Annotated in this window: 42 protein-coding genes and 1 pseudogene; 14 read left to right on the plus strand and 29 right to left on the minus strand. The window is 72.1% G+C overall.

The window, feature by feature from the left end; all coding sequences use genetic code 11:
- The 8 genes from WN71_RS43445 to betA all read right to left on the minus strand — a co-directional run.
- The coding region (locus WN71_RS43445; RefSeq protein ID WP_420856496.1) for a sarcosine oxidase subunit delta at nt 1-559 on the minus strand (559 nt) is incomplete at its 3' end.
- 25 nt (nt 560-584) lie between these two features.
- Nucleotides 585-1,817: a sarcosine oxidase subunit beta family protein gene (locus WN71_RS13370; RefSeq protein ID WP_046586160.1), complete on the minus strand. Its 1,233-nt coding sequence runs from the start codon at nt 1,815-1,817 to the stop codon at nt 585-587.
- A 101-nt stretch (nt 1,818-1,918) separates the two neighbouring features.
- Nucleotides 1,919-4,357, minus strand: a complete 2,439-nt coding sequence (locus WN71_RS13375) for a GcvT family protein (protein WP_046586163.1) — start codon at nt 4,355-4,357, stop codon at nt 1,919-1,921.
- Between the two features lie 258 nt (nt 4,358-4,615).
- Nucleotides 4,616-5,581 (minus strand): ABC transporter substrate-binding protein, encoded by a 966-nt coding sequence (locus tag WN71_RS13380; protein ID WP_046586164.1) that lies wholly within the window; start codon nt 5,579-5,581, stop codon nt 4,616-4,618.
- Between the two features lie 11 nt (nt 5,582-5,592).
- Nucleotides 5,593-7,569 (minus strand): ABC transporter permease, encoded by a 1,977-nt coding sequence (locus WN71_RS13385; RefSeq protein WP_046586166.1) that lies wholly within the window; start codon nt 7,567-7,569, stop codon nt 5,593-5,595.
- Nucleotides 7,569-8,660 (minus strand): quaternary amine ABC transporter ATP-binding protein, encoded by a 1,092-nt coding sequence (locus tag WN71_RS13390; RefSeq protein WP_046586168.1) that lies wholly within the window; start codon nt 8,658-8,660, stop codon nt 7,569-7,571. The genes WN71_RS13385 and WN71_RS13390 overlap by 1 nt, the downstream gene beginning before the upstream one ends.
- Before the next feature lie 20 nt (nt 8,661-8,680).
- On the minus strand, nt 8,681-10,150 hold the full coding sequence (locus tag WN71_RS13395) for an aldehyde dehydrogenase family protein (RefSeq protein WP_046586172.1): 1,470 nt from the start codon (nt 10,148-10,150) through the stop codon (nt 8,681-8,683).
- A 97-nt stretch (nt 10,151-10,247) separates the two neighbouring features.
- The gene (betA, locus tag WN71_RS13400; RefSeq protein WP_046586174.1) at nt 10,248-11,918 is read right to left on the minus strand and encodes a choline dehydrogenase; all 1,671 of its coding nucleotides are present in this window, start codon (nt 11,916-11,918) and stop codon (nt 10,248-10,250) included.
- A 233-nt stretch (nt 11,919-12,151) separates the two neighbouring features.
- Between betA and WN71_RS13405 the strand changes: the two genes are divergently transcribed.
- On the plus strand, nt 12,152-12,949 hold the full coding sequence (locus WN71_RS13405; RefSeq protein ID WP_046586175.1) for an IclR family transcriptional regulator: 798 nt from the start codon (nt 12,152-12,154) through the stop codon (nt 12,947-12,949).
- Between the two features lie 82 nt (nt 12,950-13,031).
- Here WN71_RS13405 and WN71_RS13410 read toward each other — a convergent pair whose 3' ends face one another.
- From WN71_RS13410 to WN71_RS13435, 6 genes are all read right to left on the minus strand, one after another.
- Complete coding sequence (locus WN71_RS13410) at nt 13,032-14,165, minus strand: aromatic ring-hydroxylating oxygenase subunit alpha (protein WP_046586177.1); 1,134 nt, start codon at nt 14,163-14,165, stop codon at nt 13,032-13,034.
- 29 nt (nt 14,166-14,194) lie between these two features.
- On the minus strand, nt 14,195-15,358 hold the full coding sequence (locus tag WN71_RS13415; protein ID WP_052743058.1) for an NAD(P)/FAD-dependent oxidoreductase: 1,164 nt from the start codon (nt 15,356-15,358) through the stop codon (nt 14,195-14,197).
- Nucleotides 15,355-15,717 carry a bifunctional 3-phenylpropionate/cinnamic acid dioxygenase ferredoxin subunit gene (locus tag WN71_RS13420; RefSeq protein ID WP_046586182.1) on the minus strand — a complete coding sequence of 121 codons (363 nt, stop codon included), beginning with the start codon at nt 15,715-15,717 and terminating at the stop codon, nt 15,355-15,357. The genes WN71_RS13415 and WN71_RS13420 overlap by 4 nt, the downstream gene beginning before the upstream one ends.
- Nucleotides 15,718-15,922: 205 nt before the next feature.
- On the minus strand, nt 15,923-16,831 hold the full coding sequence (locus tag WN71_RS13425; RefSeq protein ID WP_046586184.1) for a glycoside hydrolase family 16 protein: 909 nt from the start codon (nt 16,829-16,831) through the stop codon (nt 15,923-15,925).
- Nucleotides 16,832-16,956: 125 nt separating this feature from the next.
- The gene (locus WN71_RS13430; RefSeq protein WP_046586186.1) at nt 16,957-17,586 is read right to left on the minus strand and encodes a hypothetical protein; all 630 of its coding nucleotides are present in this window, start codon (nt 17,584-17,586) and stop codon (nt 16,957-16,959) included.
- 212 nt (nt 17,587-17,798) lie between these two features.
- Nucleotides 17,799-19,271 (minus strand): amino acid permease, encoded by a 1,473-nt coding sequence (locus tag WN71_RS13435; protein ID WP_206300069.1) that lies wholly within the window; start codon nt 19,269-19,271, stop codon nt 17,799-17,801.
- A gap of 350 nt (nt 19,272-19,621) precedes the next feature.
- Here WN71_RS13435 and WN71_RS13440 point away from each other — a divergent pair, with 350 nt between their 5' ends.
- From WN71_RS13440 to WN71_RS13450, 3 genes are all read left to right on the plus strand, one after another.
- Nucleotides 19,622-20,365, plus strand: coding sequence for a FadR/GntR family transcriptional regulator (locus WN71_RS13440; RefSeq protein ID WP_046586188.1), 744 nt, complete (start codon nt 19,622-19,624; stop codon nt 20,363-20,365).
- Between the two features lie 103 nt (nt 20,366-20,468).
- Nucleotides 20,469-21,941, plus strand: coding sequence for an APC family permease (locus WN71_RS13445; RefSeq protein ID WP_046586191.1), 1,473 nt, complete (start codon nt 20,469-20,471; stop codon nt 21,939-21,941).
- Nucleotides 21,942-22,137: 196 nt separating this feature from the next.
- Entirely contained in the window at nt 22,138-22,908 is a 771-nt protein-coding gene (locus tag WN71_RS13450; protein ID WP_046586192.1) for a polysaccharide deacetylase family protein, read from the plus strand.
- A gap of 82 nt (nt 22,909-22,990) precedes the next feature.
- Here WN71_RS13450 and WN71_RS13455 read toward each other — a convergent pair whose 3' ends face one another.
- Together WN71_RS13455 and WN71_RS13460 are read right to left on the minus strand one after the other, a co-directional pair.
- Nucleotides 22,991-23,248 carry a hypothetical protein gene (locus WN71_RS13455; RefSeq protein WP_046586194.1) on the minus strand — a complete coding sequence of 86 codons (258 nt, stop codon included), beginning with the start codon at nt 23,246-23,248 and terminating at the stop codon, nt 22,991-22,993.
- Complete coding sequence (locus tag WN71_RS13460) at nt 23,235-23,549, minus strand: DUF6400 family protein (protein ID WP_079177839.1); 315 nt, start codon at nt 23,547-23,549, stop codon at nt 23,235-23,237. The genes WN71_RS13455 and WN71_RS13460 overlap by 14 nt, the downstream gene beginning before the upstream one ends.
- A gap of 145 nt (nt 23,550-23,694) precedes the next feature.
- Here WN71_RS13460 and WN71_RS13465 point away from each other — a divergent pair, with 145 nt between their 5' ends.
- A complete protein-coding gene (locus WN71_RS13465) occupies nt 23,695-24,504 on the plus strand; it encodes a ribonuclease BN (protein WP_046586195.1) in 810 nt (269 codons plus the stop codon).
- Between the two features lie 3 nt (nt 24,505-24,507).
- On the opposite strand, the gene WN71_RS13470 is transcribed toward WN71_RS13465, so the two are convergent.
- The 5 genes from WN71_RS13470 to WN71_RS13490 all read right to left on the minus strand — a co-directional run bounded on the left by WN71_RS13470 (nt 24,508) and on the right by WN71_RS13490 (nt 31,048).
- Nucleotides 24,508-25,602 (minus strand): NAD(+)/NADH kinase, encoded by a 1,095-nt coding sequence (locus WN71_RS13470; protein WP_046586240.1) that lies wholly within the window; start codon nt 25,600-25,602, stop codon nt 24,508-24,510.
- Nucleotides 25,603-25,812: 210 nt separating this feature from the next.
- A complete protein-coding gene (gene pgm, locus WN71_RS13475) occupies nt 25,813-27,453 on the minus strand; it encodes a phosphoglucomutase (alpha-D-glucose-1,6-bisphosphate-dependent) (protein WP_046586196.1) in 1,641 nt (546 codons plus the stop codon).
- A gap of 176 nt (nt 27,454-27,629) precedes the next feature.
- Nucleotides 27,630-28,142, minus strand: a complete 513-nt coding sequence (locus WN71_RS13480; protein ID WP_046586197.1) for a hypothetical protein — start codon at nt 28,140-28,142, stop codon at nt 27,630-27,632.
- Nucleotides 28,143-28,351: 209 nt separating this feature from the next.
- Nucleotides 28,352-30,574 (minus strand): catalase/peroxidase HPI, encoded by a 2,223-nt coding sequence (gene katG / locus WN71_RS13485; RefSeq protein ID WP_046586199.1) that lies wholly within the window; start codon nt 30,572-30,574, stop codon nt 28,352-28,354.
- Between the two features lie 33 nt (nt 30,575-30,607).
- A complete protein-coding gene (locus WN71_RS13490) occupies nt 30,608-31,048 on the minus strand; it encodes a Fur family transcriptional regulator (RefSeq protein ID WP_046586201.1) in 441 nt (146 codons plus the stop codon).
- A gap of 451 nt (nt 31,049-31,499) precedes the next feature.
- On the opposite strand from WN71_RS13490, the gene WN71_RS13495 reads away from it, so the two are divergent.
- The 4 genes from WN71_RS13495 to WN71_RS13510 all read left to right on the plus strand — a co-directional run bounded on the left by WN71_RS13495 (nt 31,500) and on the right by WN71_RS13510 (nt 37,608).
- Complete coding sequence (locus WN71_RS13495) at nt 31,500-32,867, plus strand: chitinase (protein WP_046586203.1); 1,368 nt, start codon at nt 31,500-31,502, stop codon at nt 32,865-32,867.
- A gap of 108 nt (nt 32,868-32,975) precedes the next feature.
- Nucleotides 32,976-35,171: an RICIN domain-containing protein gene (locus WN71_RS13500; RefSeq protein WP_046586205.1), complete on the plus strand. Its 2,196-nt coding sequence runs from the start codon at nt 32,976-32,978 to the stop codon at nt 35,169-35,171.
- Nucleotides 35,172-35,327: 156 nt separating this feature from the next.
- Nucleotides 35,328-36,287 carry a hypothetical protein gene (locus WN71_RS13505; RefSeq protein ID WP_240529646.1) on the plus strand — a complete coding sequence of 320 codons (960 nt, stop codon included), beginning with the start codon at nt 35,328-35,330 and terminating at the stop codon, nt 36,285-36,287.
- A gap of 136 nt (nt 36,288-36,423) precedes the next feature.
- Nucleotides 36,424-37,608: a PP2C family protein-serine/threonine phosphatase gene (locus WN71_RS13510; RefSeq protein ID WP_063777710.1), complete on the plus strand. Its 1,185-nt coding sequence runs from the start codon at nt 36,424-36,426 to the stop codon at nt 37,606-37,608.
- A gap of 108 nt (nt 37,609-37,716) precedes the next feature.
- Here the strand turns inward: WN71_RS13510 and ykgO are convergent, their stop codons facing one another.
- From ykgO to rpmG, 3 genes are all read right to left on the minus strand, one after another.
- Complete coding sequence (ykgO, locus tag WN71_RS13515) at nt 37,717-37,839, minus strand: type B 50S ribosomal protein L36 (protein WP_046586208.1); 123 nt, start codon at nt 37,837-37,839, stop codon at nt 37,717-37,719.
- A 53-nt stretch (nt 37,840-37,892) separates the two neighbouring features.
- Complete coding sequence (locus WN71_RS13520) at nt 37,893-38,153, minus strand: type B 50S ribosomal protein L31 (protein ID WP_046586211.1); 261 nt, start codon at nt 38,151-38,153, stop codon at nt 37,893-37,895.
- 65 nt (nt 38,154-38,218) lie between these two features.
- Complete coding sequence (gene rpmG / locus WN71_RS13525) at nt 38,219-38,383, minus strand: 50S ribosomal protein L33 (RefSeq protein ID WP_052743059.1); 165 nt, start codon at nt 38,381-38,383, stop codon at nt 38,219-38,221.
- Between the two features lie 399 nt (nt 38,384-38,782).
- Here rpmG and WN71_RS13530 point away from each other — a divergent pair, with 399 nt between their 5' ends.
- The 3 genes and pseudogenes from WN71_RS13530 to WN71_RS13540 all read left to right on the plus strand — a co-directional run bounded on the left by WN71_RS13530 (nt 38,783) and on the right by WN71_RS13540 (nt 42,095).
- Nucleotides 38,783-39,643 (plus strand): SGNH/GDSL hydrolase family protein, encoded by an 861-nt coding sequence (locus WN71_RS13530; RefSeq protein ID WP_046586246.1) that lies wholly within the window; start codon nt 38,783-38,785, stop codon nt 39,641-39,643.
- 195 nt (nt 39,644-39,838) lie between these two features.
- Nucleotides 39,839-41,011, plus strand: coding sequence for an acyltransferase family protein (locus WN71_RS13535; RefSeq protein ID WP_046586213.1), 1,173 nt, complete (start codon nt 39,839-39,841; stop codon nt 41,009-41,011).
- Nucleotides 41,012-41,105: 94 nt separating this feature from the next.
- Nucleotides 41,106-42,095 (plus strand): annotated as a pseudogene (locus WN71_RS13540) (aldo/keto reductase).
- Between the two features lie 88 nt (nt 42,096-42,183).
- Here the strand turns inward: WN71_RS13540 and WN71_RS13545 are convergent.
- From WN71_RS13545 to WN71_RS13560, 4 genes are all read right to left on the minus strand, one after another.
- On the minus strand, nt 42,184-43,671 hold the full coding sequence (locus WN71_RS13545) for an MFS transporter (protein ID WP_046586214.1): 1,488 nt from the start codon (nt 43,669-43,671) through the stop codon (nt 42,184-42,186).
- A gap of 251 nt (nt 43,672-43,922) precedes the next feature.
- Nucleotides 43,923-45,032, minus strand: coding sequence for an MASE1 domain-containing protein (locus tag WN71_RS13550; RefSeq protein WP_079177841.1), 1,110 nt, complete (start codon nt 45,030-45,032; stop codon nt 43,923-43,925).
- Between the two features lie 186 nt (nt 45,033-45,218).
- The gene (locus WN71_RS13555) at nt 45,219-46,067 is read right to left on the minus strand and encodes a PP2C family protein-serine/threonine phosphatase (protein ID WP_046586216.1); all 849 of its coding nucleotides are present in this window, start codon (nt 46,065-46,067) and stop codon (nt 45,219-45,221) included.
- 94 nt (nt 46,068-46,161) lie between these two features.
- Nucleotides 46,162-47,082 carry a LysR family transcriptional regulator gene (locus WN71_RS13560; RefSeq protein WP_046586218.1) on the minus strand — a complete coding sequence of 307 codons (921 nt, stop codon included), beginning with the start codon at nt 47,080-47,082 and terminating at the stop codon, nt 46,162-46,164.
- A 70-nt stretch (nt 47,083-47,152) separates the two neighbouring features.
- On the opposite strand from WN71_RS13560, the gene WN71_RS13565 reads away from it, so the two are divergent.
- Both WN71_RS13565 and WN71_RS13570 read left to right on the plus strand, forming a co-directional pair.
- Nucleotides 47,153-48,040, plus strand: coding sequence for an SDR family NAD(P)-dependent oxidoreductase (locus WN71_RS13565; RefSeq protein WP_046586221.1), 888 nt, complete (start codon nt 47,153-47,155; stop codon nt 48,038-48,040).
- Nucleotides 48,041-48,106: 66 nt separating this feature from the next.
- Nucleotides 48,107-48,898, plus strand: a complete 792-nt coding sequence (locus WN71_RS13570; RefSeq protein WP_046586223.1) for a DUF427 domain-containing protein — start codon at nt 48,107-48,109, stop codon at nt 48,896-48,898.
- A 62-nt stretch (nt 48,899-48,960) separates the two neighbouring features.
- On the opposite strand, the gene WN71_RS13575 is transcribed toward WN71_RS13570, so the two are convergent.
- Nucleotides 48,961-49,810, minus strand: an 850-nt coding sequence (locus WN71_RS13575) for a GNAT family N-acetyltransferase (protein WP_071369841.1), incomplete at its 5' end; no start/stop codon positions are given.

A 49,810-nucleotide genomic window follows, 5' to 3' on the forward strand; every position in this document is an offset into this window, starting at 1 on the left:
GGGCTGAGGATGGGGATGGGGCTGGGGATGAGGCTGGGGACGGTTGCGGATTCCGGGCGGTGGGCGTCGTCCTCGGGACGAGTTCCGCCTCGGGCTCCGGCGCGGGGGCGGGTGGCACAGAGGGTACGGGCGGCACAGGGGGCACGGGCGGCACAGAGGGCACGGGCGGCACAGGGGACACGGGCGGCACAGGGGACACGGAGGGCACAGGCGGCACGGGGGGCACAGGCGGCACGGGCCGACGACCGTCCGAGCCACCGGATGCCGCCCCCTGGGAACCCTCCCCCGCCTCCGGCGCCCGCTCCCCCACCCGGTACACGCCGAGGATCTCGTTCGTCGCCGTGTTCCGGACCGCGTTGAACCACCGTCGGCAGCCCGCCGCGTGGCTCCAGCGTTCGGCGAAGGCGCCTTTCGGGTTCGCGCGGAAGAACAGGTACCGCGCCCACTCCGCGTCGCTGAGGGCCGCCGGGTCGGCCGGGTGGGCGAGGTGCGCCTGGCCGCCGTAGTGGAACTCGGACTCGTTGCGCGGGCCGCACCACGGGCAGGGGATGAGCAGCATGTCGGTCGGCTCCCTCGAAGATGCCTCAGTGGGCGACGGCGGCCGCGCCGTGCTCGTCGACGAGCGCGCCGGTGACGAAGCGGTCGAGCGCGAAGGGGGCGCTCAGGGCGTGCGGGGTGTCGTGCGCGACGGTGTGCGCGTAGACCTGGCCGATGCCGGGTGTGGCCTTGAAACCGCCGGTGCCCCAGCCGCAGTTGAGATAGAGCCCGGGGACCGGGGTGAGACCGACGATCGGGGAGGCGTCGGGACTGACGTCGACGATGCCGCCCCAGGTGCGCAGCACGTGGGCACGGGCGAAGACGGGGAACAGCTCCAGCGCGGCGGCCATCTGCGCCTCGATGACGTGGAACGCGCCCCGCTGGGTGTAGGAGTTGTACGCGTCGATGCCCGCGCCCATGACCAGTTCGCCCTTGTGCGCCTGGCTGACGTACACGTGGACGGCGTTGGACATCACGACCGTGGGGTGGACGGGTTCCAGCAGTTCGGAGACGAGGGCCTGCAACGGGTGGCTCTGCAAGGGAAGTTCGATGCCCGCCAGGGCGGCGAGGACGGAGGTGTGTCCGGCCGCGCACAGGGCGACCCGGCCCGCGGCGATCGGGCCGCGGGTGGTGCGGACGCCGGTCACCCGGCCGTTCGTGATGTCGAGGCCGGTGACCTCGCAGTTCTGGACGAGGTCGATGCCGGCCGCGTCTGCGGAGCGGGCGAACGCCCAGGCGACGTGGTCGTGTTTGGCGATCCCGGCGCGCGGCTGCCAGGTCGCGCCGTGCACCGGGTGGCGCACGTCGGGTGAGACGTCGACGATCGGGCAGACCTCCTTGACCTGCGCGGGGTCGAGCCATTCGGCGTCCACCCCGTTGAGGCGGTTGGCCTCGACGCGGCGCACGCCGTCGCGGACGTCCTGGAGGCTGTGCGCGAGGTTCAGCACGCCGCGCTGCGAGAAGAGGATCGGGTAGTCGAGCTCGTCCTCCAGCCCTTCCCACAGCTTCAGGGCGTGCTCGTAGATCCCGGCGCTCTCGTCCCACAGGTAGTTGGAGCGGATGATCGTGGTGTTGCGGGCCATGTTGCCGCCCGCGAGCCAGCCCCTCTCCAGCACGGCGACGTCGGTGATGCCGTGGTCGCGCGCCAGGTAGTGGGCGGTCGCGAGACCGTGCCCGCCACCGCCGACGATCACGACGTCGTACGACCGTTTCGGCTCCGGGTCGCGCCAGAGGTGATCGGGGTGGGCGGGCAGGTCGGCGCCGGGGGTGCGGGGGCTCATCGGGCGTCTCCTGGTGGACCGGGGGCGGATCGGTGCGACGGCGAGGAGGTCGGTGGATCGGGGGACGACCGCGCAGCGGAACGGTGGACGGCAGAACGGGTTCAGCCGCGCAGGCGGGTCATGGCCGGGTCGAAGAGGGGCTCCCGCGCCGTGACGGCCTCGACGCGCCGGTCGAAGTAGCCGATGCGCAGGGTCGTTCCGGGGGCGGACAGTTCGGTGGGCAGCCAGGCGTAGGCGATGCCCTTGCCGACGGTGTGGCCGTAGGCCGCGCTGGTGACGTGGCCGACGGCGCGTTCGCCGTCGTAGACCGGTTCCTTGCCCATCACGACGGCGCGCGGGTCGTCGATCGTGAGGCAGGTCAACGTGCGGCGCACGTCGGCCCGGCGGCGTTCCAGGGCCGCGCGGCCGATGAAATCGCCCTTGTCCGGGCGGACGGCGAAGCCGAGTCCGGCCTCGTAGGGGTCGTGTTCGTAGGTCATGTCGGTGCCGAAGGAGCGGTAACCCTTCTCCAGGCGCAGGCTGTTGAAGGCGCCGCGGCCCGCGAGGACGCCGCCGTGCGGCTCAGCCGCGGCCCACAGGGTGTCCCACAGCTTCAGTCCGAGGTCGGCGGTGGTGTACAGCTCCCAGCCCGACTCGCCCACGTAGGACAGGCGAAGGGCGGTGACGGGAACGGCGCCGATGTACGTGCGGCGGGCCCGGAAGTACTTCAGTCCCTCGTTGGAGAAGTCGTCGTCGGTGAGGGGTTGCAGGACGGCGCGGGCGAGCGGGCCCCACAGGCCGATGCAGCAGGTGCCGGGGGTGATGTCGCGGGCCTGGACCGTGCCGTCGGCGGGCAGGTGGCGGGTGAGCCAGTCCAGGTCGAGGGGTCCGTTGGCGCCGATCTGGAAGTGGTCGCGGGCCAGCCGGGCCACGGTGATGTCGCTGCGGATGCCGCCGTCGTGGTCGAGGAGCAGGGTGTAGGTCACCGAGCCCACGGACTTGTCGACCTTGCCGGTGACCATGCGTTCGAGGAAGGCGGCCGCGCCCGGGCCGGTGACCTCCAGGCGTTTGAGGGCCGTCATGTCGTACAGGGCGACGCTCTCGCGGGTCGCCAGCGCCTCGGCTCCGACGACGGGTGACCAGTTGCGGGCGGCCCACTCGTCGGGGACGGGGATCGAACGCCCCTCCACCAGAGGCGCGTTGGCTTCGTACCACTGCGGGCGCTCCCAGCCGTTCGCCTCGTGGAAGACCGCTCCGTGCGCCGACTGGCGCGGGTGGAAGGGGCTGGTGCGGATCGGGCGGGGTGCGCCGGTCTGCTCCAGGGGGTGGAGGATGTCGTACACCTCGACGAACGCCTGGCAGTCGCGGGCGAGCAGGTACTCGGGGGCCAGTTGGTGCGGCTCGAAGCGGTTGACGTCGCATTCGTGCAGGTCGAAAGAGGAGCAGTGGCCGTCGACCAGCCATTCGGCGACGGCCCGGCCGACGCCCGCGGAGTGGGTGACCCAGACCGCCTCGGCGACCCAGAAGCCCTTCACGTCCGGGGATTCGCCGAGCAGCGGGAAGCCGTCGGGGGTGAAGGAGAACAGGCCGTTGATGCCGTCCTCGATCTCGGCCTCGCGGGTCGCGGGCAGCAGTGAACGGGTCTCGGCCCAGGCGGGGTCGAAGTCGTCGGGGGTGAACTTCAGCACGGACGGCATCCGTTCGGCCTCGGCGAGAGCGGGGATGTCGTCGGCGGGGACCGGCATCGGAGGGTGGCCGTAGAAGCCGACGCCGAGGGTGTCGTAGCGGTCGCGGTAGTAGAGGTCGGCGTCCTGGTGGCGCAGGATCGGGCGGACGGCCTCCTCGGTCTGCCCGGCGAGGGCGGGGACCGGCCCGGTCCAGGCGAGTTGGTGGGCGAGCGGGGTGAGGGGCAGTCTCATACCGGCCATGCGGGCGATGCGCGGGCCCCAGATGCCGGCGCAGCAGACGACGATGTCGGCAGGTATCTCGCCCCGGTCGGTGACCACCGCGCCGACCCGGCCGTCGGCCTGGCGGATGTCGCGCACCTCGTGGCGGGCGAGCAGGCGCACGCCCCGCGCCTCGGCCCGGCGCAGCTGTGCCTGGACGGCGAGGACCGCCTTGGCGATGCCGTCGGTGGGGACGAGGAGGCCGCCGAGGACGCGGGCGGGGTCGAGGAGAGGGTGCCGGGCGACGCACTCCTCGGCGGTGATCACGCGTGCCTCGACGCCCCAGGCGGTGATCCAGCCGTGGCGGCGGTGGAGTTCGGCGAGCCGTTCCGGGGTCGTGGCCACTTCGAGGCCGCCGACCTGGAGGAAGCAGGGTTCGCCGGCGACGTCGAGGGAGCGGAACTTCTCGACGGTGTAGCGGGCCATGTGGGTCATGGTCCTGGAGGGGTTGGTCTGGAAGACCAGGCCGGGGGCGTGGGAGGAGGAGCCGCCGGTGGCCGGGAGGTCGCCCTGGTCGACCACGGTCACGTCGGTCCAGCCGCGTGCGGAGAGCTCGTCGGCGAGGGCCGCGCCCACGACGCCCGCTCCGATGATGACCACTCGGGGTCCCGCCATCGCCCGACCTCCGGACTCGCATCGAGTTCTTCCGTTGCCGTGAGCGCAACGTGCTTCAGGCTGCGCAACTCAATGTGCCGTCGGGGCCAGGGGGTGTCAAGGGTGCGCCGGCCGGGGGTGGCAGGGGTGCGCCGACCTGGGTTGGCAAGGGTGCGCCGACGGGGGCGACCGGGTCCTGAAGCGGCCAACGCCCGGTGGGCGGCGCGCACTTGGGCGCGCCGCCTGCCGGGCGTGAGCTGGTCCTGCCGGAAGCGGCGGCTACTTGAGCCAGGCGTCCACCTTCGCGCGGTTGGCGTCGACCCACTTCTTCGCCGCCTCGTCGTCCGAGAGCTTGTCCTGGGCGATGTACTTGGCGACCGTGTTCTGGTCGTCGTTGGTCCAGTTGAAGTTCTTCACCAGCTTGTAGGCGGGGCTGCCCGACGCGGCGAACTTGGCGCTGACGACCTTGTCGAGGTCGTAGACCGGGTAGTCGCAGGCGATCTTCGACGCGACGGCGTCGCAGCCCGTTTTGTACGTCGGCAGGGTGACCTTCTTCAGCGGGACCTCGGAGAGGAACCACTGGGGTTCGTAGAAGTAGCCGATGACCCACGTCTTGTTCTTCTCGGCGGTGCGGAACGCCTGGATGAGGGCGGTCTCGCTGCCCGCGTACACCACCTTGAAGTCGAGTTTCAGGTTCTTGACCAGGGCCTCGTCGTTGGTGACGTACGACGGGTCGCCGTCGAGGAGTTGGCCCTTGCCGCCGGACTCGGAGGTCTTGAACTTCGAGGCGTACTTGTCGAGGTTCTTCCAGTCGAGGATGTCGGGGTGGGCCTTCGCCAGCCATGGCGGCACGTACCAGCCGATGATGCCCTTGTTGCCGGTCTGTCCGGCCTCGGCGGCCACCTTCTGCTGGGTGATGTACTTCTTCTTGAGGTCGTCGTGGCCCCAGTTCTCCAGGATGGCGTCCACCTCGCCGGTGCCGAAGCCCTGCCAGGCGATCTCCTCCTTGAGGTCCTTCTTCTTCACCGTGCAGCCGAGGTCGTGCTCCGCCACGTAGGCGACGACAGCGGCGTCCGCCTCGTAGCCGACCCAGGGGTTGACGGCGAGGTTGAAGGTGCCGCACGTGCCCGCGCTCGCGGTCTTGCCGGACGACGAGTCGTCGCCGACCTTCGCGCCGCCGCAGGCGGTGAGGGTGAGTGTCAGGACGGCCGTACAGGCCGCGCCGATCCGCCAGTGTGCTGACATCGTCCTGCTCCTTATGCCCGGGTGCGTCGCGCCGCAGCCTGTGTGATCCGGTCGAACATGACTCCGAGCAGTACGATGGCGAGTCCCGCCGCCAGCCCCTTTCCGTACAGCTCGCCCTGCGAGAACCCGGCCACGACGTCGTAGCCGAGGGCGCCGGCCCCTACCAGGCCGCCCACCACAACCATCGACAGCACGTAGATCAGGCCCTGGTTGGTCGCGAGTGTCAGGGCGCCGCGTGCCATCGGCAGCTGGACCTTGGTGATGATCTGCCAGGTACTTGATCCGGCGGAGGTGGCGGCCTCCACGGTGGACTCGGGCACCTGGCGCACCCCGTCCGCGATGATCTTGACGGCGACGGGCGCGGCGTAGACGACGGCCGCGACGATCGCGGTGAAGCGGGTGGCGCCGAACAGCGCGAGGAACGGCACGAGATAGACGAACGGCGGCATGACCTGGGCCGCGTCCAGGGTGGGCCGCACCAGCCGGTCCACCAGCGCGCTGCGTCCCATCCATACGCCGACGGCGACGCCGATCAGCATCACGAGCGCGGTGGCGACGGCCGTGGAGGCGAGGGTCGTCATGGCGTCCGACCACACGCCGGTGCCGACGAGCAGGCCCACGCAGACGGCGGCGGTCACCGCGGCGCGCAGGCCGCCGAGCACGGCGCCGAGCGCGACGAGGACGGTGCCGACGAGCCACCAGGGCGAGTCGGTGAGCAGGGTCTGGAAGGGGTTGAGCAGTCCGTCGGTGACGACGTCGCGGACGGTGTTGGTGAGTCCCGACAGATGGTCCTGGAGCCAGGCGGTCACGGTGTCGGCGGCGCTCGCGATGTGGTGGCCCGTGGCGCCGTCCCCGGGGAACTCGGCCGCCCAGACGTAGGTGTGGGAGAGGTACACGAGGACGGCGGCGGCGACCGCGCCCGCGGCGAGGAGCGGGCGGCGCCAGGCGCGCGGCCGGGGGCCGGCACCGCGGGCGGTCTCCGCGCGCGCGGCGGCCGCCGTCGTCACGCGGTCGAGGACGATCGCCATGACGACGATGGCGAGTCCCGCGTTGAAGGCGGTGCCCACGTCGAGGGACTGGAGGGCCTGGACGACCGTCTTGCCGAGGCCGGGCGCGTCGATCAGCGCGGCGATCGTCACCATGGCGAGGGCGGCCATGATGGTCTGGTTGACGCCCATGACGACGGTCCGCTTCGACATCGGCAGCAGCACCTTCAGCAGTTGCTGGGTGCGGGTGGCACCCATCGACTCGGCTGCCTCGACGCTGACGCGCGGTACGGAGCGCAGCGCGTGGGCGGTGATGCGGATCGCGGGCGGCGCCGCGTAGATCACCGTCGTGATGGTGGCGGAGGCGCCGCCGATGAGGAAGAACAGGGTCAGCGGCGCGAGGTACACGAACGTCGGCAGCGTCTGCATGAAGTCGAGGAACGGCGTGACGATCCCGCCCACCCGGTCGGACAGGCCTGCCCAGACGCCGATCGGGATGCCGATCAGCAGGGCCACGAGGACCGCCGAGAGCGTCAGCGCCAGGGTGTCCATGCTCTCCTGCCACAGTCCCTGGAGGCCGAAGAAGGTGAACCCGGCGACGGCGAGCAGCGCGACCCGCCCGTTGCCGAGGGCCCAGGCGGCGTACCCGGTGAGACCGACCACGCCGAGCCAGCCGATCTGCGGGACCGGACGGCCGCCGGTGGGCTGGGAGATGAGCCCCTGCACGAATGTGACCAGGTGGTCGATGACGAGCCGGATCTCGTTGAAGAAGTACAGGAACAGCGGGTTGGAGTTGCGGTGGGCGCCGATCGAGTCGTCGACGTCGTTGAGCCAGTGGTGCAGGGAGGTGAGGTCGGCCGCGGCGAGGGTGAGGGTCTGCCGGCCGCGCAGGGCGGCGAACAGCAGCAGCCACACGGCGACGATCGCGGCGACCGCCATGGGGCGGGTGATCCTGGTGCGGACGCGCGCGGCCGGTCCGGCCGCGTCGGCGGCGACGGCCATCACGCACCGCCCGGGTGCCCGGCGACGACGGAGAGGATCTCCTCGTCGCCCACGATGCCCAGCAGGTGTCCGCCCTCGACGACGCGGACGGGTTTCTCGGCGGCGAGGACGGCGCGGGTCGCCTCGCGTACGACGACGTCCGGGCCGAGCTCCGGGCCGTCGAGCGCGTCGCCCCCGGTGGCGGGCCGCATGATCCGGCGCAGCGTCAGCACGTCGGCGCGCGGCACGTCCTTCACGAAGTCGCGTACGTAGTCGTCGGCCGGGGCGCCGACGAGTTCGTCGCCGGTGCCGCACTGGACGGTGCGGCCGTCGCGCATGATGAGGATGCGGTCGCCGAGCTTGAGCGCCTCGGACAGGTCGTGGGTGATGAACACCATGGTCTTGCCGACCTCGCGGTGCAGCCGGATGACCTCGTTCTGCATGTCGCGGCGGATCAGTGGGTCGAGCGCGGAGAACGGCTCGTCGAAGAAGAGGACGTCCGGGTCGCCCGCCAACGCCCGTGCCAGGCCCACGCGTTGCTGCATACCGCCGGAGAGCTGGTCGGGGTAGGAGTGCTCGTAGCCCGCGAGGCCGACCAGTTCCACGACCTCCATGGCCCGCCGGCTGCGCTCGGCCCGGCCCATGCCGCGGATCTCCAGGCCGAAGGCGACGTTGTCCAGGACCTGCCGGTGCGGCAGCAGCCCGAAGTGCTGGAAGACCATGGAGAACTTGGAGCGGCGCAGCTCCCGCAGCCGCCCGGGGTCGGCGCCGGTGATGTCCTCGCCCTCGAAGACGACCTGGCCCGCGGTGGGTTCGATCAGCCGGGTCAGGCAGCGCACGAGGGTGGACTTGCCGGAGCCGGACAGGCCCATCACGACGAACACCTCGCCGGGCGACACGTCGAAGCCGACGTCGCGCACGGCCGCGGTGCAGCCGGTGCGCTCCATCAGCTCGCGGCGGCCGAGCCCCCGCAACTCCGCGGAGCCGGGGACCCGTTCGGCCTTCGGCCCGAACACCTTCCACAGCCCGCGCACGGAGACGACCGGGGTGGGGCCGCCGGGTTTCGGGGGTGAGTCGCGCCGCTCGGGCTCCTCGGTCTGGGCTTCGGCCACGATCGACCTCTTTTCGGCGTTCAGCCGCGGAACCAGTGCTGCGGCCGGGGTTGGATGTTCTGCCAGATGTGCTTCGGCTCCCGGTACTCGTCCAGGCCGGTCGGTCCCAGTTCCCGGCCCACGCCCGAGTGCCCGAAACCGCCCCATTCCGCCTGTGGCACATAGGGGTGGTAGTCGTTGATCCACACCGTGCCGTGGCGCAGCCGCCCGGCGACCCGCTGCGCCCGGCCCGCGTCCTGCGTCCACACGGCCCCGGCGAGACCGTAGTGCGTGTCGTTGGCGATGCGTACGGCGTCGTCCTCGTCGCGGAACGTCTCGACGGTCAGCACCGGCCCGAAGGACTCCTCGTGCACCACGCTCATGTCCTGGGTGCACGCGTCGAGCACGGTCGGCGGGTAGTAGAAGCCGCCCGCGAGGGCGGGGTCGGCGGGGCGTTCGCCGCCACAGCGCAGCATGGCGCCCTCGGCGATCCCGGCGACGACGTAGGACTCGACCTTCTCGCGGTGGCGGGCGGAGATCAGCGGGCCGGTCTCGGCGTCGGGGTCGAAGGGCCCGCCGAGCCGGATGCGGCGGGCTCTGCGCACGATCTCCTCGACCAGCGCGTCGTGCAGGCTGTCCTGCACGACGAGCCGGGCGCCGGCCGAGCAGACCTGCCCGGAGTGCAGGAACACGGCGGTCAGCGCGAAGTCGACGGCGGTGTCGAAGTCGGCGTCGGCGAAGACGACGTTGGGGTTCTTGCCGCCGAGTTCGAGGGCGACCTTCTTGACCGTCGCCGCGGCGGCGGCCATCACCTGCCGGCCGGTCGCGAGGCCGCCGGTGAAGGACACCATGTCCACCGCGGGGTGGGTGCACAGCGGCGCTCCCGCCGCCGGACCGGCGCCGAGGACGAGGTTCGCGGCCCCGGCGGGCAGTCCGGCCTCCGCCAGCGCCTTCATCGCGAGGACGGCGGTGGAGGGCGTGAGTTCGCTGGGCTTCAGCACGACGGTGTTCCCCGCGAGGAGGGCCGGGGCGAGCTTCCACGTGGCTTGCAGCAGCGGGTAGTTCCAGGGGGTGATCAGGGCGCAGACGCCGACCGGCTCGTACACGACGCGGCTGAGGGCGTCCGCGCGGCCGGTGTCGATCACCCGGCCGGCCGAGGTCGCGGCGATGCCGCCGTAGTAGCGCAGGCAGGCGACCGCGTCGGCGACGTCGTACTCGCTCTCGACGAGGCGTTTGCCGGTGTCGAGCGACTCGGCGCGCGCGAACTCCTTGGCGTCGCGCTCGACGATGTCGGCGGTGCGTAACAGCAGGTCGCCCCGCTCGCGTTCGGGGGTGCGCGGCCAGGGACCCGTGTCGAAGGCGCGGCGGGCGGCGGCGATCGCCGCCTCGGTGTCGGGGCGTGTCGCCTCGGCGGCCGTCGCGACGAGCGAGCCGTCCGCCGGGCAGCGGATCTCGCGGCGGCCGCCGGCCACCGGGGCGCGCCATGCCCCGTCCACGTACAGATTCGCCACGCGCGGAGCCCTCCGAGCGGAGTCGTTGCGGATTCGTTGCGCATCGTGCATCGGATTGCTTGTGGTGGAACACCCTGTCCGAGTGGCACGACCTACGTCAAGAGGCTTGGGTACGGGCCTGGTTGCGCCGGTAGTAGACCGCGCCGGAGGGCGCAGGCGGCTCGTTGCCGAGGATCAGGTCGGCGGCCTTCTCGGCGATCATCATGACGGGGGCGTAGATGTTTCCGTTGGTGACGTACGGCATCACCGAGGCGTCCACGACCCGCAGCCCGTCGAGTCCGTGCACCCGGAGGGTGAGCGGGTCGACGACCGCCATGGCGTCGGTGCCCATCTTGCAGGTGCACGACGGGTGCAGGGCCGTCTCCCCCTCCCTCGCGACCCACGCGAGGATCTCCTCGTCGCTCTCGACGGCCGGTCCGGGCGAGATCTCGCCGCCGTTGTACGGGGCGAGCGCGGGCTGTGCGAGGAGGGTGCGGGCGACACGGATCGCCTCGACCCACTCGCGCCGGTCCTGCTCGGTGGAGAGGTAGTTGAAGCGCAGGGCGGGGTGCTCGCGCGGGTCGGAGCTGCGGATCTTCACCGAGCCCCGGGCGTCGGAGTACATCGGGCCGACGTGCACCTGGTAGCCGTGGCCGCCCGCGGGGGCGGAGCCGTCGTAGCGCACCGCGAGCGGCAGGAAGTGGAACATCAGGTTGGGGTAGCCGACGTCGTCGTTGCTGCGGGCGAAGCCGCCCGCCTCGAAGTGGTTCGTCGCGCCGGGGCCCTTGCGGAAGAGCCATTGCAGCCCGATGAACGGGGCCCGCCACTTGGCCATGTACGGCTGCATGGAGACGGGCCGGGTGCACGCGTACTGCACGTACACCTCCAGATGGTCCTGGAGGTTCTCGCCGACCCCGGGCAGATCGTGTACGACGTCGACGCCGAGGGCGGCGAGTTCGGTGGCGTTGCCGACGCCGGAGAGCTGCAGCAGCTGGGGGGAGTTGACCGCGCCGCCGCACAGTACGACCTCTGCCGCCCGCACTTGACGGGGCGCGCCGCGCCCGCGCCGGTACTCGACACCCACGGCGCGGTCGCCCTCGAACAGGATCCGCTCGACGAACGCCCGTGTGACGACAGTCAGGTTGGGCCGCCCCCGCACCGGATCGAGGTAGGCCCTCGCCGCGGACAGGCGGCGGCCGCGGTGCAGGGTGCGGTCGAAGGGTGCGAAGCCCTCCTGGCGGTATCCGTTGACGTCGTCCGTACGGAACTGCCCCGCCTGCTCGACGGCTTCGAGGAAGGCGCCGAACAGCGGGTTGGTGGCGGGGCCGCGCTCCAGGACGAGCGGGCCGTCGTGCCCGCGGAACTCGTCGTCGGGGTCGGCCGCGAGACAGTTCTCCATGCGCCGGAAGTAGGGCAGGCAGTGCGCGTAGTCCCAGCTCTCCATGCCCGGATCGGCGGCCCAGCGTTCGTAGTCCAGCGGATTGCCGCGCTGGAAGATCATGCCGTTGATGCTGCTGGAGCCGCCCAGCACCTTGCCGCGCGCGTGGTAGATGCGGCGGCCGTTCATGTGCGGCTCGGGCTCGGACTCGTACTTCCAGTCGTAGAAGCGGTTGCCGATGGGGTGGGTCAGCGCCGCGGGCATGTGGATGAACACGTCCCACGGATAGTCGGAGCGGCCCGCCTCCAGGACCAGGACCCGGTTCCCCGGGTCCGCCGAGAGCCGCGCCGCCAGGGCGCAGCCCGCCGAACCGCCGCCGACGATGACGAAGTCGTGGTGCAGGGAAGCCATGGGCCCTCGTCTCGCTCGCTCGTCCCGCTCACTGGTGCCGTCGACGCGCGCGCAGTCGACAGGCGCCGTCGATCCTGGTCGTCACTTCGCGCAGCCGATACGCGACGCATGTTAGCGGGGTCGCGCCATGCGCACCAGGTTGCGGTACACGCAACTTGCCTTCGCCCTAAGGGGGTTCACATGTCGGGCGGGTTACTTGCGGAGGCGTTTTTTACTGCGCGTATAGTTTCGTCATGAGCAACGTGAGTCCGGATACCGAAACAGGCGGCTCGGCGGCGGGCGGGGTGCAGTCCGTCGACCGCGCCATCAGCGTCCTGGAGATCCTGGCCCAGCGCGGCGAGGCGGGCGTCAGCGAGGTGGCCGCCGAGATCGACGTGCACAAGTCGACCGCGTTCCGGCTGCTCGGCGCGCTGGAGGCCCGGGGCCTGGTGGAACAGGCGGGCGAACGCGGCAAGTACCGGCTCGGGTTCGGCATCGTGCGCCTGGCCGGGGCGGTGACCGGACGGATCGACCTCACCCAGCAGAGCCGCGTGGTGTGCGAGCGCCTCGCCGAGGAGATCGGCGAGACGGTCAACATCGCCGTGCTGCGGGAGCAGTTCGCGATCAATCTGTACCAGGTGCGCGGACCCGGCGCGGTGACCGCGCACAACTGGGTCGGCCAGCTCACCCCGTTGCACGCCACCAGCAGCGGCAAGATCATGCTCGCCCATCTCCCGGCGACGCGGCGTGCCGCGCTGCTCGCGGAGGCCGGGCTGAAGCGGATCACCCCGCGCACGATCACCGCGAAGGCGAGGCTGGAGCGGAACCTCGCCGACGCCCGCGAGCGCGGCTACGCCTGGACGCTGGAGGAGCTGGAGATCGGCCTGCACGCCATGGCCGCCCCCATCCGCGACCACACCGGCGAGGTCGTCGCCTCCGTGAGCGCGTCGGGACCCTCCTACCGGTTCACGGAGGAGCGGATGCACGAGCTCGCGCCGGTGCTGCTGAAGGGGGCGGACGAGATCAGCCACCGGATGGGGCATCTGGGCTGAGGCGGGGCGGGTCGACAGTCAGCCGACGCGGCAGGTCGACGGGACGGCCGGCGCCGAGCCTCCGCGCACCCGCACCACGGGGTCACATCGGCCGTTCCGTGCCGAGCCGCTCGCGCACCCAGGCGTGGAACGCTCCGATGTGATGCTCGCTGGGCACCAGCACCCCGCCATTGGCGTAAAGCCGTGAGCCCATGCCGGGCTGGGTCCGCTCGCAGGCCGCGAAGTCCTGCCGGTTGACCCGGTCGAAGAGTTCCACGGACCGGGTGAGGTCCTTGCCACCGTCCACCACCTCGGGCAGATAGAGCCAGTCGCACTCGACGGTCGTGCGGTCGGCCGCCACCGGGTACATCCGGTGCAGGATGACGTGGTCGGGCACGAGGTTGATGAAGACCTGCGGCTGGACGGTGATCGCGTAGTAGCGGCGGTCCTGTTCAGCGGAGACACCGGGGATGCGGTCGAGCCCCTCGGAGCCGTCGACGGTGAAACCCCGGATGTCCGCGCCGAACTCCGCGCCGTGCCCGACGTAGTACTGCGCCGCGTATCCGTCGGCGAACTCCGGCAGGACCTCGGTGAGTTCGGGATGGATGGTGGCGCAGTGGTAGCACTCCATGAAGTTCTCGACGATGAGCTTCCAGTTGGCACGCACGTCGTACACGATCCGCCGCCCCACCGTCAGACCGTCGATGCCGTAGCGCTCGATGGATTCGGCGTCGCCGAGCCGGGTGACCGCCGCGCCGACGACGTCCGCCTCGAAGGACGGCGGGTCCTCGGCGAGGCACACCCACACATAGCCGAGCCACTCCCGCACGGCGACGTCCACGAGGCCGTACTCGATCCGGCCCACGTCGGGCATCCGGGTGAGGTTGGGCGCCGCGATCAGCCGGCCGTCGAGGTCGTACGTCCAGGCGTGGTACGGGCATTGGAAGGCGCGCCGGACCTCGCCGCTGCGGTCGGTGCGCAGCCGGGCGCCGCGGTGGCGGCAGACGTTGAAGTATGCGCGCAGGGAGTGGTCGCGGGCCCGGGTGACGAGGATGCTCTCGCGGCCCACGTCGACGGTGCGGAAGGCACCGGGACGCGGGAGGTCCGCGGCGCGCGCGACGCAGAACCACATCTTCTCGAAGATGCGCTCCTGCTCCAGCGCGAACAGGGCCGGGTCGGTGTATGCGGCGCCGGGGAGGGTGGCGAGCAGGCTGGGCGGCAGGCTGGTCGAGGTCACGCGGCACTCCTGGAGAGACGTCGTGGATGTCAGATGCCGACCGCGGCGAGCTGCCGGCGCATACGCGTGAACGGCTTCGGCCGGTTCATGCCGAGCACCGCGACCGGGGCACCGGCGCGTCGGTACACGGCGAGGAAACTACGGTCGGCGAGGGCGCCCTCCTCGACCGTCACACCGTCCGCCGCGTCGGCGTGCCCGGCGAACTGGAGGCGTACGCCGTACTGATCGGACCAGAAGTACGGCGGACGGGGCACGGCCGGCAGGGACGCACCGCCCGCCAGGAGGGCGGCCACGGCGAGGTCGGGCCGTTCCAGCGCGCCGGTCCAGTGCTCGATCCGGCGATGGCCTCCCGCGTACGGGTCGTACCACTCGGCGCAGTCGCCGACCGCGGCCACCTCCGGGATGCCGGTGCGCCCGTCGGAGCCGCAGGTGACACCGTCACCGAGGGCGAGGCCCGAGCCGGCGAGCCACTCGACACAGGGCCGGGCGCCGATGCCGACCACAACGGTGTCCGCGGGCAGGGTGCGCCCGTCCGCCAGCCGCACGCCCTGGACGCGCCCCCGTCCGGTCAGGCCCCGCACGCCGGTTCCGCACAACAGGCGTACGCCATGGTCGGCATGGAGCTCGGCCACGACACGGGCCATGGCCTCGCCCAGCGGTCCGGCCAGCGGGACCGGGGCGGCCTCGACGAGCGTCACGTCGAGGCCGAGGGTGTAAGCGGTGGAAGCGACCTCGGCGCCGACGAACCCGGCACCGATCACCACCAGCCTTCCGCCCAGGGCGAGTTCGGCCCGCAGGGCGAGGGCGTCGTCCAGGGTGCGCAGTACGTGTACGCCGTCGAGGCCCTCGGTGCCCGGCAGGGTGCGGGCGGCGGCACCGGTGGCCACGACCACGCCGTCCGCCCGGAACTCCCGGCCGTCCGCCAGACGGACCGTCCGCGCACGGCCATCGAGCCCGGTGGCCCGCGTGCCCAGCACCCACTCGGCGGCCAGGTCCTCGTCGTCGTGCTCCAGCGCGAGATCCGCCTCGCTCGCCGTGCCCGCGAGGAACTCCTTGGACAACGGCGGCCTGTCGTAGGGGCGATGGGGCTCGTCACCGATGACGATCAGCCGGCCGTCGAAGCCGCGGGAGCGCAGGGCGCGGGCGGCCGAGAGGCCGGCCAGGGAGGCACCGACCACGGCGACGGTCCTCACGCGAGACCCCGGACGGGGCGCGAGGTCACGCAGGGCGACGGGCCGGGGGCCGCGGCCGACAGGCGGACGTAGACCGTCCCGTCCTCGACCACCACCTCGTGGGTACGGACCGGCAGTCGGGCGGGCGGGCCGCCGACGGCCCCGGTGCGCAGGTCGAACGTCGAGGCGTGCAGCGGGCATTCCACCGCGCAGCCCTCCAGCCAGCCGTCCGCGAGCGAGGCGTCCTGGTGGGTGCACGTGTCGTCGATGGCGAACAACTCGCCGTCCTCGGTGTGGAACACGGAGACCGGCGGTTCGATGTCGAGCCGGTGAGCTTCACCTCGCGGCAGATCCGCGAGACGGCACGCGGGAATCATCATGACACCTCGGTGCGTATGGCGAAACGGATTGCGACGAGCGCAACGCCAGTCTGGGGGCGCCCCGGAATCCTTGTCAAGGAGTCCAGGGGGCAGCACCAGGGCGGCGGCGATGAGCCGTCGAAAGCCGGCGCCGCGCGCTCAGAAGGCGGCGCGACAAGGGAGTTGAGCGGTGCACCGGGCAACCGGCGCGACGGGCCGGGCAGGGCTACTTCCAGCCGTACGCGTACGCCGCGACCCACGTGATGTCGAGCTCGGCGCTGCTGCCCGGCGCCGCGCCCGGCCCCTCCAGCGCGCTCTCGTTCTGGAGCACCCAGGACAGCGGCTGGTCCGCCACGCCGCGGGTGTCGGAGCCGATCTGCTTGCCGTCCACGAAGAACCGCACCTGCCCCGGCGTCCACTCGGTCGAGACGGTGTGCCACTGCGTCCAGTCGTCGGCGCCGGGGAAGTAGTCCTGGTCACCGCCGCCGCAGGGGTGCTGGAAGGCCGCGAAGCCGTCGTCCCAGTTGCCCTCGGGGAAGTCCGTCTCGCAGCCGTCGCCGTAGTGCAGCCACGCCGACTTGTAGCCGGTGGCGGGCTTCACGACGCGGATGCGGGCGCTGAACTTGCCGTACGCCATGTCCATCACCGCGCGCGGCAGCACGGCGGCGGAGTGGACGGGTCCGCCGTCGGCGGGGCGGAACATGCGGATGCGCATCACGCCGTCGCCGCTCGCGTCGGGGCCGACGCTGACGGTGTCCTCGGGGTGGTAGACGCCCCCGACGTCACGGCCGCGGTCGGTGGCGGTGTCCGGCCAACCCGTCGGGTAGGCCCACCAGTTGTCCCGGTAGCTGCCGGTCAGTCCGGCGCAGTACGCGCCGGAGGTCTCGGCGTCGTGGTCGCAGTCGCTGAACGAACCCAGCGGCACCGAATCGCCGTTGAAGTTCTCGGCGACCACCTGCCAGAACGGGCCGCAGTCGCCGCGCGGCATGGTCGTCGACGCGGTGCGGCAGGCATCCGCCGACACGGGCGCGCCGTCCGCCCGGGGAACCCCGAGCAGGACGGCGCAGAGCATGAGCCCGAGCGGCAGCAGCAGGCTGCGAGGACGGTGATGGCGCGGCGCCGCGTGCAGTCCCATCGGAACGCTCCTTCGCCCCGCCCGCACCCCCGCGGACGGAATGCTCTGCGCAGAGCAGCATCCTCACGCGAGAAGCAGACGCAACGCCATCCCCCGGGACCTACATGAGAAACGGCGTTCCTCATTCAGGGCAGGCGGGGAGTCGCGCTCGGCGCGGGCGCGGGTCCAGTCGCCGCCGTCGTGGGTCGCGCCGCCGAGAGCGCGCCCGGAGGCACGTACTTGGCCCGGCCCTTGAGATCGGTGATGCGCTCGTACCCGGCGGCTTCCAGGACCGCGGCTGCCCGCTCGCCTCGCCGCTTGGTCCTGGCCTGGTAGAGGGGAAGGACCACGAGAAGGGCGCCGATCCCGATGGTGCACCGTACCGCTACGTCGGAGCCGTCCCACATCAGGAAGAGCCGGGCCCACAGCAACAGGTAGAAAGGGACGAACACCGCGCTCTTACGGGGGTCCATGCCTCGGGCGCCCCACGCGTGCGCCAGTCGGGCGGCCATCAGTTCCACCTGGCCCTCGGAGACCGGCGGCAGGGGACCTTTCCGCCCTGCGTCGGGATAGCCTCTCCAGGTGAGCCTGGCGCGTTCCTGGGCTTCCGGGCTGTGGTCGGGCACCAGCCACATGAACCCGCTGTCCTGGACGCTCCCGTCGTAGTGATACCCGAAGTTCTCTGCCATCACGGCGCATTCGGCGCGGGCTCGGATGTTCAGGGCAAGAAAGCCGTAGAGCCGGATCGATTCGCCGCCGGCCGTCCGGCGGATCATTCTGCGTACCCTTCGCTGACCCATCAGCGATCGCCCCCTCTTCGCAACGAGATCATCGTTGCACTATGCATCCGGGCCAGGTAGCCACACATCCTGTGATCTGCCAGACATAGGAAAGACACAGGTCACGCGAGGCGTCCGACAGGTGCCGGAGCGACCAAAACGCGGCAGGCGCCGGGGAGTTCCGGTGCCTGCCGCGAAAGGACGACGGCTCAGGAGGCAGCCGCGCCATCGGTTGCCGGGGCCGTGGCGCGGGCCCGCCTCACCCGCTGTCGCACGAGGGACACGACGACCACCGCCGCCGCCACGGCCGTCGACAGGACCACCTGGTCGCGGCCACCGCCGTCTGCCGCGTCGGTGAGCATGTAGCCGAGGACGAAGGTGATCAGGCCGATGGCGGCCCACGTCAGGTACGGGTAGAGCCACATCCTGACGACGAGCTTCTCCGGCGTCTCGCGCTCGATGATCTTCCGCATCCGCAGCTGCGAGAAGCAGATCACCAGCCAGACGAACAGGGCTATCGCACCGGAGGAGTTGAGCAGGAACTGGAAGACGGTGTCCGGCCAGAGGTAGTTGAAGGCGACCGCGACGAAGCCGAACACGACCGAGGCGAGGATGGCGGTGCGCGGCACACCGCGTTCCGTCGTACGGCCGAAGGAGGCCGGCGCGTCGCTTCGGCGGCTGAGCGAGAACGCCATCCGCGAGGCCGTGTACAGGCCGGAGTTGAGGCAGGACAGCACCGCGGTCAGCACGACGGTGTTCATGATCTGCGCCGCGTGCGGGATGCCGATGGAGTCCAGCGCGGCGACGTACGAACCGTCCTTGAGGATGGCGGGGTCGTCCCAGCGCAGCAGCGACACGACGACGAAGATCGAGCCGAGGTAGAACACCGCGATCCGCCAGATCACGCTGTTGGTGGCCTTGGTGACCGCGCCGCGCGGGTCCGGGGACTCGCCGGCCGCGAGCGTCACGATCTCGCTGCCCATGAAGGAGAAGACCACCATCAGGACGCCGGTGAGGATCGCGCCCGGCCCGTTGGGCAGGAAGCCGCCGTGCGCGGTGAGGTTGGTGAAGCCCGTGGCCGCGTGGTCCGAGCCGGGGAGCACACCGAAGATCGCGAGCAGGCCCAGCACGATGAAGGCGCCGATCGCGACGACCTTGATCCCGGCGAACCAGAACTCGAACTCGCCGTAGGAGGCCACGGAGGCCAGGTTGCTGACGGTGAGGACGGTCATGACGATCAACGCCCAACCCCATTGCGGGACTCCGGGCATCCATCCGGCGAGGATCTTCGCTCCGGCGGTCGCCTCGACCGCGAGCACCACGACCCAGAAGAACCAGTACAGCCAGCCGATGGTGAACCCGGCCCAGCGGCCCAGCGCGCGGTCGGCGTAGGCGGAGAAGGAGCCGGAGGACGGGTTGGCCGCGGCCATCTCGCCCAGCATCCGCATCACAAGGACGACGAGCAGGCCGACGAGGGCGTAGGAGATGAGGATGCCGGGCCCGGCGGCGGCTATGCCGGAGCCGGAGCCGACGAACAGGCCTGCGCCGATCACGCCGCCGATCGCGATCATCGACAGGTGGCGGTTCTTGAGCCCGGCCTTCAGACCGGAACCCGCGTCGACACCGTCAACGTGGTCGGCGGTCGCCGGCTCATGGGCGGTCAGCGGGGGACGTGTGGTCATCTCGACATCCTGGAGGGGAGAGCGGACGTGGACATGCACCGGCGGGCAGGGCGGGATCGCCGCTCGAAGTCCGCCGGAGGGGGACGGCGAGGAAAATAGTTCACCTTGAACAGATAAACAAGAACCCCCTGCGCGCCACGACCGCCTCGCGGACGATCCGGCACTCCCGCGGCCCCGCGGCCGCGACTCCGGGCGGCTACCCGAGATCCCTCGCGCCACTCCCCGCGCTTCCCGGCACCTCATCCGCACAGGGCTTGTTTAAGTGTTCACCATGCTCTAATTTTCCGTCCATGCGCAACGGCGCGACATGGTCGCGAGAACCCCCCGCGGGCAGGCCCTAGGGTGGCTCCGTGGTGAACACTGCGGGCAAGTTCGGCCCCTACGACCCGCCGGGACCGTCCCGGCCCGCACCCGGCACCCCGGGACCCGACATCCGGGCCCTGACCGGCCGGGGCCAGACCGGATCGGAGCTGGTCCGCGCGCGGATCGCCCTACAGGTACGGCTGCGTTCGGTCGCGCCGGGAGACCGGCTGGCCGACGCCGGAGTCCTCGCCGAGGACCTCGGCATCAGCGAGATCACCGTGCGCCGCGCCCTGGAGGGCATGTGCCAGGACGGGCTGCTCGACCGCCGGCGCGGCCGCGCGGGCGGCACCTTCGTGGCCGTGGCCTGGGACAGCGTCGTCGCCGTCCTGCACGACACGGCGGAGGCGGCCTCGCTCGGCGCCTTCCATCAGCTGCTCGAATGCGGTCTGGTCGCCCGGAGCGCGGGCGAGATCCCGGCCGAGCGGCTCGGCGCGCTCACCTCCCTCGTCGACGAGACGGACCGCACCGACGATCCGCACCGGCTCGCGGAACTGGAGACCCGCTTCCACCTCGACCTCGCCGAGACCCTCGGCGGCGCGGGCGTCCGCGAACTCGCCGCCGACCTGCTCGGCCGGCTGTGCCTGCTGCTGCCGGCCCCGGCCGCGGAGACCGTCAGGGCCCGCAACCGCTGCCACGCCGACCTGCTCACCGAGCTCGCCCGCGGCGCCATGGACCCGGCCGTACGGGCGGTGAAAGCGCACCGGTCGGCGGCCGTGTCGGCGTCCGAATAAGCCCGCGGCGCCCTCCTTGTCACTGATCCCTCCTCACTTCCCCCACCTCGCTCCCCTCCCCTCTCCCCGCCACCTCACCGACGCATCGCCAAGGAGCCACCCCATGCCCGACGCCGGAGCCGTCGACCCGTCGCCGACGCCGGGTCCCGCCCGTGGCGCGCCCCAGCGGCTGCGCGGCGGCGTCCTCGGCATGGCGGACATCGCCGCCGCCACCATGGCCAACGTCGGCCCGGCGATGAGCTTCTTCTTCGGCTTCGCCTTCCTGTCGACCACCGCCGGCGTCGCGTCGCCGCTGACGATCGTCGCGGCGGGCGTCGCGGTCGCCCTCCTCGGCAACACCCTCGCGGAGTTCTCACGGGCGCACCCCTCGGCGGGCAGTTTCATCACGTTCGTCGGCCGGACGTTCGGGCCGGTCAGCGCCGTGACCACGGCGCTGCTCGCCGGCCTCGGCTACATCGTCGCGATGGCGTCGGTGATCGCGATCTCCGGCGGGTTCGTGGAGATCACCCTGCACCACTACACGGGGATCGACCTGCCGTGGATCGTCTGGACGCTGCTGCTGACCGTGCTGTCGGTGCTGCTCATGCTCCGCGGGATCGTGGTGTCGACGAAGTGGGCGGGCTGGTTCTTCGGCGTGGAGATGCTGATGCTGGTCGTGGTCTCGGTCGCGGCGATCGTGAACCACGGCGGGCACCTCTCGGCCGATCCGTTCCTGCCCTCGCACCTCGACCGCGGCCTGGACGGGCTGGCCGCCGGGTTCCCGCTCGCGGTGTACCTCTTCATCGGCTGGGAGAACTCCGCGGCCCTCGCCGAGGAGACGGCGAACCCGCGCCGCAACGTCGGCCGCGCCGTGTTCCTCTCGATCGCCATGATGACGGTCAGCTACGTGCTGTTCTCGTACGCCACCGTCACCGGTTTCGGCTACGACGTGAAGGCGCTCGGCGCCTCCCCCATCCCGTTCGTCGACGTCGCCCGGGACACCCTCGGCTCGCTCGCGTTCGTCGCCTACCTCGGCGGGCTGACCTCCACCCTCGGGGTGCTCATCGCCGGCATCAACTCCCAGGCCCGGCTGGTGTTCAACGCGGGCCGTGAGGGGCTGCTGCCGTCGTTCTTCGGCTATGTGCACCCCACCCGCCGTACGCCGACGAACGCGATCGTCACCTTCGCCGCCGTCTCCCTGCTGATCATCGGCGGCTGGGGCCTAGGGCATCTGCTCGGCTCCGGCGGCGGCCCCATGGACCCCGTGCTGTTCTTCACGGAGTCCTCCAGTCTGGGCACCATCCTGATCCTGCTGGTCTACCTCGCGTCGAACGTCGCGCTGCCGGTGTACTACCGCCGTTACCGGCCGAGCGAGTTCCGGACCGTACGGCACCTGGTGCTGCCCGCGCTCGGCACGCTCGCCATCCTCGTCCCCCTCTACTACCTGGCCAAGCCCGGCCAGCCGGCGCCGTACAGCTGGTTCCCGGTCGCGGCGCTCGCCGCGCTGGTCCTCGCCGTCGGCTACGCCGCCCTCCTGGTCCGTCGCGACCCCGGGCTCGCCGACCGCGTGGGCTCGGTCGTGGCGGACGCGGAGTGACAGACCTGGACGATCCGGGGCCCGCGGCGCCCGCTTCGTCGCGGGCAGCCCGCGGAATTGTCCGCGAACGGTAACGGGCGGAGCCGATCGGCGCCGTTCGCCGTCCTCCGTGCTGACACGAACGGAAACGCTCGACGCGGCACGGCAGCACCGGCCGCGGTCGACGCGGGGGAACACGGCAAGGAGCGGGGCGGGCATGGGGCGGCGTGGCGGGCGGGGATGGTACGGCCGGGTGTTCGCGGCGGCGGTGGGGGTGACGGCGGTCGCCGCGGTCACGTCCGTGTGGACGGCCGAGGCGGGTCCGGTCAGCACGGCCGGGGCGGGCAAGGCCGGGCAACACACGGCCCACGCCCCGCAGAAGGCGGTGTCGGTGGAGATCGCGCACGCCTCGGACCGCGGCGCGCGCGGCGTCAACATCACCATCGACGACGGGCCGGACCCGGTCTGGACGCCCCAGGTGCTCCAGGTGCTGAAGGAGTACGGCGTCAAGGCCACGTTCTGCATGGTCGGCACGCAGGCCCAGGCGCACCCCGACCTGGTGAAGGCGGTCGTGGCGGCCGGGCACCGGCTGTGCGACCACTCCGTCTCGCACGACACCACGATGGACAAGAAGCCCGAGTCGTACCAGTCGAAGGAGATCGTCGACGCCGAGCGGATGATCACCGAGGCGTCCGGCGGGGTCCACCCGCAGTACTACCGGGCGCCGGGCGGCGCCTTCACGCCGTACAGCCGGAAGCTCGCCGCCTCCCACGGGATGCGCCCGCTGGGCTGGAACGTGGACTCCAAGGACTTCGAGCGGCCCGGCACCGACGCCATCGTGGCCACGGTGAAGTCGGAGATATCCAACGGCCCGACGCTGCTCTTCCACGACGCGGGCGGCGACCGCTCCGAGACGGTGGCCGCGCTGCGGGAGATCCTGCCCTGGCTGAAGGAGCAGGGTTACCGCTTCGGGTTCCCGGTGCGCTGAGCGACGCCCGGCGAGTCCCGGGCCGCGCGATCACGCCCCGCGCGGCCCGCGTCCCCGAGGACCGGGCCTCCGCGACGGCCCGTCAGGCCCGCCCCGGTCCGCCGGTCACGCGCCTCCAGCCCGAGCGGGTCGCCCCGAACCCGCTCTCGTGGTCCCAGATCGCCGTGCACGAGGGGCACTGGAGATGCAGCAGACTGCCCGTGTTGGACAGCAGATAGCGCCAGTGCGCCGAGCAGGTGCGCCGCTCCTCGCACGTCGCGCAGCCGTCGCTGTCGTCACAGTGCGGGCACCGCACCCACGCGCGGCGCCCGATGTCGGCCTGCGGGTCAAGAGGCAGCACGGCCGTCCCCCCGCTCCGGAAGCACACCGGCGGCGACCAGTTCGTCGTGGATCCGCTGCTGCTCCTCGCTGAGGCCGGAGTAGAGCAGGTCGTTGGCGGCCTGCTCGTCGCGCAGCACCGCGACGGGGTCCCAGTCGGGGCCGAGCGCGTCCATGACCAGGGCCCGACGGGTCATCTCGTGCGCGCCGAGGTCGACCGAGAAGGCGACCGGACCGGACGCGTCCGGTCCGGTGGACTCGCCGTGGCGCGCGCCGCCGAAGTCGTCGTCACCGGCGGCAGGAATGGGACCATGGGAGGACATGCGATCGAACCTAGGCACCCCCGGCCCGTCCGGGCAAGGCCGGGTGGGCGACGTCACAAGCCTCTGACCAGCGGCGTCGCCCGCGCGGTGGGCCGTGGAGTCGGCACGGGCACACCCTGGAGCGTGCTGGAAAGGGGGCGCCACCATGGCACGGCCGGGTCCGCTGGGCATGGGGGATCTGATCCGCCGTGGCAGGGAACTGGAGCTGCTGCACCGCGCGATGGGGTTCGCCACGCTGGCGTTCGTCACGCTGGCGCCGCTGCTGATCGTGGTGGCGGCGGCCGATCCGCTGGGGCACCGCGGGTTCGCGCTGTGGCTGGTGGACGGGATGGACCTCTCCGGACGCTCCGCCCACGTCCTCGCCGACGTCTTCACCCCGCCCCGCCGGGTGATCAGCACGACCAGCGTGTGGAGCGGTCTGCTGCTCGCCGTGTTCGGCCTGTCCTTCGCCGCCAGCGTGCAGAACGGCTACGAGCGGATCTGGGGTCTCGCGGCCGGCCCCTGGCACCGGATCTGGCGCCAGGCGGTGTGGCTGGTCGCCCTGACGGTCTATCTGTACGTCCAGGTGGAGACGCGGACCGTGCTCGACGGCACCTACCGGATCATCATCAGTACGGCGACCGGGGTGCTGTTCTTCTGGTGGGGCCCGTACTTCCTGCTCGGCGGCCAGGTGCGGCTGCGCGACCTGCTGCCGGGCGCGGTCGCCACGATGGCCGGGCTGGTGGGCCTGCGCGCCTTCTCCTACCTCGTGTTCACGCCGCTGATCGTCACCAACGCGGCCGGGTACGGCGCCATCGGCATCGTCCTGGTCGTGGAGTCGTGGCTGATCGGGGTCGGGTTCGTCATCCACGGCGGGGCGCTGCTCGGCCAGTTCCTGCGTGAGCGGTTCGGGCACGGCCCGCAGGAACGCCCGCCCTCGGCACCGGGTCCCAACGAGCTGTACGCGCCGCGCTGAGCCTCAGCGCGCCCAGCTCGCGTCCCCCTGCGCCTGCGACGGGTCGTCCGGGCCGGTGAGCAGGGCGAGATGGGCCAGGTCGCCGGGCGGCGGCGTGGTCATCGACCACAGCGGCGCGGGGCTGCCGTCGGCGATCGCGGCGGGCGCGTCGGTGAGATTCATCCGGTCCCGCAGCCGGCCGTAGAAGTCCATCGGGCCCAGCCGTACCGCCCGCAGCCTGCGCCGCGCCGCGTACACGCCGATCCAGTCGCCCGGGTCCAGCACGCCGCGCACCTGCCCGTCCACCGAGACCGCCGCGCGGCCCGAGCGCTCCAGCACCCGCAGCCCGACGGGTTCGTCGGGCGCCGTCACGACGGAGCGGTCGAACGTCATGTGCGGCGCGACGGGCGTGAAGACGAGCGCCTCCGCGCGCGGCGAGACCACCGGGCCGCCCGCGGCGAAGCTGTAGGCGGTCGAGCCGGTGGGCGTGGCGACCAGGAGCGCGTCGGCGGAGTACGACGCGAGGAGCCGTCCCGAGACGTACACGCCGACCGACACCTGCCGGTCGCGGGAGAGCTTCTCCAGGACGATGTCGTTCAGTGCCAGGACGTCGAGCGGGATGCCCCACTCGTGGTCGGTCTCGCAGTCGGTACGCACCCGGGGCGCGGGCAGCAGCGGCCCGCGCCCGTAGTCCAGCAGCGCCTCCATGTCGGCCGGCACCTCCAGCCGCCGCGACGCGCGCACGGTGAGCAGCATCCGCTCCTCGACCCGGTGCCGGTCGTCGCGTACGGCGTCCAGGGCGGCCCGTACGGCGGCCGCCGGGACCTCGGTGAGGAAGCCCACGCGCCCGAGGTCGACACCGAGGACGAGCGCGTCGGCCTGCGCGGCCAGCCGGGCGCCGCGCAGGAAGGTGCCGTCGCCGCCGAGGGTGACGATGACGTCGGGGCGGCCGGCGTCGGCCACCTCGTCGGCGGCGCTGCGCCTGCCGCCGTCGTGCCAGACGTCGATGTCCGCGCAGGGCACGCCCTGCTCGGCGCACCACGCGCGGACGACATCGGCCGCCGCGACGGCCTCCGCACGCCCGCCGTGCACGACCAGACCGAGCCGGTTCACGCTCACGTCGTCCTCCGAGTCGTCCGCGGCCGTCCGCCGCACCGTCCGCGCGGGGCTGTCGCGTGAGCCTCTCCCACGGCCCGGCCCACGCTCAAGCGACGCGCCACAGGGGCTGCGGTTTGGCCTCGACCGGGGGCAGGGCGCGCCCGGCCGGGCGCCGTTTCCCGTCCGGTCCGCGTCGCGGTTCCCGGCCGGCCCGCGTCCGCCCGCCCCGGGTCAGCCGCCCAACGCCGCGAGCACCACGGCCTTGGCCTCCTCCTGCACCCGCGCGAGGTGATCGGTGCCGAGGAAGGACTCGGCGTAGATCTTGTACACGTCCTCGGTGCCGGAGGGCCGGGCCGCGAACCAGGCGTTCTCGGTGCCGACCTTGATGCCGCCGATGGCCGCCCCGTTGCCGGGGGCCTCGGTCAGAACGGTGGTGACCGCCTCACCGGCCAGCGTCTCGGCGGTGACCTGCGCCGGGGAGAGCTTCGCGAGCAGCGCCTTCTCCTCGCGGGTGGCGGGCGCGTCGATGCGGGCGTACGCGGGCTCTCCGAACCGGGCGGCGAGATCGGCGTAGTGCTCGGACGGCGTCCGGTCCGTCACGGCCGTGATCTCGGAGGCGAGCAGGGCCAGCAGGATGCCGTCCTTGTCGGTCGTCCACACCGATCCGTCGCGGCGCAGGAAGGACGCGCCCGCCGACTCCTCGCCGCCGAAGCCGATGGTGCCGCCGAGCAGCCCGTCGACGAACCACTTGAACCCGACCGGGACCTCGACGAGTTCGCGTCCGAGGTCGGCGGCGACGCGGTCGATCATCCCGGACGACACCAGCGTCTTGCCGATGCCCGCGCCGGCCGGCCACTGCTCGCGGTGCCGGTAGAGGTAGGAGATGGCGACGGCGAGGTAGTGGTTGGGGTTCATCAGGCCCGCGTCCGGGGTGACGATGCCGTGCCGGTCGGCGTCGGCGTCGTTGCCGGTGGAGATCCGGAAGCGGTCGCGCTGTTCGATCAGGGAGGCCATCGCGTACGGCGAGGAGCAGTCCATGCGGATCTGCCCGTCCCAGTCCAGCGTCATGAACCGCCAGGTGGGGTCGGTGTGCGGGTTGACCACGGTCAGGTCGAGGCCGTGCTGCTCGGCGATCCGGCCCCAGTACGCGACGGACGCGCCGCCGAGCGGGTCGGCGCCGATGCGCACCCCGGCCGCCCGGATCGCGTCCAGGTCGAGGACGTTCGGGAGGTCGCCGACGTACGCGCCGAGGAAGTCGTGGCGGCCGGTGGTGTCGGCGGCGAGCGCGCGCTCGTAGGGGATGCGGCGTACGTCCTTGAGGCCGCCGGAGATGACCTGGTTGGCGCGGTCCTGGATCCAGGAGGTGGCGTCGGAGCCGGCCGGGCCGCCGTTCGGCGGGTTGTACTTGAAGCCGCCGTCGGCGGGCGGGTTGTGCGAGGGGGTGACCACGACGCCGTCGGCGAGGCCGGCTGCGCGGCCGCGGTTGTGGACGAGGATGGCGTGCGAGACGGCGGGGGTCGGCGTGTAGCCGTCCTCGCTGTCGACGAGCACGCGCACGCCGTTGGCCGCGAACACCTCCAGGGCGGTGACCTTGGCGGGCTCCGACAGGGCGTGCGTGTCGGCGCCGAGGTAGAGGGGGCCGTCGGTGCCCTGGCTCTCGCGGTACTCGCAGATCGCCTGGCTGGTGGCGGCGATGTGGTCCTCGTTGAACGCGCCGGCCGTCGAGGAGCCGCGGTGCCCCGACGTGCCGAACGCGACGCGCTGGGCGGGGTCCGCGGGGTCCGGGTGCAGTGCGTAGTAGGCGGTGACCAGCCGGGCCACGTCCACCAGGTCCTCGGGTCCGGCCGGCCGGCCCGCTCGCTCGTGCGGCATGGGTCCACTCCTCCGCGTCCGTAGATCGTTCGCTGCACGCCCCATCTTTCCTTCCCACCTCGGGAACGCGCGAGTACGGGTCCGCGTGCCGCGCTTCTCGTGGGCGGGTGCGGGTCCGTCGTGGCTGGTCGCGACCACGACGCGCCCGCACGTCGCGGAGCGAGGTCGGCGGCCGTTCAGTGGTGCAGGGCGACCTTGAAGGAGATGATCATCAGGCCGAGGAACAGGTTCACCACGGCCGAGACGGCGACCAGGTGCCACGGAGCGCCGGCCCGCCGCGCCGCCGCCGCCGACCAGCCCATCTGCCCCGCCACAGCGACCACGATGGCGAGCCAGATCGCGCCCTGCGTACCGAGCCCGAACAGGGGGCTGACCGCCACCGCGAGGGCGGGCGGCACGGTGGCGTTCACGATCGGCCATTCCTCGCGGCACACCAGCATGATCGTGCGCCGGTCGAATCGGCGCTGCGCGAGCCGCGCGCCGAACAGCTGGGCGTGCACGTGCGCGATCCAGAACGCGATGCCGGAGAGCAGGAGCAGCAGGACGAGTTCCAGGCGCGGGAACTCGCCGAGGGTGCCGGCGCCGACCACCACGGAGACGGCGAGCATGGAGCCGTAGACACCGCCGGTGTAGTCGGCGTGGGCGCGCGCCTCGCGCTTGGTGGCCGGGAGGGTGGTGTGCTCGGTCACCCCTCCAGCTAGCCACAGCCCGACGGGCGCGGCCTCCCCCGCGGCGGGTGAGGCACGGGCGGCGAAAGCGGCCCGAGGGGCACCGGGAGCGCGGCCCGAAGGGCAGCAGGGGCAGGGACGCGGCGCCGTAAAAAGGGACGTCCGGGCCGGCCCGCGAAGGGCCGGCCCGGACGGGTCACCGGCGGTGAGCCGGAAGGGTCAGGCGATCGTCACGCGATGTCGAACCGGTCGGCGTCGGAGACCTTGACCCACGCCGCGACGAAGTCCTCGACGAACTTCTTCTTCGCGTCGTCCGAGGCGTAGACCTCGGCGAGGGCGCGCAGCTCCGAGTTCGAGCCGAAGACCAGGTCGGCGCGGGTACCGGTCCACTTGACCTGACCGGTGGCGTCGTCGCGGCCCTCGAAGACGTTCTGGTCCTCGGAGACCGACGACCACGTCGTGCCCAGGTCGAGCAGGTTGACGAAGAAGTCGTTCGTCAGCGTGCCCGGGGCGTCGGTGAAGACGCCGTACGACGTGTTCTGGTGGTTGGCGCCCAGGACGCGCAGGCCGCCGACGAGGACGGTCATCTCCGGGGCGCTGAGGCCGAGCAGGTTGGCGCGGTCGAGCAGCAGGAACTCGGCCGGCAGGCGGTTGCCCTTGCCGAGGTAGTTGCGGAAGCCGTCCGCGGTGGGCTCCAGCGCCTCGAAGGACTCGGCGTCGGTCTGCTCCTCCGTGGCGTCGACCCGGCCCGGGGTGAAGGGCACCTCGATCGCGTGACCGGCGTCCTTGGCGGCCTTCTCCACGCCCGCGGCGCCGCCGAGGACGATGAGGTCGGCGAGGGAGACCTTCTTGGCGCCGGTGTTGAAGTCGGCCTGGATGCCCTCCAGGACGCGCAGCACCTGGGCGAGCTCGTCGGGCTCGTTGACGTCCCAGCCGGCCTGCGGCTGGAGGCGGACCCGGGCACCGTTGGCGCCGCCGCGCTTGTCGCTGGTGCGGAACGTCGAGGCCGACGCCCACGCGGTGGAGACCAGCTGCGACACGGTCAGGCCGGAGTCGAGGATCTTGGCCTTGAGCGCCGTGACGTCGGCGGCGTCGACCGGCTCGCCCTCGGCCTGCGGCAGCGGGTCCTGCCAGATCAGCGTCTCGGCCGGGACCTCGGAGCCGAGGTAGAGCGACTTCGGGCCCATGTCGCGGTGGGTCAGCTTGTACCAGGCGCGGGCGAACGCGTCGGCGAACTCGGCCGGGTTCTCGTAGAAGCGGCGCGAGATCGGGCCGTAGATCGGGTCGAGACGCAGCGAGAGGTCGGTGGTGAGCATGCGCGGGGCGCGGCTCTTCGACGCGTCGTGGGCGTCCGGGATGGTGCCGGCGCCGGCCCCGTCCTTGGCGACCCACTGGTTGGCGCCGGCCGGGCTCTGCTCCAGCTCCCACTCGTACTCGAAGAGGTTCTTGAAGAACCCGTTGCTCCACTGGGTGGGCGTGCTGGTCCAGGTGACCTCGAGGCCACTGGTGATCGCGTCGCCGCCCTTGCCGGTGCCGTAGGTGCTCTTCCAGCCGAAGCCCTGGGCCTCGATCGGGGCGGCCTCGGGGTCGGCGCCGACGGCGTCCGCGGGGCCCGCGCCGTGGGTCTTGCCGAAGGTGTGACCGCCCGCGATGAGGGCGACCGTCTCCTCGTCGTTCATCGCCATGCGGCGGAACGTCTCACGGATGTCGCGGGCCGCGGCGATCGGGTCCGGGTTGCCGTTGGGGCCCTCGGGGTTGACGTAGATGAGGCCCATCTGGACGGCGCCGAGCGGGTTCTCCAGCTCGCGGTCGCCGGTGTAGCGCTGGTCGTCGAGCCAGACCTTCTCGGGACCCCAGTAGACGTCCTCCTCGGACTCCCAGACGTCCTCGCGGCCGCCGCCGAAGCCGAAGGTGTCGAAGCCCATGGACTCCAGGGCGACGTTGCCGGTGAGGATCATGAGGTCGGCCCAGGACAGCGCCTTGCCGTACTTCTTCTTGACCGGCCACAGCAGGCGGCGGGCCTTGTCCAGGTTGCCGTTGTCCGGCCAGCTGTTGAGCGGGGCGAAGCGCTGCTGGCCGGCGCCGGCGCCGCCGCGGCCGTCGCTGATGCGGTAGGTGCCCGCGCTGTGCCAGGCCATACGGATCATGAACGGGCCGTAGTTGCCGAAGTCGGCGGGCCACCAGTCCTTGGAGTCCGTGAGGACCTCGGCGATGTCCTGCTTGACGGCCGCGAGGTCGAGGGTCTGGAACGCGGCGGCGTAGTCGAAGTCCTCACCGAGGGGGTTGGCCACGGCGGGGTTCTTCGCGAGGATCTTCAGGTTGAGCCGCTCGGGCCACCACTGGCGGTTCCCACCACCCTGAGTCGGGTGCAGCGCACGGTCGTGCGCCACCGGGCAACCACCTACGCCGTCGGTCTTGGCGTCGGTGACGATGGCATCAGGGTTCTCGGACATCGGAATCCTTCCGGATCAGGCAGTACACAGAGCTCAGGAACCGCCGGCGGCGGCGGAACACACGGGGCACAGGCCCCAGTAGGTGACCTCGGCCTCGTCGATCGAGAAGCCGTGGTCGTCGGACGCGGTCAGGCAGGGGGCGTCGCCGACCGCGCAGTCGACATCGGTGACGGCACCGCAGGCACGGCACACGACGTGGTGGTGGTTGTCGCCCACGCGACCCTCGAACCTGGCCGGATGCCCGGCCGGCTCGATGCGGCGTATCAGCCCCGCCGTGGTCAGTGCGTGCAGAGCGTCATAGACGGCTTGCAGGGAGACGTGGCCCACACGGTCGCGCACACCGGTGGCGATCGCCTCGACACCGAGGTGGTCGCCCGCCCGGACGGTGTCCAGCAGCGCGACGCGGGCGGCCGTCACCCGAAGGCCGACACCGCGCAGCTCCTCGGCCGTGGTCGGAGTCTGGGATGCGGTCATGTGCAGAACCTACCCTCACAAACACGAATGGTTCAAGAAAACGAAGTGTACAAGTCTGATGTGTCGCGGCAGATGGCGTTCACACCGGGTGACGACGGAGTGACGGCGGATGCCCCGAGCCGCACCCCTTCGCATCGGCCCGCGACGAATCATCGGATACGGCGGCCCGTGGGTCGCGCACGCGCGCCGCGGCGCGCGGACCGCACGTCGTCGAAAAGTGACGGCCGGCCTCCCCGGGGGCCGGTGCGGGGATCGGCGGGAACGCCCCGCGCACGGCGTACGTAAGGCCCTCACTCGCTCAACTCACTTACCTCGATTCTTACTTCATCTCTTGACGGAAGTGGTCCATACCTTTAGGTTCACCGGTCAGTTCCGCCTCTCCTGTGGCGCCCCGGCGTTCACGAGGTGACGTCGATCCGGCGCCCGACCCCCCACGAAAGGCCGCCCTCACATGGCCAGAGCCGTACCCACCGCTGCCCTCTCCACGTTGTCCATAGCCGCGCTCACGCTGTCCGCCAACCTCTTCGCCGCCACTCCCGCCCAGGCCGCGACCGGGACGATCACCGGTCTCGCGGGCAAGTGCCTCGACGTCGCCGGTGCCTCCTCCGCCGACGGCACGGCCGTCCAGCTCTACGACTGCAACGGCACCGCCGCCCAGCAGTGGACGGTCGGCTCGGACGGCACGATCCGCGCGCTCGGCAAGTGCCTCGACGTCACGGGCAATTCGACGGCGAACGGCGCGAAGACCCAGCTCTGGACCTGCACCGGCGGCGCGAACCAGAAGTGGACCGTCAGCGCGGCGCACGACATCGTCAACCCGCAGGCCGACAAGTGCCTCGACGTCACCGACAATTCTTCCGCCAACGGCGCCCGCGCGCAGATCTGGACCTGTACCGGCGCCTCCAACCAGAAGTGGACGGCCCCCGCGGCGGACGGCACCACGCCGTCCGCGCCGATGGCCGTGGCGCCGTACCTCTACAACGGGTGGGGCAGCCCGCCGAACCCCTCCACGATCACGAGCGCCACCGGAGTGAAGTGGTTCACGCTGGCGTTCGTGCTGAGCAACGGCTACTGCAACCCGCAGTGGGACGGCAGCCGTGCGCTGACCGGCGGGGTCGACCAGCAGACCGTGAACACCGTGCGCGCGAACGGCGGTGACGTCATTCCCTCGTTCGGCGGCTACAGCGGAAACAAGCTGGAGAGCTCCTGCTCCAGCGCGGGCGAACTCGCCGGCGCGTACCAGAAGGTGATCAACGCCTACGGCCTGAAGGCGATCGACATCGACATCGAGGCCGACGCCTACAGCAACGCCACCGTGCAGCAGCGCACGGTGGACGCGCTGAAGACGGTGAAGGCGAACAACCCCGGACTGAAGGTGTACATCACCATCGGCACCGGCCAGAGCGGGCCCGACACGAGTCTCATCAACCGGGCCGCGTCCTCGGGGCTGACCGTCGACGCCTGGGCCATCATGCCGTTCGACTTCGGCGGCGCCGGCCAGAACATGGGCAACCTCACCACACAGGCCGCCGAGGGCCTGAAGAACGCGCTGAAGAACGCCTACCACTACAGCGACGACCAGGCGTACCGGGACATGGGCATCTCGTCGATGAACGGGGTCACCGACCAGAACGAGACCGTCACGGTCAACGACTTCCGCACCATCCTCGCCTACGCCCAAGAGCACCACCTGGCCCGGCTCACCTTCTGGTCCGCCAACCGCGACCGGCCCTGCACCGGTGCGGGCGCGGACAGTTGCTCGGGCGTCTCGCAGAACGATTGGGACTACACGCGCGTGTTCGCCGGATACACGGGCTGAACCAGGCCCTCCCGCGGCGGGCCGAGCCTCACCCGCACCGGCTCGGCCCCCGCTCGGTCACCCGACTCCCCACCCCCACCAGTCGATTCCCCTCGGCAAGGAGGACCCGTGTTCCGTCATCCGCGGCCCGTCGCCCCGGGCCGCCGCAGATCCCTCGCCGCCGTCGCCGTCGGCGCGGCCGCCGCGTCGCTGCTGACCGCGACGCCCTCCAATGCGGCGGCCACCGCGCTGCCCACCGGCTTCTCGACTGTCATGAACGCGGCAAGCGGCAGATGTCTGGACGCCAGGGCGGCCGCGACCGCCAACGGCACGGTCGTGCAGCAGTACGCGTGCAACGGCAGCACCGCCCAGCAGTGGAGCTTCACCGCCACCGGTGACGGCTACGTCCGGATCAACAACGGCAACAACACCGCGCAGGTCGTCGACGTCACCGACGTCTCCACCGCCGACAACGCCAAGCTGCAGCTGTGGGCGTACGGCGGCGGCGCCAACCAGCAGTGGCTGCCCGTCGACGACGGCGGCGGCGCCTACCACTTCGTCAACCGGGGCAGCGGCAAGTGCCTGGACGACCCCGGCGCCTCGACCGCCGACAGCGTCCAGTTCGTGCAGTACACCTGCAACGGCACGGCCGCCCAGCGCTTCCAGGTGGTGCCGGTGACCCAGTCGGTCACCAACCCCGATCTCGGCCCGAACGTCGTCGTGTTCGACCCGTCGATGTCGTCCTCGGCCATCCAGGGCAAGCTCGACACGATCTTCAAGCAGCAGGAGACCAACCAGTTCGGCAGCCAGCGCTACGCCGTCCTGTTCAAGCCCGGCGCCTACAGCGCGAACGTCGACGTCGGCTTCTACACGCAGGTGTCGGGGCTCGGACTCACTCCGGACGCCGTCACCGTGAACGGCGCCGTGCACGCGGAGGCCGACTGGTTCCAGGGCAACGCCACGCAGAACTTCTGGCGCGGCGCGGAGAACCTCTCCGTCAACCCGACCGGCGGCAGCGACCGTTGGGCGGTGTCCCAGGCGGCGCCGTACCGCCGGATGCATCTGCGCGGCAACCTCGCGCTGGACGACGGCGGTTGGTCCAGCGGCGGCTATCTCGCCGACAGCAAGGTGGACGGGCAGGTCGACTCCGGCACCCAGCAGCAGTGGCTGACCCGCAACTCGCAGCTCGGCAGCTGGACCGGATCCAACTGGAACATGGTCTTCGCCGGCAGCACGGGTGTCCCCGCCACCAGCTTCCCGAGCCCGCCGTACACCACGGTGGCCCAGACCCCGGTGACCCGCGAGAAGCCGTATCTGTACGTCGACGGATCCGGCGCCTACCAGGTCTTCGTGCCGTCGCTGCGCACCAACTCCGCCGGCACCAGCTGGTCCGGCGGCGCGCAGGGCACCTCGCTGCCGATCAGCCAGTTCTACGTCGTGAAGCCGGGCGCCACCGCCACGCAGATCAACGCGGCCCTGGCGGCCGGACAGAACCTGCTGGTGACCCCCGGCGTCTACCACCTCGACCAGACCCTGAGGGTCACCCGCCCCGACACGGTCGTGCTCGGCCTCGGCCTCGCGACCTTCGTGCCGGACAACGGCGTCACCGCCATGAGTGTCGCCGACGTCGACGGGGTGAAGATCGCGGGCCTGCTCTTCGACGCGGGCACCACCAGCTCGCCCAGCCTGCTGGAGGTCGGCCCCTCCGGGTCGAGCGCCTCCCACACGAGCGACCCGACCTCGCTGCACGACGTGTACGTCCGCGTCGGCGGCGCCGGCGTCGGCAGAGCCACCACCGGGCTGGTCGTCAACAGCGACGACGTCATCGGCGACCACATGTGGATCTGGCGCGCCGACCACGGCAGCGGCGTCGGCTGGACCAGCAACACCGCCGACACCGGGCTCGTCGTGGGCGGCGACAACGTGACGATGTACGGCCTGTTCGTCGAGCACTTCCAGAAGTACCAGGTGATCTGGAACGGCAACGGCGGCCGCACCTACTTCTTCCAGAACGAGATGCCCTACGACCCACCGAACCAGGCGGCCTGGATGAACGGCTCCACCCAGGGATACGCCGCCTACAAGGTCGCCGACTCCGTGACCAGCCACCAGGCGTACGGCCTCGGCAGCTACTGCTACTTCAACGTCAACCCGGCCGTCACCGCGGCCCGCGCGATCGAGGCGCCCAACACCCCCGGCGTCCGCTTCTCCAGCATGGTGACCGTGTCCCTCGGCGGCACCGGGACCATCAGCCATGTCGTGAACAACACCGGAGGCCCGTCGAACTCCTCGACCAATGTCGCGAACCTGAGCAGCTACCCGTAGTGACCCGCCGCCCGCAGCGGTCCTGACCCGACCGGCCCGTGCGGCGTCGGTTCCGCCGACCGGGCGACGCCCCGGGCCGGTCGCCCGTGTCGCCGCGGAGCCCGCCCGGCCCTGCCGCCTAGGCTCGCTGCCGTCGGACGGACGGCAGGGGCCTGGATGAGCAGGGAGGGCGGGGCGGCGGGGCTCAACTGGGAGCGCGTCGTCCGGACGCTGACGTTCTGGGCGCGGCCCGACTTCGCCCTGCGGGTCGTCAACCGGTTCCAGCGGATCGTCGGCTTCGACCGTTCGATGGCACTGGCCTCCAGCGCCCTGACGGCGCTCATCCCGATCGCCGTGCTCGGCAGCCTGGCCGTGAGCAGCTTCTCCGACGTCGACGCCGCGGACCGGATCATCGGCCGGTACAACCTGACCGGCGCCGGGGCCGAGGCGGTGCGCTCGGCCTTCTCGCCGACCGGCGAGAACAGCGCGGGCGTCGGCTTCTTCGGGGCGATCTTCCTGATCATCTCCTCGCTCAGCTTCGCCCGCGCCAGCCAGCGGCTGTTCGAGCAGACCTGGGAGCTGAAGCCGCTGAGCGTGCGCAACACGCGCTACGGCTTGCTCTGGATCCTCAGCGTCGGCGTCTACATGGCCCTCTCCGGCTGGATCTACGGCTTCCTCGGCTGGGGAAAGTTCGGGCTGGTGGCCGCGATCGTGGAGGTGCCGGTCAGCGTCGCGTTCCTGGTGTGGAGCGGATGGGCGCTGTCGGCGAAGCGGATTCCCTGGCCCGACCTGCTGCCCTTCGGCATCAGCGCCGCGGTCCTGGCCGCCGCCTACTCCGTCGGGACGACGGTCTACCTCCCCCACCTCTTCGACTCCTACGCCGGGCGCTACGGCTCGATCGGCGCCGTCTTCGCCATGATCTCGGCGCTCTTCGGCGCGATGCTGGTCATCGTGGGGTCGTCCGCGCTGGGCCGCGAGGTCCTGGACGAACTCGTCCGGATCCGGCGCGGCGAGCGGCCCTCCCAGGACGAGGTGCGGCGCCAGTGGGAGAACGTCATGGAGCAGACGCGCTCGCGCTGGCGCAGCGCCCGCAAACAGATGTCCCAGCGCCGCGGCAAGGACTCCGACGAGGACTGAGCCGCCGGCCGGGACGTACGCCCGAACCACGGGGGCGTACGCCCAGGTCGCGGGCCGGGACGTGCGCCGGGTGACCGGGGTGTGCGCCGAAGCGACCGGCGCGCGCGGGCGCGAGCGCGGGTGTATCCCTGTAGATATGCGGTGGCAGCCCCACGGCGGGGCGGGCCGGCCGCGGCCGGCGGACTGGGGCCTCGTGGCGATACCCCTGGTGCTGATCGCGGCGATCACGGTCCTCGACATACTCGCGCCCGAGAACGTCCATCTCGGACCGCTGCTGGTGGTCGCCCCGGCGCTCACCGCCTCGTTCGGCAGCGCACGGCTCACCGCGCTGATCGGCGGGCTGGCCGTGGTGGCGCTGCTGTCGATCGCCGTGATCCGCAACAGCGTGTTCACCTCCAACCACGAGAGCCAGCTCCTGGCGCTGCTGGTCATCTCCGCGTTCACCGTGCTGTTCTGCCGGTTCAGAGAGCGCCAGCACGCGGAGCTGACCCAGGTGCGGTCGGTGGCCGAGGCCGCGCAGCAGGTGGTGCTGCAACCCCTGCCCGAGCGGATCGGCACGCTGCACATCGCCAGCGCCTACCGGGCCGCGGCGGACCAGGCACGCATCGGCGGCGACCTGTACGCGGCGGTGCGCACCGCCACCGGCACCCGGCTGCTGATCGGCGACGTCCGCGGCAAGGGGCTGCTCGCCGTGGAGGACGCGGCGCTGCTGCTGGGGGCGTTCCGCAGCGCCGCGCACCGCGAGCTGCCGCTGCCCGCGCTGCGCGCCGAGCTCGACGCGACGGTCTGCTGGAGCCTGAACCAGCCCGCCCGCAACACCGCCGAGTCCGACGAGTCGTTCATCACGGCCGTCCTGGTCGACCTCCCGGACCACCGGCCCGAGATGAGCGTGCTCAACTGCGGGCATCCGGCGCCGCTGCGGCTGCACGGCGATGAGGTCGCGGCCCTGGCGCCGCGGCAGTACACGACGCCCATCGGCATGGGGCTGCCGCCGGCGGGGGACGACGTCGTGGACGTGTTCCCGTTCCACCCGGGGGACACGCTGGTGCTCTACACCGACGGCGTCTCCGAGACGCGGGACAAGGCGGGGCGGTTCTACCCGCTCGCCGAGCGGCTGGGGTCCTGGGCGGGCAGCGCGTCGCCGGACGAGCTGATCGAGCAGATCCGCAAGGATCTCGTCGCGTACTGCCACGGCGCCCTGGAGGACGACGTGGCGATGATCGCCGTACGCCGCGAGACGGTCGCGGGGGCACGGCAGCGGCCCGCGGACGCGCACCCGGAGCGCGGGCTGTCGGTCACCCGGCGGCCCGTGGGGCCGTAGGCGGCCACTCCCCCGCGCGTGCCACGGATCCGGCCCGGTCCCTTCGAAGGGACCGGGCCGGATCCGGTTTCCCGGCGGTTCAGCCGCGTGGCGGCGCCGCCGTGCGCGTCAGCCCTGGCGGGCCTTGAAGCGCGGGTTCTTCTTGTTCACGACGAAGGTCACACCCCGTCGGCGCACCACCTGGGCGCCGGGCTTGGACTTCAGCGAACGAAGGGACTTGCGCACCTTCATGACCGGTTGCTCCTCTCGCTCGGAACCCGCTCGGGGACGGGCTCGGGCTCGTCTCAGTGACGGGCCGCGGCCGGGCGGCCGTAGCGCCGCTCGAAGCGCTCCACCCGGCCGGCGGTGTCGAGGACGCGCCGGGAGCCGGTGTGGAACGGGTGGCTGGCCGACGAGATCTCCACGTCGATCAGCGGGTAGGTGTGGCCGTCCTCCCACTCGATCGTCCGGTTCGTCGCGGCGGTCGAGCGGATCAGGAAGGCGGTGTTCGCGGCACGGTCGCGGAAGACGACCGGCCTGGTCTCGGGATGGATTCCGCGCCTCATCGGTGTTGCCTCCTCGGCGCCGCCCCGCGCGGGGCGGCGGTGGTGCCGGTGGTCGTGCTGCGGGGTCAGCGCTCCTCGCGGAAGAGGACGTGCTTCCCGGCGACCGGGTCGTACTTGCGCAGCACGAGCCGGTCGGGGTCGTTCTGCCGGTTCTTGCGGGTGACGTAGGTGGCGCCGGTGCCCGCCGTGGACCTCAGCTTCACGACGGGGCGCTGGTTCGCGCGTGCCATGGGGGCTCCCTTCACTCCCATGCTCCGGGCCCTGCTCTGATGACCCGGGCATGTCATTCGTGAGGTGTAACAGCGCACCCCCTCGGGGCATTCCCGCCCGGTCCCCCGGCAGCCTCCCGCGGTGCGCCGTCGGCACAACCCCCGCTCCCACGGCCTTGGTTGCTCGCTGCACAAGTCTGGTCCCGCACGGCTACCGGGCGGTATACAAGCCCAGTCGAACGTGCGGGGCCGCCCTTCGAGGGCGCCGTCGCGCGATGGTGCGGCTCGAGGGGGAGGACATCCATGGCGAACGACGTGTCGGCGGACGGATCGCGCGGGACGGACGGCGCGGAGGGAACACGCGAGGCGGACGGCTCGCGCGGATCGGACACAGCGGCGAGAAGGCACCGGTGGGGGGCCGTGGGGGCGGCCCTGGGCGGCTGCGCCCTGGTCGCGGCCTCCACCGTGCCGGCGGCGGCGCACGGCGCGCAGCCGGCCCGCCACACCGACTACGTGGCGCTCGGGGACTCCTACACCTCGGGCCCCGTGATCCCGCAGCAGGTCGACGCGAACTGCGCCCGCTCAGACCACAACTACCCCTCGCTCACCGCGGCGGCCGCGCAGGTCAGCTCGTTCAAGGACGTCAGCTGCGCCGGCGCCACCACGAACGAGATGTGGAAGGCGCAGGGCACCAACGGCCCACAGCTCGACGCGCTGAGCCGGGACACCGACCTGGTCACCGTGCAGATCGGCGGCAACGACGTCGGCTTCGGCACGATCATCGGCACCTGCGCCCAGCTCAGCGCCAAGGACCTGACCGGAAACCCGTGCCAGAAGTACTACGGTGCCTCCGGCTTCGACCAGCTGACGCTGAACATCGCGCAGACCGCGCCGAAGATCGACAAGGTGCTGCGGGCCGTCCACGCGCGCTCCCCGCACGCCCGGGTGATCGTCGTCGGCTATCCCGACCTGCTCCCCGACGACGGCAGCGGCTGCTACCCGACGGTGCCGTTCGCCGCCAAGGACTTCCCCTACCTGCGCGACACCGAGAAGCGGCTGAACCTCATGCTCCGGCTGGTGGCCGCGCTCGATCACGCCGAGTACGTCGACACCTACGGTCCCACCGTCGGTCATGACATGTGCAAGGCGTCCGCGGACCGCTGGATCGAGCCGCTCCAGCCGACGTCGCCCGCGGCGCCGGCGCACCCCAACGCCAAGGGCGAGGCGGCCATGGCCCAGGCCGTGCTGAAGAAGCTGGAACCGGCGGGGCACCGGCACTGAGGGGACCGGCGGGCGGCGGGCCGCGCACCCCCAGCGGTGTGATGTTTGGCGTCGGAGCGGGTTGGAAGGTACCGAACGGGCAAGGGTCCCTTGCATGCCCCGCACCCTCGCCCTCACCCGCCGCAGGACCGTGCCCACACCCCACGGGTTCCCGCCCGCACCCCGCAAGGCCTCCTTGCGCCACCAGGTGACGGCATGACGACGGCGACCAGGGCGGCCCGGTCGCCGTCCGCCGGCCGAGACGTCACCGCACCCCGTCCGCGCCTGCCCGGCACGTCCGCCCCGGCCCCCGCGCTGCCGTCCCTCACCGGACTCCGCTGGGTGGCGGCCCTGCTCGTCTTCGGACTGCACGTGCACAACTTCGCCTACTTCGGCGGCACCGGCGGGCGCGTCCTGAGCTGGGGACTGGGCCCCGGGGCCGCCGGGGTGTCGTTCTTCTTCGTGCTGTCGGGGTTCGTGCTCATGTGGTCCGCGCTGCCCGGCGACCGGGCGACCGCCTTCTGGCGGCGGCGCGTCGCCCGCGTCTATCCGGTGCACCTGGTCACCACCGCGCTGGCCTTCCTCATGGCCTGCGCCTCGCTGAACGTCTCCCTGCCCTCGGCCCGCCAGGCGCTGGCCGACCTCCTGCTGGTGCACTCCTGGTGGCACCCGTGGTGGCAGACCCTCGACCCGGTCAGCTGGTCGCTCGCCTGCGAGGCCTTCTTCTACGCCGCCTTCCCGCTGCTCGCCCTGCTGCTGCGCCGCCTCGGCGCGCGGGGCTCGGCCGCCCTGGCGGTGGCGTGCGTGCTCGCGGTGTTCGTCCTGGCCTGCGCGGACGCGCACCACTGGGCGAGCCGCCCGCTCTACTCGTTCCCCGCGGCGCGGCTGCCCGAGTTCGTCCTCGGTGCCGCCGTGGCCCGGCTGGTGATGCTCGGCCGGTGGCGCGGCCCCGGCGCCGAGGTGTCCCTGGCCCTCGCGCTCATCGGCTACTTCATGGTCCCGCAGGTCGCCCCCGGCTACCCCGCCACCGCGTGCACCCTCGTCGGTGTCGCGCTGCTCATCCCGGCCGCGGCCGTCGCGGACCTGCACGGGCTCCCGTCGCCCTGGCGCCACCGCCTCATGGTCCGGCTCGGCGAGCTGTCGTTCGCCTTCTACATGGTCCATCTGCTCGTGCTGAAGGCGGGCATCAGCGTGCTGGGCACGCGGCCCCGCTTCGGGACCGCGGCCGGCCTGGCCGCGACGGCCACCGCCTTCGCGGTCGCCCTGGGGCTGTCCTGGCTGCTGTACGAGGCGGTGGAGGGGCCCGCGCGCCGACTGCTGCTGCGCGGCGCGCGCCGACCCGACACGGGCTCCCGGCCGCCGTCCGTGCCGCCCGCCGCCCGCGCTTGACTTCGAGCGCACTTCAGCGCCTAGCGTCGAGGACGTGGCACCAGGTCTCCACCCGTGAACCCGAAGACCTGCAGCGATGAAAGGTTTGATCCTCATGGAACAGCGCCGGCTGCGCGACCTGGAGGTGTCCGCCCTGGGCCTCGGCTGCATGGGCATGTCCGCCTTCTACGGCACCACCGACCAGGACGAGGGCGTGGCGACCATCCGCCGCGCCCTGGACCTGGGCATCACCTTCCTCGACACGGCCCAGCTCTACGGCCCCCTCACCAACGAGTCCCTCGTCGGTGAGGCGATCCGCGGGCACCGCGACGAGTACGTGCTCGCCACGAAGTTCAACTACCGCATGGACGACGCGGTGCCCGGCGACATGAGCACCATCGGTCGCCAGGACGGCTCCGCCGACCACGTCCGCAGCTCGGTGCACGGCTCCCTGAAGCGCCTCGGTACCGATCACATCGACCTCTACTAGCAGCACCGGGTCGACCCCAGGGTGCCGATCGAGGAGACCGTCGGCGCGCTGGCCGAGCTGGTCGCCGAGGGCAAGGTGCGGCACATCGGGCTGAGCGAGGCGGGCCCGGAGACGATCCGCCGGGCCCACGCCGTCCACCCCGTCACCGCCGTACAGACCGAGTACTCGCTGTGGTCGCGGGACCCGGAGGCCGAGGTGCTGCCGGTGTGCCGGGAGCTCGGCATCGGGTTCGTTCCGTACTCGCCGCTGGGCCGGGGCTTCCTCGCGGGCCGGTTCACCTCGCCCGAGGAACTGGAGGAGGGCGACTTCCGCCGCAGCGGTCCCCGTTACACCGGCGACAACCTCGCCGCCAACCTGCGCCTGGCGGAGAAGGTCAAGGTGATCGCCGCCGAGAAGGACGTGACACCGGCCCAGCTGGCCATCGCCTGGGTGCTCGCGCAGGGCGAGGACCTGGTGCCGATCCCCGGCACCAAGCGGCGCACCTACCTGGAGCAGAACGCGGGCGCCGTCGACGTCGAGCTGACCAAGGAGGACCTGGCCCGCATCGACGCCGAACTCCCGCCGGTCGCCGGGGCGCGCTACGACGAGGCCGGGATGCGGTCGGTCGATCTGTGAACCGGGCCGTCCTGCCCGAGGGCCGGCATTCGGGCAGGGCCCGGGGCCGGCATTCGGGCAGGGCCCGGGCCTGAAAATCGGGCAGGGCCTAGCCGCCCATACCGGGCGGCGCTCCTCCGCCCCGGAGGCGTTCCAGGTCGGAGGAGCGCACCTGGATCACGACGACGGCGATCACGGCCGCGACCGCGGTGAAGATGGCCGCGGCGACGAACGCCGCCGACACGCCGGACGTCAGCACCTGGTCGGACCACGGCGCGGGCAGCTGCCCGGTGCGCCGGAAGCGCAGCTGCTCGGCGGGCGTGGCCTGCGCCAGGAACTCCTTGACCTGCTGGTTCGCCTCGTTGCGGCTGGCCGTGCCGAACGTCGTGACCAGGATGGACAGGCCGAGCGAGCCGCCGACCTGCTGCATGGCGTTGAGCAGCCCGGACGCGGCGCCGGTCTCCCGGTCGGTGACGTTCGACAGCGCCATCAGGGTCAGGGACACGAACTCCATGCCCATGCCGAGGCTGAAGACGAGCATCGGGCCGAGGATGCTGCCCGCGTAGGTGGAGTGCACGTCGGTGAGGGTCAGCCAGGCCAGTCCGGCCGTGGCGAGCAGCGCCCCGGTGACCAGGAAGGGTTTCGGCCCGTACGTGGGCAGGAACCGCGAGGCCAGCGCCGCCCCGACCGCGATCACCGCGCTCACCGGCAGGAACGCGAACCCCGTCGCCAAGGGGCTGAAGCCGAGCACGTCCTGCACGAACAGGGTCAGGAAGAAGAACATGCCGAAGATCGCGGCGGCCAGGCTCAGCATGATCCCGTACGTGCCCGCGCGGTTGCGGTCGGCGAACATGTGCAGCGGTGTGATGGGCTGCCTGGAGCGCCGCTCCACCAGCACGAACAGGGTGAGCAGGAGGACCGCCGCGACGAACGACGCGATGGTGAACGCGTCGCGCCAGCCCTCCTGCGCGGCCCTGATGAACCCGTAGACGAGCAGCACCATGCCCGCCGTGGAGGTCAGGGCGCCCGCGACGTCGAAGTGCCCGGGGTGGCGCTCCGACTCGCGGATGAAGCGCGGGGTGGCCAGCACGATCAGCAGGCCGATGGGCACGTTGACGAAGAACACCCACCGCCAGTCCAGCCACTCGACGAGCATCCCGCCCGCGAGCAGTCCGATCGCGCCGCCGCCCGCGGAGACACCGGCGAACACCCCGAAGGCCCGGTTGCGTTCGGGCCCCTCGCGGAACGTCGTACTGATCAGCGCGAGGGCGGTCGGGGAGGCGATGGCGCCGCCCACGCCCTGGAGGGCCCGCGCGCCGAGGAGCTCGCCGGAGGACTGGGAGAGCCCGCCGAGCAGGGAGGCCACCACGAACAGCACCACGCCGAACACGAACACCCGGCGTCTGCCGAGGATGTCGCCGGTACGGCCGCCCAGCAGGAGCAGACCGCCGAAGGTCAGCGTGTAGGCGTTGACGACCCACGACAGGCTGGTGGTGGAGAAGTCCAGCGCGCTCTGGATGTGCGGGAGCGCGATGTTCACGATGGTGATGTCGAGGACGACCATCAACTGGCAGGAGGCGATCACCAGAAGGGCCATCGCATGGCCGCCGCCACCCTGCTTCCGGGAGGCCGTCGCGGCTGCTGAGGTCGGCTGGGAGCTGCTCATCGCATGTCGCACCGGGGGTCGGACGCGGTGACCGGGCCGGTCACCGCCGAAGTCCACCGTTCGACGCTACGCCCGCGCCCAGGACGTCACCACTCGAACACCGGCGACCCGCCCAGGCCCAGGCGGCCCGCAGGCCCCGGCGGCCCTCGGGCCCCGGGGCCCCCTCGGATCCCGGCGGCCGCTCAGCCCGGGCGGGGTGGGCCGGGTCGGCGCTCGCGGTCGCCGTCGGCGGGTGGCGTGCTGCCGCCCGTCCCCCGCGCGCGCTCGCCGGCGTGCGGCCGGTCCTCGAAGCCGAGCAGTTCCTCGTCGGTGCCGCGCGGTGCGCCGTGGTCCGGGTCCCGCGGTGGCGGTTCGCCCGCGGTGAGGTGTTCCAGGACCTCGACCAGTTCCTGGCAGGCCAGCTCGACCGAACGGCGGGTGTTGCGCTGCTCCGTGATCACGGCGGACAGCAGCAGCGCGGTCAGCGCCATCGCCCCGTTGAACGCCTGGAGCTTCATCATCACGGCGACGGGGCTGAGCCCCTCGAACGGGCCGATGTGCCGCGTCGCCGACACGGTGGCCATGACGGAGATCAGCAGCGCGCACACCATGCTGCCCGCGAGCTGGAAGCGCAGGGCGGCGCAGATGAGCAGCGGGTAGACGAGGAACAGCAGGCTGACGGGGCTGAGCGTGGCCAGCGGGACGAGGGCGCAGATGCCGAGCGCGAAGGCCGCCACCTCCTTCCACCGGGTGAGCGGAGGGGGCCAGCGGGCGCCGCGCGCCGCCAGCAGCAGCGGCGTGACGATGAGGACGCCCATGGCGTCGCCCACCCACCAGGCGGGCCAGACCGTCCAGAACCGGTCGCCGGGGAGCTTGCCGGTGAGGACGAGCAGCCAGACGCCCACGGTGGAGCTGATCAGCATGGCGGCCAGGGCCGCGAGGAAGACCAGCGCGAGCCCGTCCCGGAACCGGCTGAGGTCGTTGCGGAACCCCACCCGGCGCAGCAGCAGGTAGGCGCAGACGGGCGCGACGGTGTTGCCCGCGAGGATGCCCATGACGGCCGGATGGGGGGCCGAGATCGAGACGACGACGAGGAGGGAGCCGAGCGCGATGCCGAGCCAGGCGCGCAGGCCGAAGAAGAGCAGGCAGGCCAGGGCGACACCGGTGGGCGGCCAGATGGGCGTGACCACGGCATGGTCGACGACGAGCCGGCGCAGCAGTCCGAGCCGCCCCGCGCCGAAGTAGCAGGCGGCGACGACCACCGTCAGGAGCGCGAAGCCGGCCGGGCGGCGCAGATCCTGGATACCCACCACAGCAGCCATCAGACACCGACCCCGCCCCGACGGCGAGGCGAACGCCCGGGAGGGTGCTCGCGCAGTTCCCCGCGTCCCTTGGGAGGGACTCTTCGCCGCCGTGCCCCGAAAGGGGGCGCGGAACCGCGCGGGCGAGCACGACGGACCCGCAGGAACACGACGGATCCGCAGGATTCCGCCACGTGCCTACGACCCCGCTCTCGCCTTCGCCCACCGGTCGGGCTCGTCGTGGCCGACGACCAGGACCGCCGCGTCGTCCTCGTGGCCGACCCGTTCGGCGCCCTTGATGGCGGCAGCCGCGAGGGCGTGCGCGTCGAGTCCCGCGACGGCGGCGATGCCCGCCAGCCGTACGACCTGGCCGAGCCCGTCGTCGACGTTCATGTCGGGGCCCTCCACGATGCCGTCGGTGAGCAGGACGAACACGCCTCCGGTGGTCAGCTGGTAGCGGGCCACCGGGTACTCCAGGCCGCTCTCGATGCCGAGGGGCGGTCCGCCCTCGTCGTCCGCGATGCCGGACTTGCCGTCGGCGGTGGCCCACACCATGGGGATGTGCCCGGCGCGGGCGCTCTCCAGGACCCCGGTCGCCGGGTCGAGCCGTACGAAGGTGCAGGTGGCGAAGAGGTCCGTGCCGAGCGAGAGCAGCAGGTCGTTGGTGCGGGCGAGCAGTTCCCCCGGGTCGCCCGCGACGGTGGCGAGCGCGCGCAGACCGGTCCGGACCTGGCCCATGAAGACGGCCGCCTCGATGTTGTGGCCCTGGACGTCGCCGATGGACAGCCCGATGCGCCCGTCGGGCAGGGTGAAGGCGTCGTACCAGTCGCCGCCGACGTTGAGGCCGTAGCACGCGGGCGCGTAACGGACCGCGACGCGGAAGCCGGGGCCCGACGGGAGATCCCGGGGCAGCATCCCGCGCTGGAGGGCGATCGCCAGTTCCACCTGGGAGCGCTGGACCTCCGCGCGTTCACGTGCCTGGGCGGTCAGCGACCCGAGCCTGGCCAGCAGCTCGTCGCCGTCGTCCACCGAGCGCTTGCGAGGCATGCATCTCTCCGGCGAGGCGGTGACCCTTTCCAGCAAATCGGTTGATTTTACCTTTATCTCTCCATAAGCAGCCAAAGGGTGCCCCGGCGAGGGCTCAGCCGTCCTCGTCCGCCACGGCCGCGGCGCGCAGCGCGGCCGCCACCCGGGTGACCGCCGCGTCGGGCGGCTGCGGGAGGCGCGCGAGCAGCAGCCGCCGCTGCTCCTGGGGCCCGCCGCGGACCGGCAGCACCCGTACGCCCGGGGGCGCGGCGACGGCGACCGTCGCGGGCACGGTCGTGATGCCGCAGCCGGCGGCGACGAGGTGCAGCTTGGCCAGCCAGTCGCGGGCCGTGTGGGCGATCTCGGGCCGTTCGTCCAGGCCGGGCCAGACCCCCATCACGCCGTCCTCGCCCGAGGCGGACCCGGCGATCCAGCGCTGCCCCCGCAGGTCCGCGACGTCGACGAAGTCGCCGCGGGCGAGCGGGTGGGCGGCGGGCACGGCGAGGCGCAGCGCCCGTTCGGTGAGCGTGCGCAGCGCGAGCGGCGGGGACTCCGTGTCCGGCGGGCGGAACGGGGGCGCCGACGCGAGCACGGCCAGGTCCAGGGTGCCGGCGCGCAGGGCGCGGACCAGCGCGGGGGTGCTGCCCTCCCGGCCGACGACCGTGAGGCCGGGGTCGGTGCGGCGGAGCGCGGACAGCGCCCGGGGCACCAGGACCGCTCCGGCGCTGGGGAACCAGCCGAGGCGGACGGTGCCGCCGGGGCCTGGCAGCCCGGACAGCTCCCGCGCGGTGGCGTCGATCTCCGCGAGGACGGTGGTGGCGCGGCGCAGCACGACCCGCCCGGCCGGGGTGATCCGCACGCCCTCGCGCCGCCGTTCGAGCAGCTCCGTGCCCGCCGCGCGCTCGATCGCGGCGATCTGCCGGGAGACCGCGGACTGGGTGTAGCCGAGGACGCCCGCGGCGGCGGTGAAGGTTCCCTCTTCGGCGACCGCGCGGAAGACCCGCAGGGCGGTCAGCGACACATCGGTGAAGTCCATGACGTTTCCGCATACTAGCCGTGCGTCACTTTCGTTGGACTCATGCATCGCGGCTTCTTAGCGTGGCTGCATGAACACTTCACGCATCGCAGTGGTGACCGGCGCCAACCAGGGGCTCGGCCGGGCCCTGGTGGAGGGGCTCGCGGCCCGGCTGGACGAAGCGGACCTGGTCCTGCTCACCGGCCGCGACCCCGGCCGGGTCGAGGCGGCCGCCCGCGAGGTCGCGCGGGCTCCCGAGACCCGCGCCCGGGTCGAGGGCCGGGTCCTCGACGTCACCGACACCGCCGCCATCGCCGCGCTCGCGGACGAACTGCGCGCCTCCCACGGCGGGGTGGACGTGGTGATCTCCAACGCGGTCGCCCGTGTCCTGCCCGACGAGTCCCAGTCGGCACGCGCCGACGAGTTCATCGACGTCTCCAACGTCGCCACCCACGCGGTCCTGCGCTCCTTCGGCGCCGTCCTGCGCCCCGGCGGCCGGCTGCTGGTGGTCGCCAGCAGCCTCGGCACCCTCGGGCATCTCGACCCGCGCCTGCACCCCTTGTTCGACGGCGCGTCCCTCGGCGAGGTCGAGCGGGCCGTGGAGTCCTGGCGCGGCGCGGTCCACGACGGGAGCGCCGAACGGGCGGGCTGGCCGCGCTGGCTGAACGTGCCGTCGAAGGTGGCCCAGGTCGCCGCCGTGCGGGCGGTCGCGGCCGAGCGCCGCGCGGCCGACCTCGCGGCCGGCACGCTGATCGCCTCGGTGTGCCCCGGCATGGTGGACACGGCCACCTCGCGCCCCTGGTTCAGCGACTACAGCCAGGCACAGTCGCCGCGGCAGGCGGCGGACGCGGTGCTCGACCTCGTCCTCGCGCAGGGCGCGGATCCCGCGCTCTACGGCGAGCTGGTCCGCTTCGGCAAGCCGCTGCCCTGGCGGGACGGCACCCCGCTCACCGAGCAGGACCGACTGCTGACGCCCTAGCCTGGCGGCGTACGGGGCCCCGCCGGAGCACCGGGGGCCGGACGTACGGAGATGAGGAGAGCGCCGATGACGGAGCTGCGCACCGCCCGGTCCGTACGCGCCACCGCCGAGGGGCTGCTGTGGGAGCCCAGCGGGCGCTGGGTCCGCGGCCGGGTCGGCGAGGTGACCGTCGTCGACAGCCGGCGTCCGGTCCTCGTGTGGGAGCCGGCCGTCCCCGTCCCGCTGTACGCCTTTCCGCGCGACGAGGTCCGCATGGATCTGCTGCGGCCGGCCGCCGACCCGCCGACCGGCACGCACACCGGGTCACGGATCTTCTACGACCTCGTCGTCGACGGGGAGCCGCGGCCGAACGCGGCGTGGACGTTCCCCGCCGCCGACCTGGCGGGCCATGTCGCCTTCGAGTGGTTCCGCCGCACGGGCCGGGGCCTCGACCACTGGTACGAGGAGGACGAGGAGATCTTCGTCCACCCCCGGGACCCCCACAAGCGGGTCGACGCGATCCCGAGCAGCCGCCATGTCCGGGTGGAGATCGGCGGCACGACGGCCGCGGACACCCGGCGTCCGGTGCTGCTCTTCGAGACGGGGCTGCCCACCCGCTACTACATCCCGCGCGAGGACGTGGACCTCGGCCTGCTCGTCCCCTCGGACCAGGTCTCCGCCTGCCCCTACAAGGGCACCGCCACGTACTGGTCCTGGACGGGCCGGGCCGACCACACGTCCGATCTGGTGTGGAGCTACCCCGATCCGCTGCCCGCGGTGGGCGCGATCCGGGGACTGTTCGCGTTCTACAACGAGTTGGTGGACATCGTGGTCGACGGCGAACGGCTGGAGCGTCCGGTCACGCCGTTCTCGCGGTAGGGCCCGCACGGCCCCCCCACACCTGCCGCGCGCGTCTCGACGGCCGTCGTCCGCCCGGCAGTTCACCGGGTGTCGGTCGGCTCCCGGTCGGGTCTCTGCCGTCCCTGCGCGCCGGTGCGCAGTGCGCCCACCGTCTTCAGCAACCGGTCCGCCGGCTGTCTCAACTCCGGATGCGCCAACACCGTGTTCCGCAACCCCCGCACCGGACGCCGCCACAACCGATACCCCCACGCCACCGGATGCCCCCGCGACACAAAACCCTCCCCCACCCACAACTCCCGCGTCTTCAACCACTCCTTGTACTCCTTCGCACCCCGACCCCAGTCCACCACCTCCACACCCGCCCGCGCCGCACCCTCCGCCAGCCGCAAATGCATCAACAACCCCGGCGAGTAATACCGAAGCTCCGGATCATAAGCCGTGAACCACCCCGCCAACACCGCACGCGACCGCGGCCCGAAATGCGCCGCCACCGGCCGCTCCCCCGCATACAACACCGACAACACCCCCGAAAAATGCTCCTCCCGCACCCCGAACAAATGCCGCACCAACCCCACGATCCACCCACGAGAAAAACGATCCATCCGACCCGTCCGCCGATACTGCGCCGACTTCCACCCCATCAACGTCTCCAACACCGCCGGATCCCGCTCATCAAAAACAAACCTCACCTCCCCCACATCCCGCCCCAACCGCCGCTCCTTCTTCAACACCGTCTTCGCCAGCCCCGGATACACCCCCCGCAACCACCCCGCATACTCCACCCCCGCACCCACCGGCTCCAGATCCACCACCGGCGACGCAAACCGCCCCGTCACAAACCCACCGAACGACCCCGACGCACCCACCAGATGATCAAACTCGAACACCGACAACCCACACCCCCGCAACACACCCCGCGCATCCCACACC

This window comes from Streptomyces mangrovisoli, assembly GCF_000974985.2.
In the GTDB taxonomy this organism is placed as follows: domain Bacteria; phylum Actinomycetota; class Actinomycetes; order Streptomycetales; family Streptomycetaceae; genus Streptomyces; species Streptomyces mangrovisoli.

What these genes read in the sequence shown, in the direction of transcription:
- WN71_RS13370 (WP_046586160.1), bottom strand. Translation starts at nt 1,817, where the DNA reads ATGAGCCCCCGCACCCCCGGCGCCGACCTGCCCGCCCACCCCGATCAC.
- WN71_RS13375 (WP_046586163.1), bottom strand. Translation starts at nt 4,357, where the DNA reads ATGGCGGGACCCCGAGTGGTCATCATCGGAGCGGGCGTCGTGGGCGCG.
- WN71_RS13380 (WP_046586164.1), bottom strand. Translation starts at nt 5,581, where the DNA reads ATGTCAGCACACTGGCGGATCGGCGCGGCCTGTACGGCCGTCCTGACA.
- WN71_RS13385 (WP_046586166.1), bottom strand. Translation starts at nt 7,569, where the DNA reads ATGGCCGTCGCCGCCGACGCGGCCGGACCGGCCGCGCGCGTCCGCACC.
- betA (WP_046586174.1), bottom strand. Translation starts at nt 11,918, where the DNA reads ATGGCTTCCCTGCACCACGACTTCGTCATCGTCGGCGGCGGTTCGGCG.
- WN71_RS13405 (WP_046586175.1), top strand. Translation starts at nt 12,152, where the DNA reads ATGAGCAACGTGAGTCCGGATACCGAAACAGGCGGCTCGGCGGCGGGC.
- WN71_RS13420 (WP_046586182.1), bottom strand. Translation starts at nt 15,717, where the DNA reads ATGATGATTCCCGCGTGCCGTCTCGCGGATCTGCCGCGAGGTGAAGCT.
- WN71_RS13425 (WP_046586184.1), bottom strand. Translation starts at nt 16,831, where the DNA reads ATGGGACTGCACGCGGCGCCGCGCCATCACCGTCCTCGCAGCCTGCTG.
- WN71_RS13430 (WP_046586186.1), bottom strand. Translation starts at nt 17,586, where the DNA reads ATGATCCGCCGGACGGCCGGCGGCGAATCGATCCGGCTCTACGGCTTT.
- WN71_RS13435 (WP_206300069.1), bottom strand. Translation starts at nt 19,271, where the DNA reads ATGACCACACGTCCCCCGCTGACCGCCCATGAGCCGGCGACCGCCGAC.
- WN71_RS13445 (WP_046586191.1), top strand. Translation starts at nt 20,469, where the DNA reads ATGCCCGACGCCGGAGCCGTCGACCCGTCGCCGACGCCGGGTCCCGCC.
- WN71_RS13450 (WP_046586192.1), top strand. Translation starts at nt 22,138, where the DNA reads ATGGGGCGGCGTGGCGGGCGGGGATGGTACGGCCGGGTGTTCGCGGCG.
- WN71_RS13460 (WP_079177839.1), bottom strand. Translation starts at nt 23,549, where the DNA reads ATGTCCTCCCATGGTCCCATTCCTGCCGCCGGTGACGACGACTTCGGC.
- WN71_RS13465 (WP_046586195.1), top strand. Translation starts at nt 23,695, where the DNA reads ATGGCACGGCCGGGTCCGCTGGGCATGGGGGATCTGATCCGCCGTGGC.
- pgm (WP_046586196.1), bottom strand. Translation starts at nt 27,453, where the DNA reads ATGCCGCACGAGCGAGCGGGCCGGCCGGCCGGACCCGAGGACCTGGTG.
- katG (WP_046586199.1), bottom strand. Translation starts at nt 30,574, where the DNA reads ATGTCCGAGAACCCTGATGCCATCGTCACCGACGCCAAGACCGACGGC.
- WN71_RS13490 (WP_046586201.1), bottom strand. Translation starts at nt 31,048, where the DNA reads ATGACCGCATCCCAGACTCCGACCACGGCCGAGGAGCTGCGCGGTGTC.
- WN71_RS13495 (WP_046586203.1), top strand. Translation starts at nt 31,500, where the DNA reads ATGGCCAGAGCCGTACCCACCGCTGCCCTCTCCACGTTGTCCATAGCC.
- WN71_RS13505 (WP_240529646.1), top strand. Translation starts at nt 35,328, where the DNA reads ATGAGCAGGGAGGGCGGGGCGGCGGGGCTCAACTGGGAGCGCGTCGTC.
- WN71_RS13510 (WP_063777710.1), top strand. Translation starts at nt 36,424, where the DNA reads ATGCGGTGGCAGCCCCACGGCGGGGCGGGCCGGCCGCGGCCGGCGGAC.
- ykgO (WP_046586208.1), bottom strand. Translation starts at nt 37,839, where the DNA reads ATGAAGGTGCGCAAGTCCCTTCGTTCGCTGAAGTCCAAGCCCGGCGCC.
- WN71_RS13520 (WP_046586211.1), bottom strand. Translation starts at nt 38,153, where the DNA reads ATGAGGCGCGGAATCCATCCCGAGACCAGGCCGGTCGTCTTCCGCGAC.
- rpmG (WP_052743059.1), bottom strand. Translation starts at nt 38,383, where the DNA reads ATGGCACGCGCGAACCAGCGCCCCGTCGTGAAGCTGAGGTCCACGGCG.
- WN71_RS13535 (WP_046586213.1), top strand. Translation starts at nt 39,839, where the DNA reads ATGACGACGGCGACCAGGGCGGCCCGGTCGCCGTCCGCCGGCCGAGAC.
- WN71_RS13545 (WP_046586214.1), bottom strand. Translation starts at nt 43,671, where the DNA reads ATGGCCCTTCTGGTGATCGCCTCCTGCCAGTTGATGGTCGTCCTCGAC.
- WN71_RS13555 (WP_046586216.1), bottom strand. Translation starts at nt 46,067, where the DNA reads ATGCCTCGCAAGCGCTCGGTGGACGACGGCGACGAGCTGCTGGCCAGG.
- WN71_RS13560 (WP_046586218.1), bottom strand. Translation starts at nt 47,082, where the DNA reads ATGGACTTCACCGATGTGTCGCTGACCGCCCTGCGGGTCTTCCGCGCG.
- WN71_RS13565 (WP_046586221.1), top strand. Translation starts at nt 47,153, where the DNA reads ATGAACACTTCACGCATCGCAGTGGTGACCGGCGCCAACCAGGGGCTC.
- WN71_RS13570 (WP_046586223.1), top strand. Translation starts at nt 48,107, where the DNA reads ATGACGGAGCTGCGCACCGCCCGGTCCGTACGCGCCACCGCCGAGGGG.